Source organism: Streptomyces sp. NBC_01216 (assembly GCF_035994945.1).
GTDB lineage: Bacteria > Actinomycetota > Actinomycetes > Streptomycetales > Streptomycetaceae > Streptomyces.
On the sequence record NZ_CP108677.1, the window covers coordinates 2,065,171 to 2,122,841 of the forward strand.

The window sequence follows — 57,671 nt, forward strand, 5'->3', positions numbered from 1 at the left end:
CGCTGTTCGGCTCCTGGTACGAGTTCTTCCCCCGTTCCGAGGGGGTGCGGAAGGTCCGCGGTCGGACCGTGCCCGGGACGTTCCGCACCGCCGCCGAGCGGCTGCCGGCGATCGCGGCGATGGGCTTCGACGTCGTCTATCTGCCACCCATCCACCCCATCGGCACCACTCATCGCAAGGGTCCCAACAACGCGCTCGCGGCGAGCCCGGAGGACGTCGGCGTGCCGTGGGCGATCGGTTCACCGGAGGGCGGGCACGATGCCGTCCACCCCGACCTCGGCACGCTCGAGGACTTCGACGCCTTCGTGGCCCGCGCCCGCGAGCTGCGTCTGGAGATCGCGCTGGACTTCGCCCTCCAGTGCTCCCCGGACCACCCGTGGGTGGAGAAGCACCCGGAGTGGTTCCGTCACCGCGCCGACGGCTCGATCGCGTACGCCGAGAACCCGCCGAAGAAGTACCAGGACATCTACCCGATCGACTTCGACGGGGCCCCGGGCACGATGGACGCCATCGTCGCCGAGACCGTCCGGGTGCTGCGGCACTGGATGGACCACGGGGTGCGGATCTTCCGCGTGGACAACCCGCACACCAAGCCGGTGGTGTTCTGGGAGCGGGTGATCGGCGAGATCAACCGGGCCGACCCGGACGTGATCTTCCTGGCGGAGGCGTTCACCCGGCCCGCGATGATGCGCACGCTCGGCGCGATCGGATTCCAGCAGTCGTACACGTACTTCACCTGGCGCAACACCAGGCAGGAGCTGACCGAGTACCTCACCGAGCTGTCCGGTGACGCGGCGGCCCACATGCGGCCGAACCTCTTCGTGAACACCCCCGACATCCTGCACGCCTACCTCCAAGGCGGCGGCCGGCCGGCGTTCGAGGTGCGCGCGGTGCTCGCCGCGACCCTCTCGCCGACCTGGGGTGTCTACGCCGGATACGAACTCTGCGAGAACACCCCCCTGCGGGACGGCAGCGAGGAGTACCTGGACTCAGAGAAGTACCAACTCCGGCCCCGTGACTGGGAGTCGGCCGAGCGCACCGGGGCCTCGATCGCCCCGCTGATCACCACGCTGAACCGTGTCAGGCGCCGTCATCCGGCGCTGCGCCGGCTGCGCGGGCTGCGCTTCCACGCCACCGACAACGACGCGTTGATCGCGTACAGCAAGCGGTCGGGCTCGAACACCGTTCTGGTGGTCGCAAATCTCGACCCTCACCACACCCAGGAGGCCACGGTCTCGTTGGACATGCCGGAGCTCGGCCTGGACTGGCACGAGACCGTACCGGTGCGCGACGAGCTCACCGGCGAGACCTATCACTGGGGCAGGGCCAGCTATGTGCGCCTCGAGCCGGGTGTCACGCCCGCGCACGTCCTCGTCCTGCGACCGTCCCCGCAGACCGGAGGGTCACCCACCACATGACTGTCAACGAACCCGTACCCGACACCTTCGAGGACACCCCCGCCAAAGACCGTGATCCCGACTGGTTCAAGCGGGCGGTGTTCTACGAGGTCCTCGTCCGCTCGTTCCAGGACAGCAACGGCGACGGCGTCGGCGATCTCAAGGGCATCACGTCCAAGCTGGACTACCTCCAATGGCTGGGGGTGGACTGCCTCTGGCTGCCGCCGTTCTTCAAGTCCCCGCTCCGGGACGGCGGCTACGATGTCGCCGACTACACGTCGGTGCTGCCCGAGTTCGGCGATCTCGCCGACTTCGTCGAGTTCGTCGACGCGGCGCACCAGCGCGGCATCCGCGTCATCATCGACTTCGTCATGAACCACACGAGCGAGCAGCATCCGTGGTTCCAGGAATCCCGTTCCGATCCCGAAGGGCCCTACGCCGACTACTACATCTGGGCCGACGACGACAAGCAGTACCAGGACGCCCGGATCATCTTCGTCGACACCGAGACGTCCAACTGGACCTTCGACCCGGTGCGCAAGCAGTACTACTGGCACCGCTTCTTCTCGCACCAGCCGGATCTCAACTACGAGAACCCCGCCGTGCAGGAGGAGATCCTCTCCGCGCTGAAGTTCTGGCTGGACCTGGGGATCGACGGCTTCCGGCTGGACGCGGTGCCGTACCTGTACCAGGAGGAGGGCACCAACTGCGAGAACCTTCCCGCCACCCACGCCTTCCTCAAGCGCGTGCGCCGGGAGATCGACGAGCACTATCCCGACACCGTGCTGCTCGCCGAGGCGAACCAGTGGCCGGAGGACGTGGTCGACTACTTCGGCGACTACTCCACGGGCGGCGACGAGTGTCACATGGCGTTCCACTTCCCCGTGATGCCGCGCATCTTCATGGCCGTGCGGCGGGAGTCCCGCCATCCGGTCTCGGAGATCCTGGCCAAGACGCCGGCGATCCCGAGCGGCTGCCAGTGGGGCATCTTCCTGCGCAACCACGACGAGCTGACGCTCGAGATGGTCACGGACGAAGAACGCGACTACATGTACGCGGAGTACGCCAAGGACCCGAGGATGCGGGCCAACATCGGCATCCGGCGGCGCCTCGCACCGCTGTTGGACAACGACCGCAAGCAGATGGAGCTGTTCACCGCCCTGCTGTTCTCGCTGCCCGGCTCGCCGGTGCTGTACTACGGCGACGAGATCGGGATGGGCGACAACATCTGGCTCGGCGACCGGGACGGGGTACGTACCCCGATGCAGTGGACGCCCGACCGGAACGCGGGATTCTCCTCCTGTGACCCGGGGCGGCTCACCCTGCCGGCCATCATGGACCCGGTCCACGGCTACCAGGTCACCAATGTGGAGTCGGGGATGGCCTCGCCGTCCTCCCTGCTGCACTGGACCAAGCGGATGATCGAGATCCGTAAGCAGAACCGCGCCTTCGGGCTCGGCTCGTACACGGAACTTCCCTCCTCCAACCCGGCCGTGCTCGCCTTCCTGCGGGAGTCCGCTCCCGAGGAGGGCATGGACGCCGACCTGGTCCTGTGCGTGAACAACTTCTCGCGGTTCGCGCAGCCGACGGAGCTGGATCTGCGGCAGTTCGAGGGCATGCACCCGGTGGAACTGATCGGCCAGGTGCGCTTCCCGCCCATCGGCCAGTGGCCCTACCTGCTCACTCTCGCGGGGCACGGCTTCTACTGGTTCCGTCTGAAGAAGAGCCGTCGGTCCCTCGGCTGACCGACCCGGCCAACTGACCGGGGTGGGGCGGGTTTCCCCCGCGCCACCCTGGGCACTGTGTCCCACACACGGTCTATTCAGGTCCATACGGGCCTTCTTGTCGGGCCCATACGGATCTTCCCCACCCGACACGTCCCGCACAGCCGGACAGTTCACGCCGCAATCCGGGACACTCTGCGCATTTGAACTCCCACGTGCGCCCCCCGGGGGAAAGGACGCGATGCCATGCCGGAGACCGCTTCCCACACCCGGGCCCCGGCCGCCCTCCTTCCGTCACTCGCTCCCCTGCTCCATGAATGGCTGCCCCGGCAGCGCTGGTTCGCGGGCAAGGGCCGCCGGGTCACCGGATTCAGCTTGGAAGCGGCCACCGAGCTGCTGCCACCGGACGGCACGGGACCCGGTCTACTGCACCTGCTGGTACGGGTCGAACAGCCGGGTCGCCCGGCCGGGACACCCGCCGACTGCTACCAACTGCTCCTCGGCGTGAGGACCCAGCTCCCGCCACGCCTCGCCCCCGCCCTGATCGGACGGCTCCGGCAGGGCCCGCTGGCGGGCCGGGCGGTCTACGAGGGGCTGCGCGACCCGCGGCTCGCGGGGCTGCTCTACGAACGGCTGCGCACCCCGGGCAGTATCGGTCCGCTGCGCTTCCGCGGCACGACCGCCCTGCCCGCCTCGCTCGCACCAAGGGTGCTGGACGCGGAACAGTCCAACTCCTCACTGGTCTACGGCGACGCGTACATCCTGAAGATCTTCCGTCGGGTCAGCCCCGGAGCCAACCCCGATCTGGAGCTGCCGCTGGCGCTGGCACGGGCGGGCTGCGAGCGCGTCCCGGAGCCGGTCGCCTGGTTCGAGTCGGGCGCCAGCACGCTCGGTGTGCTCCAGCCGTACCTGCGGGACTCGCGGGACGGCTGGCGGCTCGCGCTGGACGCCCTCGCCGAGGAACGCGAGTTCACCGAGGAGGCGCATTCGCTCGGCCGGGCCACGGCCGAGGTCCATCTCGCCCTGGCGACGGCGCTGCCCACCGAGCGGCTGCGCAGGTCCCAGGCGGAGCAGCTGGCGGAGGCGATGGACCGGCGCCTGCACTCCGCCGCTCAGGCGGTGCCGGCGCTGCTGCCGTACGTCCCCGGACTGCGGGCGGTCTTCGCGGCGGCCGGCGGCACGGTCGGGGCCGGGCGGCTGCAGCGGGTCCACGGCGATCTGCACCTGGGGCAGACACTGCGGGCCGCGGACGGCCGCTGGTCGGTCATCGACTTCGAGGGGGAACCCGCGAAGCCCCTCACCGAGCGCTGCCGCCCGCAGCCCGCGGTCCGCGACGTGGCGGGCATGCTGCGCTCCTTCGACTACGCGGCCCGCACCCACCGCCCGTGGAACGCCGACTGGGCCGCACGTTGCCGCGCCGCCTACTGCGCGGGCTACGCGAAGGAGTCCGGGACCGACCCCCGCTCGGACCCGGCCCTGCTGCGCGCCTACGAGACGGACAAGGCGGTCTACGAGGTGCTCTACGAGGCCCGTCACCGGCCCGACTGGCTGCCGGTCCCGATGGCCGCGATCCACCGTCTGGCGGGAGCCGAGTGACGACGCACCCGCGTCGCCGGACGCCCGCGCCGTCCCGCCGCCCGCCGGCACCGCCCCACGGGGCGGCCAGGGCGGGTCCCGGCCCTCGCGGCCCGCACCCCCGAGCACCCCGTTCGGCGCAAGGGCCGCCCCGCCGCCGGACCCCAGACAGGCCGGTACGGGTCGCGTGGCCCGTTCGGCGGAGTGTCCTGTGCGGCGCGGCCGACGTTGCGGTTGCGTGGGAACCGCCGCGACTCCCTCGACCCATCCTGACGAATCCGCTGCTGGAGGCATCCCCGTGACCGCCCGATCCGCACGCAAGACGGCCCGAACGACGACCGACGAGGTGCCACGGCCGAAGAAGGCCGCCCGGACGCCCGCGCCGCGGGCGGAGGCCGAGCCGGAGCGGACGGCCGCGCGGCCGGCGCCGCCGGTCGACGCGGCCGACCGGGCCCGGCTGCTCGCGGGCGAGCACCACGACCCGCACGCCGTGCTCGGCGCCCACCCCGTGCGCGGCGGTGTCCTGGTCCGGGTCCTGCGTCCCTTCGCCCGCGAGGTCGCGGTCCTCGCCAAGGGCCGCCGGACCGTCCTGCACGACGACGGCGACGGCTTCTTCTCCGGCATCCTGCCGCTGCTGCGCAAGGTGCCGTCGTACGAGCTGCGGGTGCGGTACGACGGCGACGAGCTCCCTGTCCAGGACCCGTACCGCTTCCTGCCCTCCCTCGGCGAGCTCGACCTGCACCTGATCGGCGAGGGCCGGCACGAGGAGCTGTGGAAGGCGCTCGGCTCCCGGCCGGTCACCCACCAGGGGGTGACCGGCACCCGCTTCACCGTCTGGGCGCCCAACGCGCGCGGCGTGCGGGTCAGCGGCGACTTCAACCACTGGGACGGCACCGGTCTGCCGATGCGCTCGCTCGGCTCCACCGGTGTGTGGGAGCTGTTCGTGCCCGGTATCGCCGCGGGCGCGCTCTACAAGTACGACATCACCCGGCCTGACGGTTCCCACACGCTGCGCGCGGACCCGATGGCCCGCCGCACCGAGTGCCCGCCGAACACCGCGTCGGTCGTCACCGACTCGGACTACACCTGGGGCGACGCGGACTGGATGGCGACCCGCGGCGCCCGGCCCCCTCACGAGGCGCCGCTCTCCGTCTACGAGGTGCACCTGGCCTCCTGGCGGCCGGGGCTGACGTACCGGCAGCTGGCCGAGCAGCTCCCGGCCTACGTCCGCGATCTCGGCTTCACCCACGTGGAGTTCATGCCGGTCGCCGAGCACCCTTTCGGCGGCTCGTGGGGCTACCAGGTCACCGGCTTCTACGCGCCGACCGCCCGGCTGGGCACCCCCGACGACTTCCGGTTCCTGGTCGACGCGCTGCACCGGGCCGGGATCGGCGTCCTGATGGACTGGGTCCCCGCGCACTTCCCGCGCGACGAGTGGGCGCTCGCCGAGTTCGACGGGCGCCCGTTGTACGAACACGAGGACCCGCGCCGGTCCGCGCACCCCGACTGGGGGACGCTGGAGTTCGACTACGGCCGCAAGGAGGTGCGCAACTTCCTGGTCGCCAACGCGGTGTACTGGTGCGAGGAGTTCCACATCGACGGGCTGCGGGTGGACGCGGTCGCCTCGATGCTCTACCTCGACTACTCGCGCGAGCACGGCGAATGGCTGCCCAACGAACACGGCGGCCGGGAGAACCTGGACGCGGTCGCCTTCCTCCAGGAGATGAACGCGACGGTGTACCGGCGGTGTCCCGGGATCATCACCTTCGCCGAGGAGTCCACCGCCTGGGACGGCGTGACCCGGGCGACGGACCAGGCCGGCCCCGGTGGCTTCGGCGGCCTGGGATTCGGCATGAAGTGGAACATGGGCTGGATGCACGACTCGCTCGGCTACGTCTCCAGGGAGCCGGTCCACCGCAGGTACCACCACAACGAGATGACCTTCTCGATGGTGTACGCGTACAGCGAGAACTACATCCTGCCGATCTCGCACGACGAGGTCGTGCACGGCAAGCGCGCGCTGGTCTCCAAGATGCCCGGCGACTGGTGGCAGCAGCGCGCCAACCACCGCGCCTACCTGGGCTTCATGTGGGCCCACCCCGGCAAGCAGCTCCTCTACATGGGCCAGGAGTTCGCCCAGGGTGCGGAGTGGTCGGTGGACCACGGCCCGGACTGGTGGCTGCTGGACCCCTCGTACGGCGCGGAGGCGGACCACCGGGGTGTGCGGGACCTGGTCAGGGACCTGAACACGGTGTACGGGAGGACCCCGGCCCTGTGGGAGCGCGACACCGTCCCGGAGGGCTTCTCGTGGGTGGTGGGGGACGCCGCCGAGGACAACGTCTTCGCCTTCCTGCGCCACGACGCGCAGGGCGCGCCGCTGCTCGCCGTCTGCAACTTCTCGCCGGTCGTGCGGCACGACTACCGGCTGGGCGTCCCGGAGTCGGTGGCCGCCTGGGACGAGGCGCTGAACACGGACGACCCGCGCTACGGCGGCGGCGGGGTGGCGAACACCGACCCGGTCAAGACCGAGACGGTGCCCTCGCACGGCCGTCCGGCGAGCATCCGGATGACGCTGCCACCGCTGGCGACGGTGTGGCTGCGGCCCGCCTGACCGCCCCGTCGGAGGTCACCCGGCAGGCTCTGAGGCCCCGCCCGGGGGGCAATCCCCCCCGGGGCGGGGCCGGCGGGGCCCTGCGGAACCGTCCTCAGGCTCCCGGGGCGGCGCGGCGGATGACGCCGAGCCGCTGAGTGGCCCGGGTGAGCGCCACGTAGAGGTCGTTGACGCCGTGCGTGTCGCCGGCCCGGATCGCGTCCGGGTCGACGACCAGGACGGTGTCGAACTCCAGGCCCTTCGCCTGCCGGGGGTCGAGCAGGACCACCGGCCGCGTCAGGTCCGGCGCCGGTCCGTACGCGGCCTCGGGGAGCGCGGCCGTGAGGGCGGGGTGCAGCGCGGGCGGGGCGACGACCGCGAGCCGGCCCTCGCCGAGACGTTCGGCCCCCACCGCGTCGGCGGTCTCCCTCACCGGGTCCTGCACGGTCCGCTCCCAGGGCTCGACGCCGGTGGAGCGGACCGAGCGCGGCGGCTCGAAAGCCGGGTCGGTCTCACGCCGGACCGCCGTGGCGACGGCCATGATCTCGGCGGGGGTGCGGTAGTTGACCCCGAGACGGACGAGTTCCCAGCGGTCCTCGACGTACGGCGCGAGGATCTCCTCCCAGGCGCCGACGCCGGCCGCGTCCCCGGTCTGGGCCGGGTCGCCGACCAGGGTCATGGAGCGGGTGGGGCTCCGGCGCATCAGCAGACGCCACGCCATGGCGGACAGCTCCTGCGCCTCATCGACGATGATGTGGCCGAAGACCCAGGTCCGGTCGGCCGCCGCACGCTCGGCGGCACTGCGGTGGTCGGCCTCCTCATGGCGCTCGGCGAAACGTTCGGCGTCGATGATGTCGTGCGCGGAGAGGACCTCGGAGGCGTCCTTGTCCTGCTCCTCCTTGTCCTCGAACTCGTAGGTGCGCGAGGCGTAGGAGACGTCGAGGACACCTTGTGCGTACCGGATCTGCTTCTGCCGTTCGGCCTCCTCGGCGACGCGCGCGGCGGAGTCGTCCTCGCCGAGGAGTTCGGCGGCCTCGTCGAGCAGCGGGACGTCGGACGGGGTCCAGGGGCCGGCGGTGCGCCGGACGGCGGCGGCGTCCTCGTCCGTGAGGTGGGTGGGCTCGGCGAGGTAGTCGGCGAGGAAGCGCTCCGGGGTGAGGGCGGGCCAGAGGGTGTCGACGGCGGCGTGGACTTCCGGGTTGGCGGCGACGCCCTTGGCGAGCAGGGCGATGTCGTCCAGGCCGAGGAAGTTGGGACCGCCGTAGGGGTCGGCGCCGATGCGGTCGGCGAGCTGTTCGGCGAGCGCGTCGAGGATCCGGAACACGAAGTAGGGCCGCGCGAGGTTGTGCGGCAGCCGGGTCTCACGGGCCTTGTGGCGGGCTTCGAGCGCCATGTCCCAGGTGATGAGGAGGTCGCCGTCGTCGTGGGGCACGAGCAGGGGTTCGTCGCGCTCGGGTACCTGCTGGCGGTCCCGTACGGCCTGGGCCAGCGCCTCGGCCATCGTGGCGGCGCCCTTGACCGCGGCGGCGCGGGGGGTGTCGGTACCGGTGGCGCGGACACCGGGGTACAGCTCGCCGGGGGTGGCGAGGAGGACACCGGTCTCGCCGAGGGAGGGCAGGACGTTGCCGATGTAGCCGAGGAAGGCGGGATTGGGTCCGACGATCAGCACGGCACGCTTGGCGAGCTGCTCGCGGTGGGCGTAGAGGAGGTAGGCGGCCCGGTGCAGGGCGACGGCGGTCTTTCCGGTGCCGGGGCCGCCCTCGACGACCAGGACGCCTCGGTGGGAGGAGCGGATGAGCCGGTCCTGCTCGGCCTGGATGGTCTGCACGATGTCGTGCATCCGCCCGGTGCGGGCGGCGTCGAGCGCGGCGAGCAGCACCTCGTCGGCGTCGTGGTTCTCGTGGCCGGTACGGGTGCGGTCGGCGAGGTCGAGCACCTCGTCGTGGAGGGCGGTCACCTCGCGGCCCTGGGTGGTGATGTGGCGGCGGCGGCTGAGTCCCATGGGCTCGTGGCCGGTGGCGAGGTAGAAGGGACGCGCGACCTCGGCGCGCCAGTCGACGACGAGCGGGGTGCGCTGGGGGTCGTCCTCGCGCAGGCCGATGCGCCCGATGTGGTGGTCGCGTCCGTCCCGGAAGACCAGGCGTCCGAAGCAGAGGCCGGTCTCCCCCGCGTTGAGGGCGGCGAGCAGCCCGGACTGCTCGGCGACCATGACGTCCCGTTCGAGGCGCGCCTGGGCGCTGCCCTCGCCGGGGGTGGCCAGGGCGGTGGCGACACCCGCCTCTGCCTGGTCCCTCAGGTCGTCGAGTCGTGCGTAGAGCTCGGTGATGAATTTCTGCTCATTCCGAAATTCTTCGGTTGACAATTCGACTCCCGGCGCGATACAGTGCGTTTATTCGACATCTCCGTGTATTTGCTGCGCATAAACACGGAACCCATGAATATACGCGATGCGACGCCCCGACTGTCAATTTACTCGTCGGGGTATTTTTGTGCGTCACGGAGAGGGCCGGGCCGGGGCCCCGGCGGGTGGGCCCGGGTCCGGTCAGGCGGGTTCCAGGACGTCGTCCAGTTCCTCCAGCAGCCGTCGCTTCGGGCGGGCGCCCACCATCGACTTCACCGGCTCGCCCGCCCGGAACACCATCAGCGTGGGCGTCGCCAGAACGCCGTAGCGCACCGTGACCCCCGGGTTCCGGTCCACGTCCAGCCGGACGATCTCCAGCCGGCCCTCCCGCTCCGCGGCGATCGCGCCGAGGACCGGCCCCAGCTGGCGGCACGGCCCGCACCAGTCCGCGGTGTACATCACCAGGACCGGGCCGTCCGCGGCCAGGACCCGCGCCTCGAAGTCCGCCTCCGTCACCTCGGTGACGCCCGTCGTCCGCATCATGTCCTCATCCTCCGAGTTCGCACGTGGGTTCCGGACCGCCCGGCAGTGCCGCCTCGGCCCGCAGGAGCTGCGCGGCGACCTGCGCGCGTGCCGCCTGGAGCAGTTCGACGAGCCCGTCGAGCTCGGCCAGCTTCCTGCGGTACACGTCGAGCGACGCCGGGCAGGCGTCGCCCGCCGGGTGCCCCGCCCGCAGGCAGTCGACGAAGGGCCGCGTCTCCTCCAGTTCGAAGCCGAAATCCTGGAGGGTCCGGATCTGCCGGATCAGGCGCAGGTCGTCCTCGTCGTAGGTGCGGTAGCCGTTCTCCGTCCGCCGGGAGGGCAGGAGACCCCGGGACTCGTAGTAACGCAGAGTCCGCGTGGTGGTTCCCGCCCGCTCGGCAAGCTCGCCGATTCGCATGGCCCCGAAGGTACGCCTTGACGCCGACGTCAAGGCAAGGACGGCACGGGCGCGGTGCCGCGGGCCGGACGGGACGGCCCGGTCCGATCGGCCGGGCCGTGCGCGACGCCCCCGGGTGCCGGGTGCGGGAGCGCCGGTCACGGTGCGGGCTCCGGGTGCGGACAGGTGCGGGATTCGACCCCGCGAAGGCCCCGACTCGGCTGCGCCAGGCAGGAGTCGAGCGAACGGGGCCTTCGAGGGTCGAAGGCGCCGGACCCATTGACGAGTGCGGTGTCTCCAACTACAAAAGCCTCCTGAGAGCGCTCTCAGCATGTTTCGGCATGCGCACCGCCCGTCCTCCCACCCGCCACGCACCATCCTTCCGGAGGTGTTCGCCTTGAGCCGCTTCAGACGTGTCCGGCCCGTCCGCACCCACCGCGCCCGCGCCCGCCGAACGCCCGTGCTCGCCTCGCTGCTCGCCTCGGCGCTGGCCGCCGGGGCGCTGCTCGGCCTGGGCGGCGGGGCCGGCAGCGCCAGCGGTGCCGTCCCGCCGGCCCCCGGCTGGTCGCTCCAGTGGAGCGACGACTTCGACGGCCCTGACCGCTCCCTGCCGAACACGGCCGACTGGCAGATCGACACCGGTCACGGCTACCCCGGCGGCCCGGGGAACTGGGGCACCGGAGAGATCCAGGACTACACCGCGAACCCCGACAACCTCCGCCTCGACGGCAACGGCAACCTCCGCATCACCCCGCTCCGGGACGGCGCGGGCAACTGGACCTCGGCCCGGATCGAGACCAGGCGGGCCGACTTCAAGGCGCCCGCGGGCGGCACGCTGCGCATCGAGGGACGCATCCGGATGCCGGACGTGACCGGCGACGCGGCGCTCGGCTACTGGCCGGCGTTCTGGGCCCTGGGCGCGCCGTACCGGGGCAACCACTGGAACTGGCCCGCCATCGGCGAGTTCGACATCATGGAAAACGTCAACGGCCTCGACTCGGTCTGGGGCGTGCTCCACTGCGGCGTGAACCCGGGCGGCCCCTGCGGCGAGACCACGGGCATCGGCGCCTCCCGCGCCTGCCCCGACAGCACCTGCCAGTCGGCCTTCCACACCTACCGCTTCGAATGGGACCGCTCGGTCTCGCCCAACGCGCTGCGCTGGTACGTGGACGGACGGCTCTTCCACAGTGTCGACGAGAACCGGGTGGGCGCCGCGGCCTGGGCCGACATGACCAGCCACGCCGGGTACTTCATCCTGCTCAACGTGGCGATGGGCGGGGCTTTCCCGGACGCGCTGGCCGGGAGGACGCCGACCGCCGCGACGGTGCCGGGCCGGCCGATGCTCGTGGACTACGTGGCGGTGTGGACACGGGGCGGTTCCACGACGACCCCGCCGACGACACCACCCACCACGCCGCCGCCCTCCGGGTCCTCGCGGCTGTACCTCCGGCCGGGCGGCGGGGCCGGAGACGCCACCTCGGCGTCCACCGTGACGCTGGCCTCGGCGGGGGGCGTCAACCACGACGGGACGCCGACGAACCCGCGGGTCTTCACCTCGGGACCGGTCACCCGCTCGTACAACGGCGGCTCCACGCAGTTCGACCTGTTCGTGGACGCCGGAACGGTGGTCGCCAACGGGCAGCAGGTCAGGGTGAGTTACGACCGCACGGGCGACGGGACCTGGGAACGCACCGAGACATACCAGTACTTCGCGACCGATCCCGTGCCGGGATACGAGCACTACACCCAGGCACGCGGACTGAAGTCGTCGACCGGAACGCACGGGAACCTGGTGAACGGCCGCGTCCGGGTCGAGGTGTGGAACGCGATCGGCCACGGGCCCAGCACGCTCGGCACCGGGGACCGCTCCGTACTGACCATCCCCTTCTCCTGACGCGCGCCCTCGGCGTGCGCGAGGACGGTCCCGGCAGCAGCTCGGCCGGGACCGTCCGCCGCGCGGCACGGGAGCCCCGGCCGCGCGGCGGGACCGTGCCGGTCACACGCTCGCCGGTGCCTTCTCCTCGCCTTCCTCGGCCCGCTGGTCCGGCACCTCGGCCGGGCCGTGGTCGTCGACGAGCGTCTTCTCGTCGAAGGGGACGCGGCCCGCGAGGACCTCGGTCAGGCGCGCCGTGTCGATCTCCTTCGTCCAGGTGCCGACGAGGACCGTCGCGACCGCGTTGCCCGCGAAGTTGGTCAGGGCACGGGCCTCGCTCATGAAACGGTCGATGCCGACGATCAGGCCGACCCCGTCGACCAGTTCGGGACGGTGCGACTGGAGTCCGCCGGCGAGGGTGGCCAGACCGGCACCGGTGACGCCGGCCGCGCCCTTCGAGGCGATGACCATGAAGGCCAGGAGGGAGACCTGCTCACCGAGCGAGAGCGGATCACCCATCGCCTCGGCGACGAAGAGCGAGGCCATGGTCAGGTAGATCGCGGTGCCGTCCAGGTTGAACGAGTAGCCGGTCGGCACGGTGATGCCGACGACGGGCTTGCTGACACCCAGGTGCTCCATCTTCGCGATGAGCCGCGGCAGCGCCGACTCGGACGAGGAGGTCGACAGGATGAGCAGGAACTCGCGCCCCAGGTACCTCAGCAGCTTCAGGATGCTGACGCCGGCGACCAGCCGCAGCAGTGTGCCGAGCACCACGAAGACGAACAGGGCGCAGGTCAGATAGAAGCCGATCATGATGACGGCGAGGGACTTCAGCGCGTCGACACCGGTGGCGCCGACGACCGCCGCGATGGCGCCGAAGGCCCCGACGGGCGCGACCCACATGATCATGCCGAGGATGCGGAACACCAGGCGCTGGATGTGCCCGATCCCGCGCAGGACCGGCTCCCCGCCCCGCCCCATGGCCTGGAGCGCGAACCCGGCGAGCAGGGCCACCAGGAGGGTCTGGAGGACCTCCCCCTCGGTGAAGGCCGAGACCAGGGTCTTCGGGATGACACCGAGGAGGAAGTCGGCCGTGGACTCGCTCGCGCCCTCCGCCTGATGGGACCCCGCCTCGGCGACCTCCTTCGTGAGGTGAAGCCCGGAGCCGGGCTCCAGGAGATTGCCGATGAGCAGGCCGATCGCGAGGGCGACGGTGGACATCACGAGGAAGTACCCGAGGGCGAGCCCGCCGACCGCGCCGACCTTCGCCGCCTTCCGGACCGAGCCGACACCGAGCACGATCGTGCAGAAGATGATGGGCGAGATCATCATCTTGATCAGGTTCACGAAGCCGGTGCCCAGCGGCTTGAGCTCGACGGCGACGCCCGGCGCCAGGAAGCCGACGGCGATGCCGAGCAGTACGGCGCCGATGACGGCGAGATACAGGTAGTGGGTGCGGTCCCGCTGTGCGGCCACGGGGGTCCTCCTCGTGCTGGTGGGTGTCCACGTCCCGGTGGATCCCCGCGACTATCCATCAGCCTGTGACCGGGGTCACCCTTGCGTGCGTTTCGTTCGCACGCGAGCGGGTCCCGGCGGGCCGGGATGCGGACGAGCCGGGTCCGCCGCGCATCCGGCCGGGCACACTTACCCGCATGCGCGTACCCCTCCCCCGGCCCCGGAGCCTCGCCGGCCAGCTCTTCGCGATGCAGGTCGTGCTGGTGGCGGCGGTCGTGGCCGGGTGCGCCGTCTTCGCCTATGTCACCGACCGCGGTCAGGCCGAGGAGCACGCCCGGCGGCAGTCCCGCGCCATCGCCACGGCGGTGGCGGCGTCCCCCGCGGTGGCCGAGGCGGTCCGCTCGGACCGGCCCACGGCGCTGCTCCAGCCCTACGCGGAGGCGCTGCGGCACCACGCGGGGGTCACGTTCGTGGTGGTCATGACGCCGGACGGGACCCGCTGGACTCATCCGGAGCCGGGCCAGATCGGACACACCTACATCGGCCACACCGGGCCGGCCGTGCGGGGGGAGACGTTCTCCGAGACCCACCGCGGCGTGCTCGGGACCTCGGTGCGCACCGTCGCGCCGGTCTTCGACGGCGACCGGGTCATCGCGCTGGTGAGCGCGGGGATCACGGTCGAGAGGATCAGTGAACAGATGCGGGACCAGGTGGCGGCGCTGCTGGGGATGGCCGGGGCGGCTCTGCTGCTCGGCGGCATCGGCACGTACGTGATCAACTCCCGCCTGCGGCGCCACACCCACGGCATGAACGCGGCCGAGCTGAGCCGGATGCACGACTACCACGAAGCCGCGCTGCACGCCGTACGCGAGGGGCTGGTGATGCTGGACGGGCGGCGCCGGATCGCGCTGGTCAACGACGGCGCGCGCGAGTTGCTCGGCCTGGACGCGGACGTGGTGGGACGGCCGGCGGCGGCGCTGGGATTGCCCGCCTCCCTGACCGGTGCGCTGCTGGCCGCGGAACCGCGGGTCGACGAGCTGCACCTGACCGCCGACCGGGTGCTGGTGGTCAGCACCGGTCCGGTGGTCGGCGGAGAGCGGCGCGGGACCGTGGTCACCCTGCGCGACCACACCGAGCTCCAGGCGCTTTCGGGCGAGCTGACCTCCGAGCGGGGCTTCACCCAGGCGCTCCGCTCGCAGGCACACGAGGCGGCGAACCGGCTGCACACCGTGGTCTCGCTGATCGAGCTCGGCCGGGTGGACGAGGCGGTCGGCTTCGCCACGGCGGAACTGGAGCTGGCCCAGACACTGACCGACCGTGTGGTCGACGCGGTGGGTGAACCGGTGCTCGCGGCCCTGCTGCTGGGCAAGGCGGCCCAGGCGAACGAGCGGGGCGTGGAGCTGGTCCTGACCGAGGACAGCCGCATCGACGACGGACTGCTCCCCTCGACGGTGCCGCCGCGCGACCTGGTGACCGTCCTGGGCAACCTGATCGACAACGCGGTCGAGGCGGCGGGCCGGCCCGCGGGCCTCCCGAGCGGGGGCGGCGGGCCGGATGTCCCCGGCCACGACGGAGCCGGGCCAGAGGGAGCCGGCCACGACGGAGCGGAGGAGCCCGTGCGCGGGAGGCCGACGGCCCGGGAGGGCTCCGGCGCCCCCGGGCCACGCGTCACGGTCACCGCTCTGGCCTGCGACGGGGAGCTGCTGATCCGCGTCGCCGACAACGGCCCCGGAGTACCCGAGCACGCCCGGCGCGCGGTCTTCGAACGGGGCTGGTCCACCCACGGGCGCGGTCGCGGCCTGGGCCTCGCCCTGGTCCGCCAGGCGACGACCCGCGCGGGTGGCTCGGTGAGCCTGGGCACGGCCCGGGAGGGCGGAGCGGAGTTCACCGTACGACTGCCGCTGCCCCGGGCGCCCCGGCCCACGGCCCTCCCCGTCGCCGGACGGCCCGGCCGCCCGGTACCCCCGCCCGACACCGCCGGCCGCACCGGCCATCCGCCACCGGCCTCCCGTACCGGGCCGAACACGGCGGCCCCGCTCCCACCGAGGTGACCGCATGAGCAGCCCGTCCATCCGTGTCCTCGTCGTCGAGGACGATCCCGTCGCCGCCGACGCGCACGCGCTCTACGCCGGACGGGTGCCCGGCTTCACCGTCAGCGGGGTCGCGCACTCGCGGACGGCCGCCGCGCGGTTCCTGGAGCGCACACCGGTCGATCTGATCCTGCTCGACCTGTACCTCCCCGACGGTCATGGCCTCCGGTTGCTCCGCTCACTGCGCGCCGGGGGCCATGGGGCCGACGTCATCGCCGTCACCTCGGCCCGCGATCTCGCGATCGTGCGCGAGGGCGTGTCCCTCGGCGTCGTCCAGTACGTACTGAAGCCCTTCACCTTCGCGACCCTGCGGGACCGGCTCACCCGCTACGCGGAGTTCCGGGCCACCGCGGGCGAGGCCGCGGGGCAGGACGAGGTGGACCGGGCCCTGGCCACGCTCCGCACCCCTCATCCCGTGACGCTCCCCAAGGGGCTCAGCGCCCCCACGCTGGGGGCCGTCACCCGCGCGCTGCGGGACGCGCCGGACGGGCTGACCGCCGCCGAGGCGGGGGCCGCCGTCGGCATCTCACGGATCACCGCCCGCCGCTACCTGGAGCACCTCGTCACCGACGGCAGAGCCGCGCGGGCACCGCGGTACGGGCAGATCGGCCGGCCGGAACTCCGGTACCGCTGGACCAGCGCGCCCGGCGCCACCCCCTGAGAGCCTGTCGTCCGAAGGCCACCCGACGGGCTCTGAGGCTCTGATACCGCGCGGTGGGCGCCCCGCGCCGTCGCCACCGTCCGCCGACCGTCCGGTGTCTACGCGCGAAGACCCACCGTGAGTGACCGGGCGCGTTGAGTTACCCGTGGGTTCGCCTCTTCCTACGACATCCGGCCTTGGCTGAACGCACCGTAGCCAACGGTGACGTTCCGCACCTACTGTGACGCCGTGCACCAACCCCAGTCCCCACCCTCTCCCCCGTTCGACACCGTCGCCGCGCGCCGCCTGCGCGAGGGCCTCGGCATGGCCCCGGGTCATGTCGCCTACGGTCTGCGGGCCCAGTACGGGCTCCTCGTCAATCCCGAGACCGTCGTCGCCTGGGAGCGTGGCCGCCTCGCCCCGACCCCCCAGGAGCTGACCGCGCTCGCGGGGGTCCTGTGGTGCGCGCCCGGCGATCTGCTGGCCGCCGCGACCACCCTGCGCGAGTGCCGGATGGCCCGCTCCCTCGCACCGGAGGACCTGGCACGCCGGGTCGGGCTGGAGCCGGCCGCCTACCTGCGGATGGAGGAGTCCGGGCGCTGGCGCGGCAACGAGCGCCAGACCGCGGCGCTCGCCCAGGCGCTCGACCTCGGGCCGCGCGCGCTCCTGACGGCGACCGGCCGGGACGCGGACCTCGCGGGCCTGCTCCGCGACGCGGCGACCACCCGATGGCAGGCATACGTCCGACCCCTGGTCAAGATGCTGCCGCTGCAGAAACGCGTGCTGGAGACCGCGCTGCAGCGGCTGCACACCGACTACCACGCCCGGATGGCGGCCACGAGCAGCTGGGGCGCCTCCGGCGACAGCGGCGACTCGGGCCGTGCCTATCTGGACCGGATCGTGGATCACTTCTGGGAGGTGGCCGACGCTTAGCGGACGACTCCGGAAGTCCTTCGGGGGTCGATCAGGCCGCTGGTGCGACGGAGGGTTCTTCGTGGTGATCGGTGGTGTGCCGATCGAGCCGGGCCGGCAGTTCGTCCAGGCCGGAGGTGGACCCGGTCCCGGACCCGGGCCAGGGTCGGACGGCAGCGACAGCGGGTGGACGGACGCCTTCTCGTCGCTGGACAGGACGTACTCGGCCTAGTGAGTCCAGGGCGGCGTGATGGTGCTGCCGTCGGCCAGCTCGGCGCTGAGCCCGACACGTGTAGTGACCCAGATGTGCGCGGGCTGGTCGGTGGTATTGGCAACCGACAGCTCGGAGCCTGCCGGAGCCACCGCCGCGTCACCGACGCCGAGTTCGGCGCTCTCGGCGCCGATGGCGAGCCGGAGTCGACCGGACAGAACGTAGAACGTCTCCTCGTGACTGATCATGTGAGCCGGACCCACCGTTCCGGCCGGAATCTCGCCGCGCCAGGAGGCGAGGTCCCGGCTGCCCGTGCCAGGACGCACGTAGGAAACGAAGCGGGCACCGTGGATCTCATGCACGACGGCTTCGCCACTGCGAATGAAAGGCATACCAGGCTCCTTATAGACAAGCTACTTGTCCATAAAGACAAGCAGCTTGACGAGTTATAGTCAAGCCCATGGATGACGCTCTGGCCTTCTCCGCACTCGTGCTGGCACTCTCCGGACAGTTGGCGCAGGAGATCCACGCTCGCGTGTCCCAGCAGGGATTCGAGGACCTACGGCCTGCACACGGCTTCGCCTTTGCCCGCATCTCCCTGGGCGACGCCACTACGGCCGACCTGGCCGAGCACCTCGGGGTGACCAAGCAGGCCGCCGCCCAGCTGGTCGAGGAGCTCGTCCGCAAGGGATACGTGGTGCGGCATCCACACCCCCACGACGCCCGCGCCCGGCTCTTGGGGCTGACCGAGGCCGGCTGGGCAGCCACTCGCGCCGCCGACCAGGCGGCCCGGACTGCCGTCGCACCATGGCGAGAGTCGCTGGGCGAGGCGCGCTTCAGTGAACTTGTCGCCGACCTGACCCGGCTTACGCCACGGGGGCCGATCCGCCCCGCCTGGTGAGCCGGCAAGCCGCCGGCCTGGACTGTCGCAAGTCACCAGGAAGGAGCCAGGACAGACAACGGACTCACGCATCCCGCATCGGGGACGCGCAGCAAGTCGTGGACCGCGCAACCAACCCCCGAAGGACTTCCGGAGCCGACCGCTTGGCAGCGGGTCCGTGACACCGGAGCACTCCCGACACCGGGGCACTCCCGCCGGCACACCGGCCTCCCGGCCCTCCGCGTCCGTTCCGGAGCGGAGACCGTCCAGGCGGGCCGAGCGTTCCCTCAGGCCCCGGCGGCCACGGGTGTCGGCGGGATCGGCGCCCGCCTTCCCTCCGGCGGGCCGTGGTGGACCAGCGCGACAATGAGGCTGAGCGCCGCGAGGACGAGCCCGGCGACGGCCACGACCGCGACGAGCGCCCGCCGTATCCGCGGCGCGGGGCTCGGGGGCGCGGGGCCGGGGTCGGGCACGGCGGGCCACCGCCGACCCGCTTCGACATCGACATCGGTGTCGATGTCGATGTCGATGTCGATGTCGAAGCGGGCCTCGGCATCGCCGCCCGCTTCCGGAGCCGGGTCCGCTCCGGCGTCCTCCCGGTGGTGGTCCGGCTCGGTCATGCGCGTACGCCGCCCCTCCCCTTCCAAGGTCCCCGGACGCCTCCCGGACGGAGCCGGTGGCGTGTCCGGGACGGTCCAAGCCTCGTCGATCGCATCCTCCGGATCAAGGGCGGAATCCGGCGACTCCGACCGGGCCCCGCAAGGGCACGGGGACAGCCCGAGCCACGGCGAAGCGGTCCGCGACGGGGCGGCACGGCCTCCGGCCGGCACACGTCCGAGGGCGGGACCGAGACGCGGCCGAGGGTGCGACCGTCAGGCGGGGCGTCCGGTCAGAAGACCGACTCGGCCTCGGACATCCGGTTCACCGGGACCGTCTTCAGCTGGGTGACGGCCTCGGCGAGCGGCACCATCACGACGTCCGTGCCGCGCAGCGCCGTCATGCGGCCGAAGTCGCCCCGGTGCGCCGCCTCCACCGCGTGCCAGCCGAAGCGGGTGGCGAGGACGCGGTCGTAGGCGGTCGGCGTGCCGCCGCGTTGCACGTGGCCGAGGATGACCGGCCGGGCCTCCTTGCCCAGCCGCCGCTCCAGTTCGACGGCGAGCCGGTTGCCGATGCCCTGGAAACGCTCGTGACCGTACTGGTCGATCTCGCCCTTCTGGTAGTCCATGGAGCCCTCCGCCGGGTGCGCGCCCTCGGCGACGCAGACGACCGCGAACTTCTTGCCCCGGGAGAAGCGTTCCTCGACCATCTTCACGAGGTCGTCGACCTCGAAGGGGCGTTCGGGAAGGCAGATGCCGTGGGCACCGCCCGCCATGCCGGACTCCAGGGCGATCCAGCCGGCGTGACGGCCCATCACCTCGACGACCATCACCCGCTGGTGGGACTCGGCGGTGGTCTTGAGGCGGTCTATGGCCTCGGTCGCGACGCCCACCGCGGTGTCGAAGCCGAAGGTGCGGTCGGTGGCGGAGATGTCGTTGTCGATGGTCTTCGGGACGCCGACGACGGGCATACCGGCGTCGGACAGCATCCGGGCGGCCGTCAGGGTGCCCTCGCCGCCGATCGGGATGAGGACGTCGATGCCGTATTCCCTGGCCAACTCCGGTGCGGAGGCGGCTGCTTCGGCGAGCCGGTTGCGCTCAAGCCGGGCGGAGCCGAGGATCGTGCCGCCGCGGGCGAGGATGCCGCTGACGGCGTTGAGGTCGAGGGGGCGGACATGCCCGTCCAGGAGGCCCTTGAACCCGTCCTCGAAGCCGATGACTTCGTCTCCGTGGCCGGTGAGGGCACGGTGCACGACCGACCGGATCACTGCGTTCAGGCCAGGGCAGTCACCGCCTGCGGTGAGAACTCCGATGCGCATCGTGCTGTGTCTCCTGCTCGGGTAGCGGAACGAGTGAGCCCTGCCGATTCTCACACGCCCGGAGGGGGGTCCGCGTGCCCGGCGGCCCGGCGCGTCCGGCTCCCGGGCCGCCGGCGCGGGGCCCGGGAGTGCCGCGCGGGGCACGGGAGGACAGGTCTCCGGGCGGCCCGCGAACGGCTTCCGCGGGCGCTCCGTACCCGGTCCGGAGGGAGGGCTCCCGCTCGGCGCGGGGGGCTCGCGGGCGGAGCCGGACGGCCTTGTCCCCACCGGGCTCCCGCACGTTCGGGAGCCCTTTCCGGACCCCGCGTCCGGCGGGCGTCCTATCCAGCCACGGAGGTATTGTCAAGAGGGCATTGCCACTCCATCGAGCTGTCTTGAACGCACTCGGCTGACGGAAACGGGACAGGAGACCACGGCGTGACGCGCAGCGTGTACGTGACCGGGATCGACCGCGGGGACGGCCGGCAGGTCGTCGAGCTGGGGGTCATGGAGCTCCTGACCCGCCAGGTGGACCGGGTGGGGGTGTTCCGGCCGCTGATGCACGACGGCCCCGACCGTCTGTTCGAGTTGCTGCGGGCCCGCTACCGGCTCTCCCAGGACCCGTCGACCGTCCTCGGCATGGACTATCTCGAGGCGTCCGCGCTCCAGGCCGAACAGGGTACCGACGAGCTGGTCTCCCGGCTCGTCGACCGCTTCCTCGCGGTGGCACGTGACTACGAGGTCGTGCTGGTCCTCGGCACCGACTTCGCCGCCACCCAGCTCCCGGACGAGCTGGCCGTCAACGCCCGGTTGGCCAACGAGTTCGGCGCCTCCGTCATACCCGTGGTGGGCGGCAAGGGTCAGACCGCCGAGTCCGTACGGGCCGAGACGCGCAACGCCTACCGCGCCTATGACGGACTCGGCTGCGACGTGCTCGCCATGATCGTCAACCGGGTGGCCGCCGAGGACCGCGCGACCATCGCCGAACGCCTCGGGAGCCGGCTGCCCGTCCCCTGCTACGTAGTGCCGGACGAGCCGGCGCTGGCAGCCCCCACCGTCGCCCAGATCAGCCACGCGCTCGGCGCCTCGGTCGTGCTCGGTGACGACGCGGGCATGGCCCGGGACGCCCTCGACTTCGTCTTCGGCGGCGCGATGCTGCCGAACTTCCTCAGCGCCCTGACCCCCGGCTGTCTCGTCGTCACCCCCGGAGACCGTTCCGACCTGGTCGTCGGCGCGCTGGCCGCGCACTCGTCCGGTACGCCGCCCATCGCCGGTGTGCTGCTCACCCTGGACGAGCGGCCCAGCGACACGGTGCTGACGCTGGCGGCCCGGCTCGCACCCGGTACGCCGGTCCTCTCGGTGCCGGGCACCAGTTTCCCCACCGCCACGGAACTCTTCTCCCTCGAAGGCAAGTTGAACGCGGCGACCCCACGCAAGGCCGAGACCGCGCTCGGCCTGTTCGAACGGCACGTGGACTCCGCGGACCTGCTGAAGCGGATCTCGGTGGCCCGCAGCGGCCGGGTCACCCCGATGATGTTCGAGCACGCGCTGCTGGAGCGGGCCCGCGCCCACCGGCGGCGGGTGGTGCTGCCCGAGGGCGGCGAGGAGCGGGTGCTGCGGGCGGCCGACGTGCTGATGCGGCGCGACGTCTGCGACCTGACCCTGCTGGGTGACGTCGAGGCGATCCGCAAGAAGGCCGCGGACCTGGGCATCGACCTGTCGACGACCCAGCTGATCGACCCGCAGACCTCCGAACTGCGGGACGCCTTCGCCGACACGTACGCGGCGCTGCGCGCCCACAAGGGCGTCACCGTCGAGCTCGCCTACGACATGGTGGCGGACGTGAACTACTTCGGCACGCTGATGGTCGAGGAGGGGCTGGCGGACGGCATGGTCTCCGGCTCGGTGCACTCCACCGCCGCGACGATCCGCCCGGCCTTCGAGATCATCAAGACCAGGCCCGGCACCCCGCCCCCGGGCACACCCTCCGGGGGCGCGTCGATCGTCTCCTCGGTCTTCTTCATGTGTCTCGCCGACAGGGTGCTCGTCTACGGTGACTGCGCGGTCAATCCCGACCCGGACGCCGAGCAGCTCGCGGACATCGCGGTGCAGTCGGCGGCGACCGCGGCCCGCTTCGGCGTCGAGCCGCGGATCGCGATGCTCTCGTACTCCACCGGTACCTCGGGCTCGGGCGCGGACGTGGACAAGGTGCGCGAGGCGACCAAGCTGGTCCGGGCGTCCCATCCGGAGCTGCGCATCGAGGGGCCGATCCAGTACGACGCGGCCGTCGAGCCCTCCGTCGCCGCCACCAAGCTGCCGGAGTCGGAGGTGGCCGGGCAGGCGACCGTGCTGATCTTCCCCGACCTCAACACCGGCAACAACACGTACAAGGCCGTGCAGCGCTCGGCCGGCGCCGTGGCGGTGGGACCGGTGCTCCAGGGCTTGCGCAAGCCGGTCAACGACCTCTCGCGCGGCGCGCTCGTCAGCGACATCGTGAACACGGTCGCCATCACGGTGATCCAGTCCCAGGGTGAGGAGTTCCCCGCATGACCGCCTCTCGTGTCCTCGTCCTCAACTCCGGCTCGTCGTCGGTGAAGTACCAGCTGCTGGACATGCGCGAGCACACCCGGCTGGCGGTCGGGCTGGTGGAGCGGATCGGTGAGGAGACCTCGCGGCTGGTGCACACCCCGCTCCAGGGCGGGGGCGGTGCGCGGCGCGAGCGGACGAGCCCGGTCGCCGACCACGTGGCCGCGCTGAAGGCGGTGGCCGAGGAGCTGGCCGCGGACGGACTCGGACTGGACTCCCCCGAACTGGCCGTGATCGGGCACCGGGTGGTGCACGGAGGGTCGCGGTTCACCGCGCCGACGGTCGTCGACGAGGAGGTGCTGGCCGAGATCGAGCGGCTGGTGCCGGTCGCCCCGTTGCACAACCCGGCGAACCTGACCGGGATCCGTACGGCGAGGTCGCTGCGTCCGGACCTGCCCCAGGTGGCGGTCTTCGACACGGCCTTCCACACGACGATGCCGGAGCACGCGGCCCGGTACGCGATCGACGTGGAGACCGCCGACGCGCACCGCATCCGGCGCTACGGCTTCCACGGCACCTCGCACGCCTACGTGTCGCGCGAGACGGCGCGGCTGCTCGGCCGGGCACCCGAGGAGGTGAACGTGATCGTGCTGCACCTGGGCAACGGCGCCTCCGCCTCGGCCGTCCGGGGCGGGCGGTGCGTGGACACCTCCATGGGGCTGACGCCGCTGGAGGGTCTGGTCATGGGGACGCGCTCGGGCGACGTGGACCCGGCGGTGACCTTCCACCTGGAGCGGGTCGCCGGGATGTCGACCGACGAGATCGACGTGCTGCTGAACAAGAAGAGCGGTCTGGTCGGGCTCTGCGGCGACAACGACATGCGGGAGATCCGGCGCCGGATCGACGAGGGCGACCAGCGGGCGGCGCTCGCCTTCGACGTCTACATCCACCGCCTGAAGAAGTACATCGGGGCTTACTACGCGATTCTGGGGAAGGTGGACGCGGTGGTCTTCACCGCGGGCGTCGGGGAGAACGCGGCCCCGGTGCGGGAGGCGGCGATCGCCGGACTCGAGGAGCTCGGCCTCACGGTGGACTCGGGCCTGAACGCCGTGCGCTCCGACGAGGCGCGGCTGATCTCGCCGAACTACGCCCGCGTGGCGGTCGCCGTGGTCCCGACGGACGAGGAACTGGAGATCGCCCGGCAGAGCTTCGCCCTGGTGGAGGAAGTGAACGCCTGAGCGGACCACCGCCCATTTGTACATTCCACCAGACGGAATATTCCGGAGTGAAACAAACCGATAGGATCCGCCTCATGCGCCGTTCCAAAATCGTCTGCACGCTGGGCCCCGCCGTCGACTCGTATGAGCAGCTGAAGGCTCTCATCGAGGCCGGTATGAACGTGGCCCGATTCAACATGAGCCACGGAACCCAGGCAGAGCACCAGGAGCGGTACGACCGTCTCCGCAGGGCGGTGGCGGACACCGGCCGCGCCGTGGGCGTGCTCGCCGACCTCCAGGGCCCCAAGATCCGTCTGGAGACCTTCGCGGAGGGTCCCGTCGAGCTGGTGCGGGGTGACGAGTTCACCATCACCACCGAGGACGTCCCCGGGGACAAGTCCATCTGCGGCACCACGTACAAGGGCCTGCCCGGCGACGTGTCCCAGGGCGACCAGGTCCTGATCAACGACGGCAACGTCGAACTCCGGGTCATCGAGATCCAGGGCCCGCGGGTGAAGACGATCGTCGTCGAGGGCGGCGTCATCTCCGATCACAAGGGCATCAACCTGCCCGGCGCGGCGGTGAACGTCCCGGCCCTGTCCGAGAAGGACGTCGAGGACCTCCGCTTCGCCCTCCGGATGGGCTGCGACATGGTCGCGCTCTCCTTCGTCCGCGACGCGGACGACGTCAACGACGTCCACAAGGTGATGGACGAGGAGGGCCGTCGGGTCCCCGTCATCGCCAAGGTGGAGAAGCCGCAGGCCGTCGAGAACATGGCGGCCGTGGTCGCCGCCTTCGACGCGGTCATGGTGGCCCGCGGCGACCTCGCGGTGGAGTACCCGCTGGAGAAGGTCCCGATGGTGCAGAAGCGCCTCGTGGAGATGTGCCGCCGCAACGCCAAGCCGGTCATCGTCGCCACCCAGATGATGGAGTCGATGATCACCAATTCGCGTCCCACGCGCGCCGAGGCATCCGACGTGGCCAACGCGATCCTGGACGGCGCGGACGCGGTCATGCTCTCGGCGGAGTCCTCCGTCGGCGCGTACCCGATCGAGACCGTGAAGACGATGTCGAAGATCGTCGTCGCGGCCGAGGAGGAACTGCTCTCCAAGGGCCTCCAGCCGCTCGTCCCGGGCAAGAAGCCGCGGACGCAGGGCGGCTCGGTGGCCCGTGCCGCCTGTGAGATCGCGGACTTCCTGGGCGGCAAGGCGCTGATCGCCTTCACCCAGTCCGGTGACACCGCCCGGCGCCTGTCCCGCTATCGCGCGACCCAGCCGATCCTGGCCTTCACCACCGAGGAGACGACCCGCAACCAGCTCACCCTGAGCTGGGGCGTGGAGCCCTTCCTGGCGCCGTTCGTGGCGACCACCGACGCCATGGTCGAGTTGGTCGACGCGGAGCTGCTGAAGCTCCAGCGCTACGGCAAGGGCGACACGATGGTCATCACCGCCGGCTCGCCCCCCGGCGTGCCGGGCAGCACGAACATGGTCCGGGTGCACCACCTGGGCGGCGGAGAGCGCGACTGACGCCCCCCAGCCGCACACGACGAGGTCCCCCGTCCGGGCCGGACGGGGGACCTCGTCGTGTGCGGCTCCCGGAGGCCGGGTCGGTCAGTTCGGCTCGACCGTGTTGCGCAGCCCGGGGACCTTGAGGGTGCCGCCGAACTGGCCCGCCTGGATGACCTCGACGTTCGTGAAGAAGGCGAACGGGACGTCGAGCGGCGGCGGGGTCTGCGGGTTGAAGGTGATCGGGATCAGGCCGAAGAGATTTCCCTTCAGCTGCTCCGTGTACATGGTCACCGTGCCGTTGCGGATGGTCGACGTCGAGCCGCGGTTCGAGCGGACGTGACCCGTCCGGCCCTCCGAGTGCACGGTGAGCTGGTGCAGATCCTTGATGTCGACCGAGCTCGCGGTGAACTTCAGGACCTTCTTGATCTTGCCGCTGCCCGTCTTGACCTCGACGATGCCGTGGTACTTCAGGCCGCTGAGCGTGAGCAGTGAGCTCTGGAGCTTCCACGGCTCGTCCGGCAGCAGCGGGATGCCCGGCTCCAGCTCGGCCGCCGCGAGTGCCTCCGGATCGGCCTCGGGACACGGGAACCGGGGCTTGGCGCCGTCCGGTATGTCCTCGTCCTTCTTGGCGTCGAGCCCCTTGGCGTCCGCCGGGAGCTCCTGGACCTGGGCGCCCGCCTTGTCGGCGGCGTCCTTGATGGCGTCCTTCGTCCGGTCGACCGGGGCCTTGGGCGCGGTGGGCGCCTCCTCGGTCGTGGGCGCCTCGGTCGCCGGCGTGGTGGGCGTGGTGGCCGGCGGCGGCGTCGGTGTGGTCGCCGTCGGGGACGGGGTGGCCGTCGGGGTGGCGTCGGGCCCGTCGAAGAGGTCCTTCAGTTTGTCGCCGATGCCCAGCGGATCGAGCGGGTTCACGCTCTTCGTCGGGGTCGGCTCGGGAGCGGGCGCCTGCTGTACGGCGGGCCGCTGCTCGTCGACCGCCTGCGCGGTCTCGGCCGCCGAGGGGGTGGCGCCGGGTGTGGGCGTCCCCTTCTCCTCGGTGGCCTCCGGAGCGGGTGCCTCGGTGGCCGACGGGTCGGCGGTCGGCTCGGGCGTCTCCGCCGGCTTCGTCGTCTCCTCGGCCGTCGGCTCGTCCGAGCGGGTCACGCACGGGCCGGGGGCGAAGGGGATGTCCTTGTCATCGGCGAGGGCGAGCCGGGGCGTCAGCCCCATGCCGACCAGCACCGCGGTCGGCATGGCCGCCAGGGCCATCGCCTTGCCCGCCGGTCCCTGGATTCTGTTCAGCAGCGACTTGCGCGGGGCCGCGTGCCGCGGCCCCCTGCCGGTCAGAGTGGCGCTGTCCCCAGTCGTCGCCGACTGCGACGGCTGTGTTTCGTCACCCCGCACTGTTCCTCCCGCCATTGGCGTCGATCGTGGTTTCGGTCGCCTGCGCACCGGGACCCACCGACAGGTCCGGCTCCTCACCGGCGCGCTGCTCCGGAACCGGTACGGGTGCGACGGCGTCGAAGCCCTCGTCACCTTCCGGGCCCTGCCGCGGACCGTCGTACTCGTGCGCACCCGGGGCGCCCTCGGCCCGCGCCTCCTCGGACTCCTCCACCGGGACGCCCGGCGCCCAGGCGACCGAGAGACAGCCGCCGATCATGGAGGACAGGAAGCCGACGAAGATGCCGCCGAAGTTGGACACGGGGATGGACACGAGCGCCAGCACGATCGCGGCGACACCCGCGAAGACCCGGACGATCGGCTGGAACCACATCGTCAGGCCGAGCGTCACCAGGAGCACACCGATGATCAGCGCGCCGGCGCCGGCCGTGGTGGCCATGGCGATCGTCATGTTGCCGAGCCGCATGTCGGCGTAGGGGAGATACGCGATCGGCACGCCGCCGAACATGGTGAACAGACCGGCCCAGAACGGCCGGGTGCCCCGCCAGGTGCGGAACCGGTTGTCGTTCTTCGGGACTCCGCGGGAAGCAGTGGACTCGGCGCTCATGGAAAACAGCTCCCTGGAAGCGGTATTGCTGAGAGAAGTGGAGAACACGGCGCGATGGCCGGGAACGGGCGGGGCCGTACGGACGACGGCCCACGCCCGCCGAGCGGGTGCTCGCCGAGTGCTTACTCGGAGAAGCACTCCTTGGTGCCCTTGTGCAGCGACAGCTTCAGGTCGGGGAGACGGAAGGTGCCGGCGGTGGTCGCCCAGGCCTTCTGCTCCACGTTGTTCAGCGTCGCCGTCTCGGCGCGCTGCGAGAAGCCGTACAGGTTGGCCTGGGTGCCCGGCTGGATGCCCGGCTTGCCCTCCGACTTGGGCAGTGCGCCCGCCGCCACGCCGATGTCGATGTTGCCGAACTCGGCGTCCGCCTTCAGCGAGGAGACATCGAGGTAGATGTCCTTCGCGTAGACCGGCTCGCCGTTGTCCGTGCCGGCACGGAGCTCCAGCGAGACGGTGCCGAGGATCGGGACCTTCGGCGTCACGACGGACTGGCACATGTTGGTGATCCACGCCTCGGAGAAGCCCGAGACGCCGACGGGCTCCGCGAACGGCTTGCCCTCGAGGTCCTTGCCGGACACGAGGTTGCCGTACTGCACGAAGTCCTTGCCGACAAGACTGTCGGCCTTAACCTTGAACTCCTGGCCGGAGATGCTGAAGGACGCGGCCAGCGCGCCCTGAGCCAGGCCGACACCGATCGCGGCCGTCGCGGCCACACTCGGCACCATGACGACGGCGAACCGCTTCCATCTGGTCCCGCCACGAACCTGGGACTTCATGAGAATTCCTCCTTCTCGGACGTACATCTCCGGATGGGCCCAGGGGCCCGTCCTGGGATGGGAGAAGCGCTACGTCCTCGGGAAGAAGCACCGGACACCGGGCGCTGCGCGTCCGAGTCACCGGCGATCACCCCCGAGCGACAACCACTGGCCGCGCCTTGCGCGCAACCTGCTTGGACAGGCCCTGTCGCGGTGAGCGCAGGAACCCCCCTGTCCACGGCCGGCGCCACTGCCGCCGGCCCACTCGGTGGGGACCCTCGCCGCGAGCCCGGTTGGTTGCCGGGTGGGTGCGGTGGAGGACCGAGCGTGGCCGATCGTGGTCCATTCCGGGCCGGGGCACAAGGGGGTTCGTTACTCGCTAGTAACGGCTGGATAACCTCGCCACGACGTGGCGATGTCAAGCGGCCACACAGGGTGGAGTCATGGCCCACGCCATAGTCGGAGAATGCCGGTGAAATCCGGACAGAAATTCGGGTTCGATTTACTGCAAGTAACAGCGGCCGCGATTACCAAGTTTTGGTAAAGCGCGGCCGCTGTGTGTCATCTTCCCGCCGGATCGACGCCGCCCGGGGAGGGCGGGGCGGGGTCAGAAGAGCACGCGGGCGAGAGCCTGACGCGCCGTCACGACGCGGGGGTCGTCCGGACCGATGACCTCGAACAGCTCCAGGAGGCGCAGGCGCGCCGCGTCCCGGTCCGCGCCCGCCGTGCGGCGCACGGCGTCCACCAGGCGGCCGAAGGCGTCCTCGACATGGCCGCCCACCAGATCGAGATCGGCGGCGGCGATCTGCGCGGTGACGTCGGCGGGGTCGTCCGCGGCCTGCCTGCGCACCTGCTGCGGGTCCATGTCCTGTACCCGGGCGAGCAGCTCGGCCTGGGCCAGGCCCAGCTTCGCCTCGGGGTGGGCGGGATCGTCGGTGAGCACGTTCCGGTACGCCTGGACGGCACCGGCCAGGTCGCCCGCGTCGAGGGCGGACATGGCCGCCTCCAGCAAGGCGTCGTACGGGCCGACCGGTGCGGGGGCCTCCTCCGCGGCGCCCTCGGCGGAGGGCTCCACGGCGATGCCCGTCAGGCCGAAGCGCTCCTCGCCCACCTGGATCAGCTGGTCGAGGGTCTGCCGGATCTGGGCCTCGGGCGCCGCGCCCTGGAAGAGCGGCAGGGCCTGGCCGGCCACCACCGCGAAAACGGCCGGAATCCCCTGGATGCCGAACTGCTGCATCAGCATCTGATTGGCGTCGACGTCGACCTTGGCGAGCAGAAAGCGGCCGTTGTACTCGACCGCGAGACGCTCCAGGAGGGGGCCGAGCTGCTTGCACGGTTCACACCACTCGGCCCAGAAGTCGATGACGACCGGGACCTCGGCGGAGCGCTCGAGGACATCGCGCTCGAAGCCTGCCTCATCGACATCGATCACCAGGGCAGAAGGGGCGACGGCCGGCGTGCCCCCGTGGCGGGCGGCTTCGGCACGCGCCTGCTCCGCCTTGACCTTGGCCTCTCCGGCCGCCTTCACCGCGGCGAGGTCGACGACGCCGCTCATGGACATGTTTCTGGGCTGCATGGGTACATCCTCCCCCCTCCGCGCGCGTGACCGGTAAGCCATGGCTGAACCGTGCCGCCCGCGGAGCTCCCGCCGGTGCGCGAGATGTACGGACGTACACGGTCCTCGTTCGGTTGCGCCGGGTCCCCACCCGGCGCGTGTGGTTGTCGCTGGGGCCGCTCAACAGCCTTTCGCTACGGGTCGTAGCGTATCTGCGGGAGCGTGCGCGGCGCGAGGGCGCGGGGACGATGCCCACGGTGAACTGCCTCACATCACAGCCCTCTGGCGCAATACCTACTGACGGGTATGGTCGCCTCCATGTGCAGCCGTACCCGCTCCCGAAGCACCGGACGCCCCGGCCGCCCCCGGTCGACCCAGGCGGACGCGGCGATCCTGGAGGCGACCCGTGCGGCCCTGGTCGACCTCGGCTGGTCCAAGCTCACGATGGGCGACGTCGCGACCCGGGCGGGGGTCGCCAAGACCACGCTGTACCGGCGCTGGGGCAACAAGAACGAGCTCGTGGTGGACGCCGTGGCCGTCCTCTTCGACCAGCTCGACCTGCCCGACCTCGGCAGCCTCCAGGCCGACATCGAGAACGTCGTACTCCAGTTCGCCGAGCTGCTCCAGCGCCCGGAGACCAAGACCGCGCTCATGGCGGTGGTCGCCGAGTCCACCCGGGACGAACCGCTGCGCGAGCGCATCCGCACCTCGATCGTGGACCGTCAGAAGCGGCTGGTCCTGGAGGGGCGCCGGCGTGCCCAGGAGCGGGGTGAACTGCCCACCGACCGGGACCCCGCGGCGATCGACGCCACCGACGACCTGATCTTCGACGTGATCGCGGGCGCGGTGGTGCACCGGGCGCTGGTCAGCGCCGAGCCGGTGGACCAGGAGTGGGTCCAGCGGCTGTGCGCCCTGCTCCTGGGCGGCCTCGGCGCGGCGGCCTCCCAAGGCTGAGAGCCTGCCGGGTGGCCTTCGCCCGCCCGGGGGGCTCCGTGAAGGGGGATGGCGACCGCCACCCCCCAACACGCCCTAGAAACCCGGGGGCTCGGTGTAGACGCCCCACTCCTCACGGAGCACGTCGCAGATCTCGCCGAGCGTGGCTTCCGCGCGCACCGCGTCGAGCATCGGGCCGATCATGTTCGAGCCGTCCCGGGCCGCCGCCAGCATCGCGTCCAGCGAGGCGCGGACCCGGGCGTCGTCGCGGCGGCCCTTGCGCTCGCCGAGCACCCGGACCTGCTCCCACTCGACCTCATGGCTGACCCGCAGGATCTCCAGGTCGCCGGTGACCGAGCCGTGGTGCACGTTGACGCCGACGACCCGCTTGTCACCCTTCTCCAGGGACTGCTGGTACTGGAAGGCCGACTCGGCGATCTCGCCGGTGAACCAGCCGTCCTCGATGCCACGCAGGATGCCGGAGGTGATCGGACCGATCGGGTGGCGGCCCTCCGGGTGGGCGCGCCGGCCGCGCTCCTTGATCTGGTCGAAGATCTTCTCGGCGTCGGCCTCGATGCGGTCGGTGAGCTGCTCGACGTACCAGGAGCCGCCCAGCGGGTCGGCCACGTTGGCCACGCCCGTCTCCTCCATCAGCACCTGCTGCGTGCGCAGCGCGATCTCGGCGGCCTGCTCGCTGGGGAGGGCGAGGGTCTCGTCGAGGGCGTTGGTGTGCAGCGAGTTGGTGCCGCCGAGGACCGCGGAGAGGGCTTCCACGGCCGTGCGCACGACGTTGTTGTACGGCTGCTGGGCGGTGAGCGAGACGCCGGCGGTCTGGGTGTGGAAGCGGAGCCACTGGGCCTTGTCGGTCTTGGCTCCGTAGACCTCCTTCATCCAGCGCGCCCAGATCCGGCGGGCGGCGCGGAACTTGGCGATCTCCTCGAAGAAGTCGAGGTGCGCGTCGAAGAAGAAGGACAGACCCGGCGCGAAGACGTCGACGTCCAGGCCGCGCGAGAGGCCCAGTTCGACGTAGCCGAAGCCGTCGGCGAGGGTGTAGGCGAGTTCCTGCGCGGCCGTCGCCCCGGCCTCGCGGATGTGGTAGCCGGAGACGGAGAGCGGCTTGTACGCGGGGATGCCCCGCGCACAGTGCTCCATGAGGTCGCCGATCAGGCGCAGGTGCGGCTCCGGCTGGAAGAGCCACTCCTTCTGCGCGATGTACTCCTTGAAGATATCGGTCTGGAGCGTGCCGTTGAGCACGGCCGGATCGACGCCCTGGCGCTCCGCGGCGACCAGGTACATGCAGAACACGGGCACGGCCGGGCCCGAGATCGTCATGGAGGTGGTGACGTCGCCGAGGGGGATGTCCTTGAAGAGGACCTCCATGTCGGCGGCGGAGTCGATGGCGACACCACAGTGGCCGACCTCGCCGAGCGAGCGCGGGTCGTCGGAGTCGCGGCCCATCAGGGTCGGCATGTCGAAGGCGACCGACAGTCCGCCGCCGCCGGCGGCCAGGATCATCTTGTAGCGCTCGTTGGTCTGTTCGGCGTTGCCGAAGCCGGCGAACTGGCGGATGGTCCAGGTCCGGCCCCGGTAGCCGGTCGGGTGCAGGCCCCGGGTGAAGGGGTACTCGCCCGGCCAGCCGATGCGCTCGAACCCTTCGTAGGCGTCCCCGGGGCGGGGCCCGTAGACGGGCTCGACCGGGTCACCGGAGAGCGTGGTGAAGTCGGCGTCGCGCTTGCGGGCCTTGTCGTAGCGGGCCTGCCAGCGTCGGCGGCCTTCCTCGATCGCGTCAGCGTCCATGCCATCGAATTTACTAGGACGTCCTAGTAAATGTCGATGGCAAACCTCCGCACATATGCGCGGAGGCGGGGTTCAGGCCTTGACCGGCTCCGGCCGCGCGCCACTGACCAGCGGAAGCGTGTCCCGGACGACCTTGCGCTCGACGAAGAAGGCCGCGAAGGGAATCGTGCCGGACAGCAGGACCCAGAGGAGCCGGCCGAACGGCCACTTGGCCTTGGAGCCCAGATCGAAGGCGAAGATCAGGTAGATGATGTAGAGGACACCGTGGGCCTGGGAGACGGCGAAGGTCACGTCCTCGCCCCGGTCGAACCCGTACTTGAAGACCATGCAGGTGCACAGCACGAGCAGCATGACGGCGGTCACGTACGCCATGACGCGGTAGCGGGTCAGCACGCTGGATTTCATGCCGTCGAGCGTAACGGCACGTTCCGGGCGATCTTCGCGCGGGTCAGCTCTCGTCGAAGTCGTGGGCGTCGACCCGCAGCGGACGGAGCATCGCGAAGATCTCGGCGCACTCCTCGGCGTCGTAGGCCCCGAGGCCGAAGTCCATCTCCATCAGGTCACGGGTGGCGGCCTCGACGACCTCACGGCCCTTGTCGGTGATGGAGGCGAGGGTGCCGCGGCCGTCGTTGGGGTTCGGCCGCTTGTCGACGAGACCGGAGCGCACCAGACGGTCGACCGTGTTCGTGACGGAGGTGGGGTGCACCATGAGTCGCTCGCCGATCTTGGACATCGGCAGTTCGCCCGCCTTGGAGAAGGTGAGCAGCACCAGCGCCTCGTACCGCGCGAACGTCAGTCCGTACGGCTTGACGGCGGCGTCGACCTCCGCGAGGAGGATCTGGTGGGCCCGCATGATCGAGGTGATCGCGGCCATCGAGGGGACCGGCCCCCAGCGCTTCTGCCAGAGTTCGTCGGCGCGGGCGATGGGGTCGAACGGGAGACTGAGCGGCTTCGGCACGCGTCGACCTTACCCAGTGGTCACATGCCGGTCAGCCCCGTCTCGCGCTTCGGTCGCCCCGGACGCCCGCCCCGCCCGGTCGGCCGCCCGTACCTCGGCCACCGCCGCGAGCACCCCGAGCGTGCCGAGCACACCGGCACCCGCGACCACGAGAGGGACGGGGGCGAACTCGGCGGCCAGTCCGGCGGAGGCCATCCCGAGACCCTGGACCGTCATCATTCCGGCCGTCATCAGCGTCATGGCCCGCCCGCGCAGTTCCCCGGGAACGGCGGCGACGAACCCTGCGTCGAGACCCAGGGTGTACGCCCCGGTGGCGCCCGCCAGCAGCAGGGCGACGGACGCGAGGACGACGCCCGGCTCGGCGAGGTAGACGAGGAAGGGCAGCGCCCCGACCGCGGCGAGCGGGACGACGATGCGCGAGCGGGCCGCGGGCGTCAGGACGGAGCCGGCGAGCAGTTCGCCCGCGATGGTGCCGACGGGCAGGGCGCACATCAGCAGGCCGAGCGCGGCGGTGGAGGCGCCGATCCCGTCGGCGTAGGGCGCGGCGAGCGCCTCGGGCGCCACCGCGAAGAACGGCGGGACCCAGAACATCAGCATCAGGGCGCGCACCCTGCGGTCGCGCAGCACCGCGAACGTGCCGCCGCCCCCTCGGCGCGCTCCGGCCGCGCGGGCGGGACGCGCGCGCGTCCCGAGGCGGAGCAGCAGCGCGGAGGCGAGGAAGGTCCCGGCGGTGATCGCTATGGCGCCGCGCGGCGGCACCACGGTGAGGAGCAGGCCGCCGGCGCCGAAGCCGGCGAGCAGCGCGCTCTGGGAGGCGATCCGCAGCACGGACCGGCCCAGGACGAAGAGCTCGCCCTCGCCGAGGATGTCGGTGAGGGTCGCCATGCGGGTGCCGCCGAAGACGGGCGCGACGGCGGCGACCACGCACCGCAGCAGCAGGAGCGCGGCGACGGGGGTCGTGGGAGCGGCCATGAGCGCCACGCAGCCGGCGCACACGAGGTCGCAGAAGACGAGCACCCGGCGGGGCGGGTGACGGTCGGCGACGCCGGCGAGGAGGGTGCCGCCGAGGAGGTACGGCAGGAAGCCGAGGGCGAAGGTGAGGGAGGACAGCAGCGGGGAACGGGTGAGGTCGTAGACGAGGACGGTGAGCGCGATCTCGCTGATGACGACGCCGAGCAGGGAGAGCAGGTGGGCGGCGAAGACGGTCCTGAACTCCCGCACGGCGAACACGGCCCGGTAGCCACGTCCGCCGTCCCGCCCGGCGGGGGCCTCCGGCGGGGCTCCGGACTCCGCGGCGGGAGCGTCCGGGGGCACGGCCGCGGGGGGCGGGGTGCGGCTGTCGGGCACGGGCACGGGCATGGACATGGGCCGCAGACTGCCGGTCCCGGTGCCGGCGGCCTAGACTTTCGGCTCCAGACGAATCTTCCGGTCCCGGAGTGCCGATGCCCTACCACCTCCGCTTCGGCGAGGCCGACCCGCTGCGGATCCGGTTCGCGATCTCGCCGCTCTGGGAGACGCACTCCGCCGTGCGCGTGCTGGCCCACCCCCGGCACCAGGGCTACCACCTGCCCTGGCTGCGGCGGATCCGCGGCGCGGCCGAGGGTCTCGATCTCCGTCCGCTGCACCTGCTGATGCCGCGGCGCGGGCACAGTCCCGACTTCCTCTACCCGCCCCCGCTGGGACCGGCCGTCTCCTTCGAGGAGGAGCTCGCGGCGGTGCGCCGCACCGGTCCCGCGCAGGCGCTGGCCGACTTCGAGCGGTCGCTCGCCGACACCCCGGGGGCGGCGGAGAGCCCCGAGGGGCGGCGCGTGCTCGCCGACCCCACCGACGCCGTCCGGCGCCTCGCCGATCTGCTCCGCATCGCCTGGGAGACGCTGGTCGCGCCCGACTGGCCCCGCCTGCGCGCGCTGCTGGAGGCGGACGTGGCCTACCACTCGCGCAGGCTGGCCGAAGGCGGGCTGGAACGGCTCCTCGGCGAGCTGCACCCCGGCTTCGACTGGGCCGCCGACCGCGCCACCCTCACCGTCGGTTACCGGGGCGAGCACGTCCGCGCCCTGGACGGCCAGGGCCTGGTGCTGCTGCCGTCGGTCTTCATCTGGCCCGATGTGGTGAGCGGCTTCGACCCGCCCTGGCAGCCGACCGTCGCCTACCCGGCCCGCGGCATCGGCGGGCTGTGGACCGAGGCCCGCGAGCGGACGCCGCGGACCCTGGCACGGCTGCTCGGCGCGGCCCGTGCCGAGGTGCTGTGCGCCCTCGACGAACCGGCCGGCACGACAGCGCTCGCGCACCGCCTGGGCCTCGCCCCGTCCTCCGTGTCGGCGCATCTGACCGTGCTGCGTGAGGCCGGACTGCTCACGTCGCGGCGGTACGGGCACCAGGTGCTGTACGAGCGGACGCCGCTGGGGATCTCCCTCGCGGTACAGACGTCCCCGCCCGGTGCGGACCGTCCTCGCGAGGACGCCCGGTCCGGTGCGCCGGCGCCGGAAGGTGCCGGCCCGGGGTGAGCGCCGGCCCGGGGCCGGCGCTCACGTGCTCAGGGCACCCGCACCCACGTCGCCTCGGACGGCGCGCCGTCCCGGTCGGTCACGAAGAGCATGTACCAGCCGGGCGGAACCAGCGTCCGGTCCCCCGGCACGTCCACCGTCACCGAGTCCGGCCCCTTCGTCAGGCCGAGCGCGACGGAGCGCTGCTCGACGTCCGTGGTGTGGGTGACGGCGCTCGGCCGCATCAGCCGGGCCGTGGTGATCCGGGCCGCGTCCGCCGTCCGGAAGGTGGCACGGGCGCCGGCGTCGACGGTGCGCGGACCCTCCCCCAGCACGGGCCGATCCGCACCGGCGCGGTGCAGGGCGGGCGGGGTGTAGACCTCGATCCGCTGCTCGAAGGTGCCGAGTCGGGTGTTGGCCTCGTCGTCGAAGAGCGGGTCGGAACCGAAGGTGGCGACCCGGCCGTCGGGCAGCAGCAGCGCCTCGGAGTGGTAGTTGCGGCCGACGGCCGGCTCGGCCGCCGCGGTGAAGGTGTCGGTCTTCGGGTCGTAGAACTGTGCCTTGAGCACGTCGCTGCGGCTGCGGCCCCGGTACCCGCGCGAGCCGCCGCTGGTGAAGACGGTGTCGTCGGGCATGAGCACGCTGCTGAGGTAGCGGGTGCCCTGCGGCAGCGCCGGTCCGTCACGGAAGGACGGGTCGGGGCGGGAGAGGTCGATGATCGAGGTGCGGGCGGTGGACTTCGGGGACTCCCCGACCCCTCCGCCGCCGAAGACCATGAGCTTCTGATCCTGGGCCGGCGGCAGCAGCACGGAGGCCGAGGTCTCCAGCTGGTCGGGGTCGCTGAGGCCGCCCAGCGGGGTGAAGGTGTTCTTCTCCAGGTCCCACAGGCCCGGCGTACGACCCCGGTCCTCCGCGCCGTAACCGGCGTTGGAGCCGGTGTAGAGGAGCCGGCCGCCCTGGGTGAGGAAGAGGGAGGGGTAGGTGGGGAAGTAGCGGAAGGGCCCCGGGGACCAGGTCCTGGTGGCCGGGTCGTACATCTCGTTGTCGCCGGGCACGACGTCTCCGACCTCGTTGAGGCCGGAGACGGCGAGCACCCTGCCGTCTTCGAGGGTCACCAACGTGGGGTACCAGCGGGCGTCCTCCATCGGGGCGACCGGGACGTACCGCTCGGCCCGTGGGTCGAACTCGTAGGCCGCCTTGATGCCCTGGAACTCCTGCTTGGCGGTGGTGAGCCGCTGCGCGACCCCGTAGACCTCGCCGGCTCCCTCACGGCCGAGGATCTCGTAGCGCGCGGCCTGGGTCGTGAGGCCCCGCGGCCCCTCCTCCCGGGCCTCGACGAAGACATCGGCCTCGGCCGCGGTGACCTTGCTCTGCCACGGGTTCATCCGGCCGCTCCCGACGTACGAGCCCTGGAACTCACGGGTGGCCCTGGGGACCGTGACGTCGGCCGCGCTGACGTACTCGACGCCCGAGGGCGAGCGGAAGACGGTGCCCTTCGCGAGGGTGACGGCCTTGTCCGTGTTCTCGTTCCTGACCCGCATCGTGCCGCCGGCCTTCTTGACCTCGCCGTCGAGGACCTCGTAGCGGGCGGTGCCGCCGGCGACCAGCAGCCGACCGTCGGGGAGCTGGGCGTGGCCGGAGCAGAAGAAGTCCTCGGGCGTGGGGATCTTCTTGAAGGTGTCGTTTCCCGGGTCCCACAGGATGGTGTCGAAGGTGCCGGAGTCGAACTTCTCCTGGTCGTTGCCGGAGCCGGCGATGAGCAGCACCTTGCCGGTGTGCAGCAGGGCCGCGTGGATGGCGTTGACGCGGTACTCGGCGGGCACGTCGACGATCCGCCAGGAGCCGTACGTCCGCTGGTACCCGGGACGCGCGATCTTGTAGGCGTGGTACTCGGCCTCGGCGAAGGAGACCACGGCGGGGGCGTTGAGTGCGGCGAGGAGCACGACGGCGCCGCCGCCGAACAGGTTCTTCCTGAGGCGTCCCGACGGCAGTCGGACCATGGGTCAGTTCCCTCCTGTCGTGGTGGGCGCCGCCGCGACGGGCCCGGCGGGGGCCGGGGCAAGGGCGGGCGGCGGCGTGGCCGGGGCGGCGGGGGCGGGCGCCGCCGATCCGACGGCGGGGCGGGTGCCCGGCACGCTCTCCCCGGCACACGGGCCGGTCCGCCCGGCGCGCAGGGCGGTCCAGGTCCAGACGGCGAGCGGTCCGAGCGCGAGGGCCAGGGCGAGGACGGACCAGGTGCGCATGGCCACGTGAGTGTGCTGGAAGCGGACGGAGGCGGCCAGCGAGACGACCAGCACGGTCGCCCACCCGAGGTGGATCCGGAAGGTGCGGAGCCGGTCGGGGCTGCCCCCGCCTCCCTTGGGGGTGACGACGAAACAGCCCCGGGTGCGCAGCACCGCGGAGCCGAGCGACCTCAGGTAGACCGGGGCGCACAGTGCCGACATCGCCATCCCGGCCAGGCCGCCCGAGCCTTCGGGTTCGTGGGGTGAGACGTTGTGCCGCCGGTTCCACAGGTACAGCGCGATCTGGAGGGCCGCCGCATCGCTGTGGATCATCAGCCAGACCGAGGAGGAGACCTGGGTGCCGGATGCCCCGAACCAGAGGAAGAGCACGCAGCTGAGGACGCCGAGGAGCCAGTTCACGGCGGTCATCGGGTAGTAGACGAGCATCAGGGTGTAGTGGAGGAGGCGACCGGGCGGGATCCTGAAGAGCGCCTTCCGGTACTGCCTGATCAGGGTCTCGTAGGTGCCCCGGGACCAGCGCAGCTGCTGGGTGAAGAAGTCGGTCCAGGAGGCCGGGCCCTCACCCACGGCGAGGACGTCGGGGGTGTAGACGGACCGCCAGAAACGGCCGGTGCCGGGGTTCCGGTGGCGGTGCAGTTCGAAGCCGGTCGCCATGTCCTCGGTGACCGAGTCGTACAGTCCGCCCACCTGGCGGAGGGCCGAGACGCGGACGATGTTGTTGGTGCCGACGAACATGGGGGCGTGGTAGCGGTTCCCGGCCCGCTGGATGAGGGCGTGGAAGAGGAACTGCTGGGATTCGGCGCCTTTGGTGACGGCCGAGGTGTAGTTGCCGTAGACCTGCGGCCCGACCACGAACGCGACGTCCGGGTCGCGGAAGTAGCCGAGCATCCGTTCCAGGAATTCGGGCAGGGGGACGTGGTCGGTGTCGACGGAGGCGAGGAAGGCGTAGGCGTCGCCGTGTGCGGCCAGCCAGGCGTTGTAGTTGCCGTGCTTGGTGCGGGCCTTGTGGGGTCCCTTGTCGCGGTTCCACTCGGGGACGCCGTGGCGGGTGAAGTGCCGGACGCCCAGCTCACCGCAGAGCGCCCTGGCCCGCGGGTCGTCGCCCTCGTCGAGCAGCCACACGTCGAGCGGTCCGTCGTGCCGCAGCAGCACCGCCGCCTCGAGTGTGGCGCGGACCGTCGAGAGCGGCTCCTTCGCCGGGACGTAGGTGGTGAGGAAGGCCACGCGGGTGCCCGGCTCGGCGCGCACGGGTACCGGGTCACGGGCGACGAGGGCGGCGTGGGCGACCGACGCGACGTTCACCAGCATGAAGAAGCAGACGAGGCCGATCGACACGAGCATCACGGTGTCGAGGTGGACCAGCCAGGCGGCTCCGCCGGGACGGACGGTCCGGTGACTGGGCCAGACGAGGTAGACCAGGAGCACCGCCGAGAGCAGGGGAGCCAGGCACAGGAGGAGGACGGCCCGTATTCGGTGCGGTTCCTTCGCGAGCAGGCTGCGGTACCGCACCCGGTAGGCCGCCGCGGGCTCCGTCAGGGGACCGGCGATCCGGCTGTAGGTCTCGTAGTCGTAGCCTTCCGGCCGCACGGTGCCTCCAGCTGTCATCGGACAGGTCGATACCCTCACCAAAGGTGACTCGTATCGACATGTCGACCGGAGTCGTCCGAGCGAGGGACTTACCGGCCCCGACAGGCTCTCAGTGGCGACCGTCGCGCCGCAGCCTCTGCCTGACGGCCCGTTGGGCGAGCGGCCCGAGGTCCTCCAGCGCGGCGGCGAGCCCCGCCAGCCGCTCCAGTGAGACGAGCACCTGCTCGGCGCCCGCGGGGTCCACGCCCTCGTACAGTTCGAGCCCCACGAAGGCCGCGGCGCAGGTGCGGGCCAGTCCGGCGGGGTCGACGAACTCGGCGAGCGGGTTTCCGGCCAGGACTCGGGTGAGGACGCCTTCCAGTTCCTCGATCCAGAGGTCGAGTCCGGACGCGGTGGCGGGGGCCAGACCCGGCCGGCTCTGAGCTCCCGCCAACAGCTGTGCGAGTACCGCGACATGGCCGGCGCCCCGCTCCTCGGCGTGCATCTCGCGGCCGAACCGGAGGAGCTCGGCGAAGGTGGTGACGGCGGCCAGCCGTTCGCGGTAGCGCGCCACACGCCGCTCGGCACCGTGGCGGCAGGCGGCGGCGAGGAGTTCGTCCACGGAGCCGAAATGGTAGAAGACCAGGGCCTGGTTGACGCCCGCCGCGGCGGCGACGGAACGGGCGGAGGTCCGGGCGATGCCCTGCTCGGTCAGGGCGCGCAGGGCGCCTTCGAGGAGTTTTTCACGGGTTCCGCGACTGCGCCCGTCCTTGGCTCCGGAGCCCGGGGAGGCGTCTCGGCCTTCTCCGGCCGGCCCTTCGGCGTCCTTGGCCATGCGGGTTCCTCCTCCGTCCGGAGCCCGGCTCACCGGGCCCTGCAGCGTCGCCCCGGCGGGCGCGGCCGACGAGGCGGCGCGGCGTGCCGTACCCGCGCGCCGGGCGGCCGGAGCCGCCGGAGGAAGGGCCGGGCGAGCGAACGCCGGCCGGCGTCGGCCCCGGTGGCGCTCCCCCGCGGAGACACCGGCGCCGACGACGGCCGAAACTCGTTGAGCGACCGCTCAAAATGACCGTAACCCATGGTGAGCGGTCGTTCAATCAGCGCCCGTGCGCGCCCCGAAGGGCTGGGGGCTTCCCGCGGCCGCCCGGGGCGAGGCCACGGGCGGGCGACGCGGCGTGCGCGGGGAGGGCCGACCGGGATACGGCGGCGGGCCGGGACCGGTCACCGCGGGCCCGGGGCGTCAGGCTCCGAGGTGCCGCTCGACCGTGGCGACCTTCGCGTCCAGCGCGTCGGTGACGCCCGGCCGGATGTCGGCCTTGAGGACCAGGGAGACCCGTGGGGCACGCGCCTCGACGGCGGCGACGGCACGCCTGACGACGTCCATGACCTCGCCCCACTCCCCCTCCACGGAGGTGAACATGGCGTCGGTCCGGTTCGGCAGGCCCGACTCGCGGACGACCCGGACCGCGTCGGCGACGTACTCGCCGACCTCTTCCCCGACACCCAGTGGCGTGACCGAGAACGCGACGATCACGCGTTCACCGTGCCCTCGTGGCGGGCGCGGGAGGCGATGACGGCATCCTCGGCCGCGCTCTTCAGCCGGCGCTCGGCGAAGAAGCCGCCGAACGGCAGCACGGAGAGCACGAAGTAGAGCGCCGCCGTCTTGAGGTCCCACTTGGTGCGGTTCCAGGCGTCCAGCCAGAAGAGCACGTAGAGGACGAAGAGGATGCCGTGGATCGCACCCATCACCGGGACCGCGTTGAAGTCCGTGGTGCGCTTGAGCACCGAGCAGACCAGCAGCAGGAGGAAGGAGACGGCCTCCGGCGCGGAGACCAGCCGGAGGCGATGCAGGGACGAAGCGGTCTTGATGTCCACGAAGGTCACCTTTTGATCGGGGTCGACGATCTTGTGAAGGGATGCACAAGCGCCCGTCCATTGTGGCAGCCGGCTTTGCCTGCCCTTTATCAGGGTCGGCATCCTCCGCAGGTCCCTGTTCGCGGCCGCGCCGCGCCCCGTAACCTCCCTCCGTGGCTACGTTCCGACTCCAAGGCAGCAAAGTGCTCGCCGTCGACATGACCGGCGACGCCGTGAAGGCGAAGAACGGCTCGATGGTCGCCTACGACGGCCAGATGGCGTTCAAGAAGATGTCCGGCGGCGGCGAGGGCCTGCGCGGGATGGTCACCCGCCGCCTCACCGGCGAACAGATGGAGGTGATGGAGGTGAAGGGCCAGGGGACCTGCTGGTTCGCCGACCGCGCCTCCGAGATCAACCTCGTGTCCCTGCACGGCGACAAGCTATTCGTCGAGGCGAGCAACCTGCTCTGCACCGACGCGGGCCTGCGCACCGGGACCACCTTCACCGGCCTGCGCGGCGGTGCGACCGGCAACGGGCTCTTCACGACGACCGTCGAGGGCACCGGCCAGGCCGCCATCATGTCCGACGGCCCGGCGGTGGTGCTGCGCGTCTCCCCGCAGTACCCGCTCTCCGTCGACCCCGGCGCCTACATCGCGCACCAGGGCAACGTCCAGCAGCACTTCCAGTCCGGTGTGACCTTCCGCACCTTCCTCGGCGAGGGCGGCGGCGAGGCGTTCCAGATCCGCTTCGAGGGCGACGGTCTCGTCTACGTGCAGCCGAGCGAGCGGAACACGATCGGGGGTGACGTCTGATGCCGTTCCGCGAGGTCAACTCGAAGATGGTCGAGGCGACGGTGGTGCCGGGCCGGCACATGTTCAGCCAGCGCGGCGCGATGCTCGCCTACCGCGGCGAGGTCTCCTTCACCCCGAACCTCACCGGCGGCCAGGGCGGCGTGATGTCGATGATCGGCCGCCGGGTGGCGGGCGAGGCGACGCCGCTGATGACGGTCGAGGGCGACGGCACGGTGATGTTCGGCCACGGCGGCCACCACATCCAGGTGATCCAGCTGTCCGGCGACACCCTCTACGTCGAGGCCGACCGGCTGCTGGCCTTCGACGGCACCCTGGAGCAGGGCACCATGTTCATGGGCTCCCAGGGGGGCGTCATGGGCATGGTGCGCGGACAGGTGACGGGCCAGGGGCTCTTCACCACCACGCTCCGCGGCCACGGCGCGGTCGCCGTCATGGCCCACGGCGGGGTGATCGAGCTGCCGATCACGCCCGGCCGTCCGGTCCACGTGGACCCGCAGGCGTACGTCGCCCACCACGGCGACGTACGCAACAAGCTCTCCACCGCGCTCGGCTGGCGCGACATGGTGGGGCGCGGCTCCGGTGAGGCGTTCCAGCTGGAACTCAGTGGCAGCGGCGCCGTGTACGTACAGGCCTCGGAGGAGAAGCTGTGAGCGCCCCGGTGATCCACGACCCGATGACCCTGCCGTCGGACGACAACGTGAACGCGTACACCTTCTGCGTGGAACTCAAGGGCTCCCCCTGGTTCCTGCAGAAGGGGAAGATGATCGCCTACTACGGGCGGATCGAGTTCAACGGCATCGGCCACGGTCGGCTGGACCGTCTGGTGCGGACCTCCTTCCACTCGCCGCTGCACGCGAGCGACTGGGTGGTGGCCGAGGGGAGCGGCAAGATGCTGCTCGCCGACCGGGCCTTCGACGTCAACTCGTACGACCTCGACGAGGGCAACCTGACGATCCGTTCGGGCAACCTCCTCGCGTACCAGCCGACGCTGGCCCTGAAGCAGTCGATCGTCCCGGGCTTCGTGACGCTGATCGGCACGGGTAAGTTCGTGGCCGCGTCCAACGGTCCGGTGGTCTTCATGGAGCCGCCGATGCGTGTGGACCCGCAGGCGCTGGTGGGCTGGGCGGACTGCCCCTCCCCCTGCCATCACTACGACCACGGCTATCTGACCGGGGTGATGGGCGGCGTGCGGGCGCTGACGGGCCTCGGTGGCAGTTCCGGCGAGGAGCACCAGTTCGAGTTCGTCGGTGCGGGTACGGTCCTGCTCCAGTCCACCGAGCTACTGATGGCGGAGCGCGCGATCGGCGAGCCACCGGCCCAGGCGGGCGTCCCGGGCCACACCCCGCATGGTTCCGGCCACGGACCGCAGGGCTCCGTACCGCGCCTGCCCGGGCAACTGGGCGATCTCCAGCGTCGCTTCGGCCTCTGACCGTCCCCTCCGCCACGGGGCGGAGGGCGCCCGCTCGCGCGGCCCCGCGCCTCCGGAGGCGTACTGGGGCCGCCGGGCCGGCGCCGTGGACGAAGGCGCCCCGGGCTCGCGCGGAGTGGCTCCGGGGTCGGATTCCGGCCCAGCCCCGGCGGGCCGCTCCGGGTCCGTCGCGTGAGCGGTAGTCTGCGGAGTGTGACGTCATCGAACGTCTGCACCCGTTCGCCGGGGGCTCCGGGTGCCCCGCGTCACACACCTCAATTTCGTCCAGCATTCAACTTCTTAGGTAGAATCCATACATGGAGACCGAGACGGCCACCCCCTGGCTCAGCGACGCCGAGCAGTGCGCCTGGCGCACCTACCTGGACGTCAACAGAATGCTGACGTACCAGCTGGAGAAGGACCTCCAGCCCTTCGGCCTGACCAACAACGACTACGAGATCCTGGTGAACCTCTCGGAGTCGGCTGAACGCCGTCTGCGCATGAGCGATCTGGCCACCGCGACCCTGCAGTCCAAGAGCCGGCTCTCGCACCAGATCACCCGCATGGAGAACGCCGGACTGGTCCGGCGGGAGAACTGCGAGTCAGACCGGCGTGGCCTGTACGCCGTCCTGACGGACCAGGGCATGGAGACCATGCGCAAGGTGGCCCCGCACCACGTCGAGTCGGTGCGCCAGCACTTCATCGACCAGCTCTCCCCGGAGGCCCTGGGCGACCTCCACGAGTCGCTCAAGCCGGTCGCCGAGCGGCTCCGTGGCCGCCGCGGCAAGCCGTAACGGGGGGCCACGCCCCGGCACGGCACGATGTGGAGGGCCCCACCCCGCCGGGGTGGGGCCCTCCACATCGTGCCGTGCCGCCGTCGTCAGTTGCCCGTCAGGCTCGCGATGAGCTCGTCGGAGGCCGCGTACGGGTCCAGCTCCCCCGCCACGATGCGCTCCGCCAGCGCGTCCAGACGGCGGTCGCCGTGCAGGTCGCCGATCCGCTCGCGCAGCGCGGTGACCGCGATCGTCTCGACCTCGTGGGCCGAGCGGGCGCGGCGACGCTCGGCGAGCACCCCGTGCTCCTCCATCCAGGCGCGGTGCTTCTCCAGCGCCTCCACGACCTCGTCGACGCCCTCGCCGCGCGCCGCCACGGTCTTGACGATCGGCGGGCGCCAGTCGCCCGGACCACGCGCCTCCCCCAGACCCAGCATGTGGTTCAGCTCACGGGCCGTCGCGTCCGCGCCGTCCCGGTCCGCCTTGTTGACCACGTACACGTCGCCGATCTCCAGGATGCCCGCCTTGGCCGCCTGGATGCCGTCACCCATGCCCGGCGCGAGCAGCACCACGGAGGTGTCCGCCTGGGAGGCGATCTCCACCTCCGACTGCCCGACACCGACCGTCTCGACGAGGACCACGTCGCAGCCGGCCGCGTCCAGCACGCGGATCGCCTGCGGGGCGGCCCACGCCAGGCCGCCCAGATGACCGCGCGTGGCCATCGAGCGGATGTACACACCCGGGTCGGAGGCGTGCTCCGACATCCGGATACGGTCGCCGAGCAGCGCCCCGCCGCTGAAGGGCGACGAGGGGTCGACAGCCAGCACCCCGACCCGCTTGCCCGCTCTCCGGTACGCGGAGACCAGCGCGGACGTCGACGTGGACTTGCCCACGCCGGGCGAGCCGGTCAGGCCCACCACGTACGCGCCGCCGGCCAGCGGGGCCAGCGCCGCCATCACCTCGCGCAGTTGGGGGGACGCCCCCTCCACGAGCGAGATCAGCCGGGCCACGGCCCGCGGCCGGCCCTCCCGTGCCTGGTCCACCAGTGCGGGGACGTCCACCATCTGCGGTACTCCTTGGGTCGGTGCCTACTTGCCGGGGACGCGAACGATCAGTGCGTCACCCTGGCCGCCACCGCCGCACAGGGCCGCCGCGCCGACACCGCCGCCGCGCCGCTTCAGCTCGAGCGCGAGGTGCAGCACCACACGGGCGCCGGACATGCCGATGGGGTGGCCGAGGGCGATGGCGCCGCCGTTGACGTTCACCTTTTCCGGGGTGACGCCCAGATCCTTCATTGACTGGTGGGCGACCGCGGCGAACGCCTCGTTGATCTCGATCAGGTCGAGGTCGTCGACGGTCAGGCCCTCCTTCGTGAGCGCGTGCCGGATCGCGTTGGACGGCTGCGACTGGAGCGAGTTGTCCGGCCCCGCCACATTGCCGTGGGCGCCGATCTCGGCGATCCACTCCAGGCCCAGCTCCTCGGCCTTGGCCTTGCTCATCACCACGACGGCGGCGGCGCCGTCCGAGATCTGCGAGGAGGTGCCCGCGGTGATCGTGCCGTCCTTGGCGAAGGCCGGGCGGAGCTTGCCGAGGGACTCGGCCGTGGTCTCGGCGCGGATGCCCTCGTCCTTGGCGAAGACGACCGGCTCCCCCTTGCGCTGCGGGATCTCGACCGGGGTGATCTCGGCCTCGAAGATGCCGTTCTTCTGCGCGGCGGCCGCGCGCTGGTGGGACAGCGCGGCGATCTCGTCCTGCTCGGCGCGCGGGATGCCCAGGCGAGTGTTGTGCTTCTCCGTGGACTCGCCCATGGCGATGTTCTCGAAGGCGTCGGTGAGGCCGTCGTAGGCCATGGCGTCGAGCATCTCGATCGCACCGTACTTGTAGCCCTCGCGGGACTTCGGCAGCAGGTGCGGGGCGTTCGTCATCGACTCCTGGCCGCCGGCCACGACGATGTCGAACTCACCGGCGCGGATCAGTTGGTCGGCCAGTGCGATGGCGTCCAGACCGGACAGGCACACCTTGTTGACGGTGAGGGCCGGGACGCTCATCGGGATGCCGCCCTTGAAGGCAGCCTGACGTGCGGGGATCTGGCCGGCGCCCGCCTGGAGCACCTGGCCCATGATCACGTACTGCACCTGGTCGCCGCCGATGCCCGCCCGGTCGAGCGCGGCCTTGATGGCGAAACCGCCCAGGTCGGCACCGGAGAAGGACTTGAGGGAGCCGAGCAGTCGCCCCATGGGCGTGCGGGCGCCCGCGACGATCACTGAGGTGGTACCGGTCGTTCCAGACATGAGGCACAGCCCCTTGGGATGAGGAGTGAACGAGGGTTTACCGCCAATGTACTGAGCGGTGCCACGCGAGGTCACCGGGCGGAAGGTGTGACGGCGCGCACGTTGCGTAACCATCCCACTGGCGCTGCACTGGGAGAATGCTGACGCGAATCGACCACATCGGGATCGCCTGTTTCGACCTCGACAAGACCGTCGAGTTCTACCGTGCGACCTACGGTTTCGAGGTGTTCCACTCCGAGGTGAACGAGGAGCAGGGCGTCCGCGAGGCCATGCTCAAGATCAACGAGACCTCCGACGGCGGCGCCTCCTACCTCCAGCTCCTCGAGCCGACCCGCGAGGACTCCGCCGTGGGCAAATGGCTGGCCAAGAACGGAGAGGGAGTCCACCACATCGCCTTCGGGACCGCGGACGTGGACGGCGACGCCGCGGACATCCGCTCCAAGGGCGTCCGGGTCCTCTACGACGAACCCCGTACCGGCTCCATGGGGTCCCGCATCACCTTCCTTCACCCCAAGGACTGCCACGGCGTCCTCACCGAACTGGTCACCTCGGCCGCACCCTCCGGCGACCACTCCGCTGCGGAGCACTGACCCCCGGATTCCTGGCCCGGTAGAGTGGGCGGCTCCGGGCCGGGGCCGGTCGGTGCCGCGTGCCATGCGGCGTCGGAGTCGGGGTATTCGATCTGCCACCATTCCCCGGGGGGCCCGTTCGCCGGGGAACGGTTCTCAGTGGAGTGTTGCGACCAGGGGACGGATGGGACCGCGCAGTGCGGGGCTACGAACGCCAGGAGAGCCACCGAGCTGAAGACGACCATCTTTCGCGGTTCGAAGCCGAGATGGACCGGCTGAGGACCGAGCGGGAGAAGGCCGTCCAGCACGCCGAGGACCTCGGTTACCAGGTCGAGGTCTTGCGCGCCAAGCTCCACGAAGCGCGCCGCACGATCGCTTCCCGGCCCGCGTACGACAGCGCGGACATCGGCTACCAGGCCGAACAGCTGCTCCGCAACGCGCAGGCCCAGGCCGAACAGCTGCGGCAGGACGCCGAGCGCGAACTGCGCGAGGCCCGCGCCCAGACCCAGCGCATCCTCCAGGAGCACGCCGAGCACCAGGCCCGCCTCCAGGCCGAGCTGCACGCCGAGGCCGTCCAGCGGCGGCAGCGCCTCGACCAGGAGTTGGCCGAACGCCGCCAGACCGTCGAGGCGCACGTCAACGAGAACGTCGCCTGGGCCGAGCAGCTGCGCGCCCGCACGGAGTCCCAGGCCCGCCGGCTGATGGAGGAGTCCCGCGCCGAGGCCGAGCAGTCCCTCGCCCAGGCACGCGCCGAGACCACCCGGCTCGCCGAGGAGACCCGCCAGCGGGTCGGCTCCGAGGCGGAGGCCGCCCGTGCCGAGGCCGAGGCGATTCTCCTCCGTGCCCGCCGGGACGCCGAGCGGCTCCTGGACGCGGCCTCCACCCAGGCCCAGGAGGCGACCAGCCACGCCGAGCGGCTCCGCTCGGCCACCACCGCCGAGAGCGACCAGGCCCGCCGGCAGGCCACCGAGCTGTCCCGCGCCGCCGAGAAGCGGATGCAGGAGGCGGAGGAGAGGCTCCGCGAGGCCCGCGCGGAGGCCGAGAAGGCACTGACCGAGGCCAAGGAGCAGGCCACCCGGACGCTGAGCTCCGCCGAGTCGGCCAACGAGCAGCGCTCCAGGACGGCGAAGGCGGAGATCGCCCGGCTCGTCGGCGAGGCCACCAAGGAGGCCGAGGCCCTCAAGTCGGAGGCCGAGGAGAAACTCCGCGAAGCGACCACCGCCGCCGAGAAGCTGGTCGCGGAGGCGTCCGAGAAGGCCCGTACGGTCGCCGCCGAGGACTCCGCCGCCGCGCTCGCCAAGGCCGCCCGGTCCGCCGAGGAGGTCCTCACCAAGGCGTCCGAGGACGCTCGCGAGACCACCCGGAAGGCGTCCGAGGAGGCCGAGCGGATCCGCCGGGAGGCGGAGACCGAGGCCGACCGACTGCGTGCCCAGGCCGAGGAGCAGGCCGGCGAGGTCCTGGGCTCGGCCAAGGACGACACCAAGGAGTACCGCGCCAAGACGGTCGAGCTCCAGGAGGAGGCGCGCCGCCTGCGCGGCGAGGCCGAGCAGCTGCGCGCCGAGGCGATCGCCGAGGGCGAGCGCATCCGCGGCGAGGCCCGGCGCGAGGCCGTCCAGCAGATCGAGGAGGCCGCGCGCAAGGCCGAGGAGCTGCTGACCAAGGCCCGCTCGGACGCCGACGAGCTGCGCACCAGCGCGGGCGCGGACGGTGACCGGGTCCGCGCCGAGGCCATGGCGCGCGCCCAGACACTGCGCACCCAGGCCGAGGAGACCCTGGAGCGCACCCGCGCCGAGGCCGAGCGGATGCGCGCCGAGGCCGAGGAGCAGGCGCAGGAGGTCAAGGAGTCCGCCGAACGGGCCGCGGCGGAACTGCGCGAGGAGGCCGAGCGGGCCGTCGAGGCACGGCACGCGGAGGCCGGCGAGGAACTCTCCCGGCTGCACTCCGAGGCCGCCTCCCGGCTCGAGAACGCCGAGCGGGCCCTCACCGACGCCCGCGCGGAGAGCGACCGCATCCGGCGCGAGGCCACCGAGGACACCGAGCGGCTGCGCTCCGAGGCCGCCGAACGCATCCGCACGCTCCGGGCCCAGGCCGAGGAGGAGGCCGAGCGGCTGCGCTCCGAGGCCGCTTCGGACGCGTCCACCACGCGCGCCGAGGCGGAGAGCGCGGCCGTCCGGCTGCGCAAGGAGGCGTCCGACGAGGCCGAGCGGCTGAGGTCGGAGGCGCAGGAGACCGCGGACCGGGTCCGCGCCGAGGCCGCCGCCGCGGCCGAGCGGGTGGCCACCGAGGCCGCCGAGGCGCTGGGCGCCGCCCAGGAGGAGGCCAACCGGCGGCGCCGGGAGGCCGAGGAGACCCTCGACTCGGCCCGTTCCGAGGCGGACCGGGAGCGCGAGAACGCCCGCGAGCAGTCCGAGGAACTGCTCTCCTCCGCCCGCAAGCGGGTCGAGGAGGCACAGACCGAGGCACAGCGTCTGGTCGAGGAGGCCGAGGGACGGGCGACCGAGCTGGTGTCGGCCGCCGAGCAGACCGCGCAGCAGGTGCGGGACTCCGTCGCCGGGCTCCAGGAACAGGCCGAGGAGGAGATCGCCGGACTGCGCAGCGCCGCCGAGCACGCCGCGGACCGCACCCGGACCGAGGCGCGGGAGGAGGCGGACCGGGTCCGCGCCGACGCGTACGAGGAGCGGGAACGCGCCACCGAGGACGCCGACCGGGTCCGGACCCGGGTGCAGGAGGAGTCCGCGGCGGCGAAGGCACTGGCCGACCGGACGGTGGCGGACGCGATCGCGGAGTCGGACAAGCTCCGCGCGGACACAGCCGAGTACGCCCAGCGGGTGCGGACCGAGGCGTCGGACTCGCTGGCGGCGGCCGAGCAGGACGCGTCCCGCAGTCGCGCGGACGCCCGCGCGGACGCCAACCGCATCCGTTCCGAGGCCGCGGCCCAGGCCGATCGGCTGGTCGCCGAGGCGACGGCGGAAGCCGACCGGGTCACGGCCGAGGTGTCGGATCTGCTGACGGAGGCCGAGCAGGTCAAGGCGGACGGCGAGGCCCACGTCGAGGCGCTGCGCACCGCCGCGCTCAGCGACGCCGAACGGGTCCTCGACGACGCCCGCAAAGCCGCCGACAAGCGCCGCACGGACGCCGCCGAACAGGCCGACCAGCTCATCGCCGAAGCCACCGGCGAGGCGGACCGGGTCACCATCGAGGCCGCCGAGCTGCTGGAGAGCGCCGAGCAGGACGCGCTGCGGCTACGCGGTGAGGCCGAGCAGGTCAAGGCGGACGGCGAGGCCCACGCGGAGGCGCTGCGCACCGCCGCGCTCAGCGACGCCGAACAGGTCCTCGACGACGCCCGCAAAGCCGCCGACAAGCGCCGCACGGACGCCGCCGAACAGGCCGACCAGCTCATCGCCGAAGCCACCGGCGAGGCCGAGCGGATCAGCGCCGAGGCGGCGCGTCAGGCCGAGCGGACGCGGGCCGAGGCGTCAAAGGAGGCCGGGCTGCTGCGGGCCGAGGCCGCGGACGAGGTGGCCCGCGCGCAGCAGACCGCCGAGCGGATCGCCGACGAGGCCGAACGGGCCGGCGCGGATGCCGAGGCGGCGGCGGAGCGGATGCGGGCGGAGGCCCGCGCCGAGGCGGACCGCACGCTGGACGAGGCGCGCGAGGCCGGCGCCAAGCGGCGTGCCGACGCCGCCGAGCAGGCCGACCAGCTGATGGCGAAGGCCCAGGAGGAGGCGCTGCGCGCGGCCACCGAGGCCGAGTCGCAGGCGGACACGATGGTCGGCGCCGCCCGCAAGGAGGCCGAGCGGATCGTCTCCGAGGCGACCGTGGACGGCAACTCCCTCGTGGAGAAGGCGAGGACGGACGCGGACGAACTCCTGGTGGGCGCGCGCAGGGACGCGACGGCCATAAGGGAGCGGGCGGAGGAGCTCCGCGGCCGGATCGAGGGCGAGATCGAGGAGCTGCACGAGCGGGCGCGGCGGGAGACCGCCGAGCAGATGAAGACTGCCGGCGAGCGCGTCGACAAGCTGGTGAAGGCGGCGACCGAGCAGCGGGCCGAGGCCGAGGCGAAGGCCAAGGAGCTCGTGTCCGAGGCGAGCTCCGAGGCGAGCAAGGTGCGTATCGCCGCCGTCCGCAAGGCGGAGGCGCTGCTCAAGGAGGCCGAGCAGAAGAAGGCCTCGCTCATCGGCGAGGCGCAGAAGATCAAGGCGGAGGCGGAGGCCGAGGCGGAGCGGATGCGCTCGGAGGGCAAGCATGACCTCGACGTGCTGGTACGCCGCCGCGAGGACATCAATGCCGAGATCTCCCGTGTCCAGGACGTCCTCGAGGCGTTGGAGTCTTTCGAGGCGCCCACCGGGACGAAGGACGGGGTGAAGGCGGGTGCTTCCGCGGGGGTTACACGTTCGAGTGGCAAGTCTTCCGAGGGCTAGCCACTCAAAAGGCTGGACATTCTCCAGATCAAACCGACATCCGCTCGATGACACGCCGCTTCGGCCCCTAGGATTCCCTCTATCACCTCACCGGTCTCATTCGACAGGAACCCCATGAGCGACACTTCCTCCCCCTTCGGCTTCGAGCTCGTGCGGCGTGGTTACGACCGCGGTCAGGTGGACGACCGCATTACCAAGCTCGTCGCCGACCGTGACAGTGCTCTGTCCCGAATCACCTCTCTGGAAAAGCGCATCGAGGAGCTCCACCTCGAGACGCAGAACGCCCAGGCCCAGGTCTCCGACGCGGAGCCGTCGTACGCCGGTCTCGGTGCCCGTGTCGAGAAGATCCTGCGGCTGGCGGAGGAGGAGGCGAAGGACCTGCGCGAGGAGGCCCGCCGCGCCGCCGAGCAGCACCGCGAGCTGGCCGAGTCGGCCGCCCAGCAGGTGCGCAACGACGCCGAGTCCTTCGCCGCGGACCGCAAGGCGAAGGCCGACGACGAGGGCGTCCGGATCGTCGAGAAGGCACAGGGTGAGGCCAACTCGCTGCGCGCCGAGGCCCAGAAGGACGCGCAGTCGAAGCGGGAGGAGGCGGACGCCCTCTTCGAGGAGACCCGCGCCAAGGCCGCCCAGGCCGCCGCGGACTTCGAGACGAACCTCGCCAAGCGCCGCGAGCAGTCGGAGCGCGACCTCGCCTCGCGTCAGGCGAAGGCCGAGAAGCGCCTCGCCGAGATCGAGCACCGCGCCGAGCAGCTGCGGCTGGAGGCCGAGAAGCTCCGTACGGACGCGGAGCGCCGGGCCCGCCAGACGGTGGAGACCGCGCAGCGGCAGGCCGAGGACATCGTGGCCGACGCGAACGCCAAGGCCGACCGGATCCGTTCGGAATCGGAGCGCGAGCTGGCGGCGCTGACGAACCGGCGCGACTCGATCAACGCGCAGCTGACCAACGTCCGCGAGATGCTGGCCACGCTGACCGGTGCCGCGGTGGCGGCGGCGGGCTCGCCGATCGACGACGAGTCGGCCACCCGCGGTGTCCCGGCCCAGCAGTCGCGGTGACGTCGTCGCACCGACGCCGTCGGCCGTGAGGCGGTCGCCGGTCCGGTCCCCCTCCCGCTGAGCGACGAACAGCCGGAAATCCCCCCGCCATATCAGTGGCGGGGGGTTTCGCGCACCCGTAGGTTGTTCCCATGATCGAGCTCGAGGCCCTGACGAAACGATTCGGGACGAAGACGGCGGTGGACCGGCTTTCCTTCCAGGTGCGGCCGGGGGTGGTGACCGGCTTCCTGGGGCCCAACGGCGCGGGCAAGTCGACCACGATGCGCATGATGCTCGATCTGGACAACCCGACGAGCGGGACGGTCCGGATCGACGGGAAGCACTACCGGGAGCTGCAGGAGCCGCTGAAGTACATCGGGGCGCTGCTCGACGCCAAGGCGATGCACGGCGGCCGGTCCGCCTACAACAACCTGCTGTGTCTCGCGCAGTCGAACCGCATCCCGGCGAGCCGGGTCGGCGAGGTGCTCGATCTGGTCGGGCTGACGCAGGTGGCGAAGAAGAAGTCGAAGGGCTTCTCGCTGGGTATGGGGCAGCGACTGGGAATCGCCTCGGCGCTGCTCGGCGATCCCGAGATCCTGATGTTCGACGAACCCGTCAATGGTCTGGACCCCGAGGGAATTCACTGGATCCGCAATCTTATGAAGGCGCTGGCCGCCGAGGGCCGGACGATCTTCGTTTCCAGCCATCTGATGAGTGAAATGGCCCTGACAGCCGATCATCTGATCGTGATCGGTCAGGGGAAACTGCTCGCCGACACCTCGATGGCCGATTTCATCCAGCAGAATTCCCGCAGTTACGTGCGCCTGCGCTCGCCGCAACAGGAGAGTCTCCGCGACGTCCTGCAGGCCAACGGCTTCACCGCCGTCGAGGCCGGGGGCGGCACTCTGGAGGTCGACGGCGCGACCACGGAGAAGCTGGGCGAACTGGCCGCCGAGAACCAGCTGGTCCTGCACGAGCTGAGTGCTCAGCGGGCCTCGCTGGAGGAGGCGTTCATGCAGATGACCGCCGGCGCGGTGGAATACCACGCGCACGGCACCGACGTACACGGCGCGGCCGCTCCGGCCGCCGCGGGCCCCCGCTGGGGCGACACCACCAAGGGAGCCTGAACGATGGCAGCGGTATCCGCGGTCCTCCGGTCGGAGTGGACCAAGATCCGTACGGTCTCTTCGACCGTCTGGACACTGGCCAGCGCGCTGCTGGTGACCGTGGCGATGAGCGCGGCCCTGTGCGCGCTGCTGAAGTCCACCTTCGACGACCTGTCGGAGGCCGAGCAGGCCACCTTCGACCCGACCTTCGTCAGTTTCTCCGGTCTGGTCCTCGGCCAGCTGGCGATGGTCGTCTTCGGTGTCCTGGTGGTCGGCACCGAGTACTCCTCGGGCATGATCCGCACCTCGCTCGCGGCGGTCCCCCAGCGCGCGAGCTTCCTCTTCAGCAAGATCGCCGTGGCGGGCGCCCTGGCCCTGGGAGTGGGCCTGGCGACCAGCTTCCTCTCCTTCTTCCTGGGACAGGCGCTGCTCGGCGAGCACCGCACGACCCTCGGCGCGGACAACGTGCTGCGGGCGGTGGTCGGGGGCGGGCTCTACATGGGGCTGATCGCGCTGTTCTCGATGGGCGTGGCGACGATGCTGCGCTCCTCCATGCTCTCGCTCGGCATCCTGGTTCCGTTCTTCTTCCTGGTCTCGCAGATCCTGTCCGCGGTCCCGAAGGCCAAGGAGGTCGCGCGGTACTTCCCGGACCAGGCGGGTTCCAAGATCATGCAGGTCGTCCCGGACGCCCTGAACTCCGAGGAGGCCCCGTACGGTCCGTGGGGTGGTCTGGGCATCATGCTGCTCTGGGTCGCGGCGGCGCTGCTGGGCGGCTACGCGGTCCTGAAGAAGCGGGACGCCTGAGAGCCTGTCGGGTGGCCGGTGCCGGGCTCCGGGGCGCGCGCCGGCCGCGCGCCCCGCATCGCTCATCAGTTCGAACTTCGCCGGAACCGTCGACGGCTCGATAGGCTCCTAGGTCATACGGGGGGCTCCGGCCGCAGGCCACGGCCCCGACGAGGACCTGACCTGTCGATGGGGCTGGAGAATGATCGAGGCAGTCGGCCTGACGAAGCGCTACGGCGCCAAGACGGCCGTGTACAACCTTTCCTTCCACGTACGCCCGGGGACCGTCACCGGCTTCCTCGGGCCCAACGGCTCCGGCAAGTCGACGACGATGCGCATGATCCTCGGCCTCGACCGGCCGACGGCCGGCCACGTCACGATCGGCGGGCACCCCTTCCGGGAGCTGCCGAACGCGCCCCGGCAGGTCGGTGCCCTGCTCGACGCCAAGGCGGTGCACGGCGGGCGCAGCGCCCGCAGCCACCTGCTCTCGCTCGCCCAGCTCGCCGGCATCCCGGCGCAGCGGGTCGACGAGGTGCTCGGGGTCGTCGGACTGCAGGATGTGGCCAAGCGCCGCTCGAAGGGCTTCTCGCTCGGCATGGGGCAGCGTCTCGGCATCGCGGCGGCCCTCCTCGGCGACCCGCAGGTCCTGCTCTTCGACGAACCGGTCAACGGCCTGGACCCCGAGGGCATCCTCTGGGTCCGCAACCTGATGAAGAAGCTGGCCTCCGAGGGCCGGACCGTCTTCGTCTCCAGCCACCTCATGAGCGAGATGGCGCTGACCGCCGACCACCTGATCGTGATCGGCCGCGGGCAGCTGCTCGCCGACATGAGCGTCAAGGACTTCATCTCCGCGAACTCGGCGGACTTCGCGCGGGTACGGACGCCGCAGACGGAACCCCAGCAACGGGAGAAGCTGACCACCGCGCTCACCGAGGCCGGCGGCCGGGTGATGTCCGAGCCGGACGGGGCGCTGCGGGTGACCGGGCTCCCGCTGCCGCGGATCAGCGACGTGGCACACCAGGCGGACGTACGACTCTGGGAGCTGTCCCCGCACCAGGCGTCGCTGGAGGAGGCGTACATGCGCATGACGCAGGGCGCCGTGGACTACCGCTCCACCGAGGATCGGCTGGCCCATCTCGAGCAGCCCCGTCCGGCGCACCTGCCGCCCGCCCCGCAGCCTGGGTACGTCGTACCCGAGGTCCCGCAGCAGGACTGGTACGCCCCGCCGCCGCCCGGACAGAACCCGTACGCGACGCAGAGCGAGCCCGCCCCGAAGCCCGAGGACCCCCGATGACCACCCCCCACTCGTACGTCTCGCCCATTCCGGTCCGCAGGGCGCACCTCGGTGACGCCCTCGCCTCGGAATGGACCAAGATCCGTTCGGTGCGCTCCACGATGTGGACGCTCGGTGTGATGGTGCTGCTGATGCTCGGCATCGGGCTGGGCGTCGGCGCGCTCGTCGCCGCCAACGCTCCCGACACCGAGGACGCGTCGGCGCTCGGCCTCGGCTTCTTCGGCATGCTGCCCGGTTCGATCTGCGTGATCACGCTCGGCGTGCTGACGATCGCCTCCGAGTACGGCACGGGCATGATCCGCACCACGCTGACGGCCTGCCCGAGCCGGACCCGGGTGCTGACCGCCAAGGCGATCGTCTTCTTCCTGCTCGTCTTCACTCTCACCACCGTCGTCACCGCGGTCGTCGGCGCGATCCAGGTGGCGATGGTCGACGCCGTCGATCCGACCGGCGCGGAGTGGCTGCGGGCGACCGTCGGCGCCGGTCTCTACACGGCGCTGCTCGGTCTGCTCTCGCTCGCGCTCGGATCGGTCATCCGGCACTCGGCGGGTGCGATCACCGTCATGATCGGCGTGCTGCTGCTTCCGCTGGTGGCCGCCATGTTCATGTTCTCGGAGTCCATGAGGGCCGTGCAGAAGGCGCTCCTGACCTACGCGATCCCCTCGCAGATGATCTCGCTCTACAGCGAGACGCCCACCCTCAACGGCGAGGGCCCGACCGGCTGGGAACCCGTGCTGATCCTGCTGACCGTGACCGCCGCCGCCCTGGGCGGCGCCTACGCCCTGCTGAACCGGCGCGACGTCTGACGACCCCCCGCCGGCACGCCCAGGCCGAGGCCGTGGTCCGGGGCGGTGTCAGTGGCGCGGCGCGTTGCGGGACCGCTGCACCCGGGTGGTGCGGCGGTCCTTCGCGTTCCAGCACGCCTTGTGCCAGTGCCGCCGGTCGTCCACTCCCCCGTACTCGGGCCAGGCCACCACGTGCGGGGCGCCCCCGGGGATCTCCTGGTCACAGCCGGGGCAGCGGTAACGCTTGCCGGGCCCGCTGGCTCCGGCCACGTGCCGGACGAGCCACTCCTCGCCCTGCCAGGACTCGCTGCGCTGCGATCCGCCGTACCTGTCGCCCGACGCACCCTGGGGATCGGGCTTCTCGCCGCCTTGGGGACGGTTGCGACGCGGGGACACTCTCTCACCTCACGGGGCCGGGAACACGGACGGTTCCGACAAGCCTACGGGCCGCGACACGGTCGCCCCGCCCCACTTCCGGGACGGCTTAGCGGAAAATCGCAAGAACTTCGGGACGGGCCGTTGC

Annotated in this window: 48 protein-coding genes (1 of these 48 running past the window's edge); 25 read left to right on the forward strand and 23 right to left on the reverse strand. The window is 71.7% G+C overall.

Going from position 1 to position 57,671, the window contains the following annotated elements:
* The 4 genes from OG393_RS08630 to glgB form a co-directional block, all read left to right on the forward strand.
* Positions 1-1,418 carry the 3' portion of an alpha-1,4-glucan--maltose-1-phosphate maltosyltransferase gene (locus OG393_RS08630; protein WP_327374040.1) on the forward strand. The gene continues 577 nt to the left of window position 1, outside the view, so 1,418 of the gene's 1,995 nt are visible here — the last part of the coding sequence; the start codon falls outside the window, past its left edge; the stop codon is at positions 1,416-1,418.
* Entirely contained in the window at positions 1,415-3,142 is a 1,728-nt protein-coding gene (gene treS / locus OG393_RS08635; protein WP_327374041.1) for a maltose alpha-D-glucosyltransferase, read from the forward strand. The genes OG393_RS08630 and treS overlap by 4 nt, the downstream gene beginning before the upstream one ends.
* Before the next feature lie 225 nt (positions 3,143-3,367).
* On the forward strand, positions 3,368-4,717 hold the full coding sequence (locus OG393_RS08640) for a maltokinase N-terminal cap-like domain-containing protein (RefSeq protein ID WP_327374042.1): 1,350 nt from the start codon (positions 3,368-3,370) through the stop codon (positions 4,715-4,717).
* A gap of 277 nt (positions 4,718-4,994) precedes the next feature.
* Complete coding sequence (glgB, locus tag OG393_RS08645) at positions 4,995-7,307, forward strand: 1,4-alpha-glucan branching enzyme (protein WP_327374043.1); 2,313 nt, start codon at positions 4,995-4,997, stop codon at positions 7,305-7,307.
* Positions 7,308-7,401: 94 nt separating this feature from the next.
* On the opposite strand, the gene OG393_RS08650 is transcribed toward glgB, so the two are convergent.
* The 3 genes from OG393_RS08650 to OG393_RS08660 form a co-directional block, all read right to left on the reverse strand.
* Entirely contained in the window at positions 7,402-9,648 is a 2,247-nt protein-coding gene (locus OG393_RS08650) for a HelD family protein (RefSeq protein WP_327374045.1), read from the reverse strand.
* Between the two features lie 180 nt (positions 9,649-9,828).
* On the reverse strand, positions 9,829-10,170 hold the full coding sequence (locus OG393_RS08655) for a thioredoxin family protein (protein WP_327374046.1): 342 nt from the start codon (positions 10,168-10,170) through the stop codon (positions 9,829-9,831).
* Between the two features lie 4 nt (positions 10,171-10,174).
* Positions 10,175-10,567 carry a MerR family transcriptional regulator gene (locus OG393_RS08660; RefSeq protein ID WP_327374047.1) on the reverse strand — a complete coding sequence of 131 codons (393 nt, stop codon included), beginning with the start codon at positions 10,565-10,567 and terminating at the stop codon, positions 10,175-10,177.
* Between the two features lie 376 nt (positions 10,568-10,943).
* On the opposite strand from OG393_RS08660, the gene OG393_RS08665 reads away from it, so the two are divergent.
* Entirely contained in the window at positions 10,944-12,440 is a 1,497-nt protein-coding gene (locus OG393_RS08665; protein WP_442817277.1) for a glycoside hydrolase family 16 protein, read from the forward strand.
* A 102-nt stretch (positions 12,441-12,542) separates the two neighbouring features.
* Here the strand turns inward: OG393_RS08665 and OG393_RS08670 are convergent, their stop codons facing one another.
* The gene (locus OG393_RS08670) at positions 12,543-13,895 is read right to left on the reverse strand and encodes a cation:dicarboxylate symporter family transporter (RefSeq protein WP_327374048.1); all 1,353 of its coding nucleotides are present in this window, start codon (positions 13,893-13,895) and stop codon (positions 12,543-12,545) included.
* 176 nt (positions 13,896-14,071) lie between these two features.
* Here OG393_RS08670 and OG393_RS08675 point away from each other — a divergent pair, with 176 nt between their 5' ends.
* The 3 genes from OG393_RS08675 (at position 14,072) to OG393_RS08685 (ending at position 17,537) form a co-directional block, all read left to right on the forward strand.
* Positions 14,072-15,925 carry a sensor histidine kinase gene (locus tag OG393_RS08675; RefSeq protein ID WP_327374049.1) on the forward strand — a complete coding sequence of 618 codons (1,854 nt, stop codon included), beginning with the start codon at positions 14,072-14,074 and terminating at the stop codon, positions 15,923-15,925.
* Positions 15,926-15,929: 4 nt separating this feature from the next.
* On the forward strand, positions 15,930-16,625 hold the full coding sequence (locus OG393_RS08680; RefSeq protein ID WP_327374050.1) for a response regulator: 696 nt from the start codon (positions 15,930-15,932) through the stop codon (positions 16,623-16,625).
* 303 nt (positions 16,626-16,928) lie between these two features.
* A complete protein-coding gene (locus OG393_RS08685; RefSeq protein ID WP_327378359.1) occupies positions 16,929-17,537 on the forward strand; it encodes a helix-turn-helix domain-containing protein in 609 nt (202 codons plus the stop codon).
* Positions 17,538-17,744: 207 nt separating this feature from the next.
* On the opposite strand, the gene OG393_RS08690 is transcribed toward OG393_RS08685, so the two are convergent.
* The gene (locus OG393_RS08690; RefSeq protein ID WP_327374051.1) at positions 17,745-18,119 is read right to left on the reverse strand and encodes a cupin domain-containing protein; all 375 of its coding nucleotides are present in this window, start codon (positions 18,117-18,119) and stop codon (positions 17,745-17,747) included.
* A 68-nt stretch (positions 18,120-18,187) separates the two neighbouring features.
* On the opposite strand from OG393_RS08690, the gene OG393_RS08695 reads away from it, so the two are divergent.
* Positions 18,188-18,628, forward strand: coding sequence for a MarR family winged helix-turn-helix transcriptional regulator (locus OG393_RS08695; RefSeq protein ID WP_327374052.1), 441 nt, complete (start codon positions 18,188-18,190; stop codon positions 18,626-18,628).
* A 266-nt stretch (positions 18,629-18,894) separates the two neighbouring features.
* Here the strand turns inward: OG393_RS08695 and OG393_RS08700 are convergent, their stop codons facing one another.
* Together OG393_RS08700 and OG393_RS08705 are read right to left on the reverse strand one after the other, a co-directional pair.
* On the reverse strand, positions 18,895-19,227 hold the full coding sequence (locus tag OG393_RS08700; RefSeq protein WP_327374053.1) for a hypothetical protein: 333 nt from the start codon (positions 19,225-19,227) through the stop codon (positions 18,895-18,897).
* A 269-nt stretch (positions 19,228-19,496) separates the two neighbouring features.
* Positions 19,497-20,522: an ATP-dependent 6-phosphofructokinase gene (locus tag OG393_RS08705; RefSeq protein WP_327374054.1), complete on the reverse strand. Its 1,026-nt coding sequence runs from the start codon at positions 20,520-20,522 to the stop codon at positions 19,497-19,499.
* Positions 20,523-20,939: 417 nt separating this feature from the next.
* Here OG393_RS08705 and pta point away from each other — a divergent pair, with 417 nt between their 5' ends.
* The 3 genes from pta to pyk all read left to right on the forward strand — a co-directional run bounded on the left by pta (position 20,940) and on the right by pyk (position 25,770).
* Positions 20,940-23,051 (forward strand): phosphate acetyltransferase, encoded by a 2,112-nt coding sequence (gene pta, locus OG393_RS08710; RefSeq protein ID WP_327374055.1) that lies wholly within the window; start codon positions 20,940-20,942, stop codon positions 23,049-23,051.
* Positions 23,048-24,265: an acetate kinase gene (locus OG393_RS08715; RefSeq protein WP_327374056.1), complete on the forward strand. Its 1,218-nt coding sequence runs from the start codon at positions 23,048-23,050 to the stop codon at positions 24,263-24,265. Before pta ends, OG393_RS08715 begins: the two co-directional genes overlap by 4 nt.
* Before the next feature lie 74 nt (positions 24,266-24,339).
* Entirely contained in the window at positions 24,340-25,770 is a 1,431-nt protein-coding gene (pyk, locus tag OG393_RS08720; RefSeq protein WP_327374057.1) for a pyruvate kinase, read from the forward strand.
* A gap of 84 nt (positions 25,771-25,854) precedes the next feature.
* On the opposite strand, the gene OG393_RS08725 is transcribed toward pyk, so the two are convergent.
* From OG393_RS08725 to OG393_RS08740, 4 genes are all read right to left on the reverse strand, one after another.
* Entirely contained in the window at positions 25,855-27,132 is a 1,278-nt protein-coding gene (locus OG393_RS08725; protein ID WP_442817408.1) for a hypothetical protein, read from the reverse strand.
* A complete protein-coding gene (locus tag OG393_RS08730; RefSeq protein ID WP_327374059.1) occupies positions 27,122-27,736 on the reverse strand; it encodes a DUF6114 domain-containing protein in 615 nt (204 codons plus the stop codon). The genes OG393_RS08725 and OG393_RS08730 overlap by 11 nt, the downstream gene beginning before the upstream one ends.
* A 122-nt stretch (positions 27,737-27,858) precedes the next feature.
* Positions 27,859-28,509: a DUF6230 family protein gene (locus tag OG393_RS08735; protein ID WP_327374060.1), complete on the reverse strand. Its 651-nt coding sequence runs from the start codon at positions 28,507-28,509 to the stop codon at positions 27,859-27,861.
* A gap of 586 nt (positions 28,510-29,095) precedes the next feature.
* On the reverse strand, positions 29,096-30,064 hold the full coding sequence (locus OG393_RS08740) for a tetratricopeptide repeat protein (protein WP_327374061.1): 969 nt from the start codon (positions 30,062-30,064) through the stop codon (positions 29,096-29,098).
* 297 nt (positions 30,065-30,361) lie between these two features.
* Here OG393_RS08740 and OG393_RS08745 point away from each other — a divergent pair, with 297 nt between their 5' ends.
* Positions 30,362-30,997, forward strand: a complete 636-nt coding sequence (locus OG393_RS08745) for a TetR/AcrR family transcriptional regulator (RefSeq protein WP_327374062.1) — start codon at positions 30,362-30,364, stop codon at positions 30,995-30,997.
* Positions 30,998-31,072: 75 nt separating this feature from the next.
* Here the strand turns inward: OG393_RS08745 and OG393_RS08750 are convergent, their stop codons facing one another.
* The 4 genes from OG393_RS08750 to OG393_RS08765 form a co-directional block, all read right to left on the reverse strand.
* On the reverse strand, positions 31,073-32,773 hold the full coding sequence (locus tag OG393_RS08750) for an acyl-CoA mutase large subunit family protein (protein WP_327374063.1): 1,701 nt from the start codon (positions 32,771-32,773) through the stop codon (positions 31,073-31,075).
* 72 nt (positions 32,774-32,845) lie between these two features.
* Positions 32,846-33,178: a DUF3817 domain-containing protein gene (locus OG393_RS08755; protein WP_327374064.1), complete on the reverse strand. Its 333-nt coding sequence runs from the start codon at positions 33,176-33,178 to the stop codon at positions 32,846-32,848.
* Positions 33,179-33,221: 43 nt separating this feature from the next.
* The gene (locus OG393_RS08760; protein ID WP_327374065.1) at positions 33,222-33,731 is read right to left on the reverse strand and encodes a MarR family winged helix-turn-helix transcriptional regulator; all 510 of its coding nucleotides are present in this window, start codon (positions 33,729-33,731) and stop codon (positions 33,222-33,224) included.
* 9 nt (positions 33,732-33,740) lie between these two features.
* Complete coding sequence (locus OG393_RS08765; protein WP_327374066.1) at positions 33,741-35,096, reverse strand: MFS transporter; 1,356 nt, start codon at positions 35,094-35,096, stop codon at positions 33,741-33,743.
* Between the two features lie 77 nt (positions 35,097-35,173).
* Between OG393_RS08765 and OG393_RS08770 the strand changes: the two genes are divergently transcribed.
* On the forward strand, positions 35,174-36,235 hold the full coding sequence (locus tag OG393_RS08770) for an ArsR/SmtB family transcription factor (protein WP_327374067.1): 1,062 nt from the start codon (positions 35,174-35,176) through the stop codon (positions 36,233-36,235).
* 29 nt (positions 36,236-36,264) lie between these two features.
* On the opposite strand, the gene OG393_RS08775 is transcribed toward OG393_RS08770, so the two are convergent.
* The 5 genes from OG393_RS08775 to OG393_RS08795 form a co-directional block, all read right to left on the reverse strand.
* Positions 36,265-38,214 (reverse strand): kelch motif-containing protein, encoded by a 1,950-nt coding sequence (locus OG393_RS08775; RefSeq protein ID WP_327374068.1) that lies wholly within the window; start codon positions 38,212-38,214, stop codon positions 36,265-36,267.
* Positions 38,215-38,217: 3 nt separating this feature from the next.
* Complete coding sequence (locus OG393_RS08780; protein WP_327374069.1) at positions 38,218-40,062, reverse strand: glycosyltransferase family 2 protein; 1,845 nt, start codon at positions 40,060-40,062, stop codon at positions 38,218-38,220.
* 91 nt (positions 40,063-40,153) lie between these two features.
* Positions 40,154-40,858, reverse strand: coding sequence for a TetR/AcrR family transcriptional regulator (locus tag OG393_RS08785; RefSeq protein ID WP_327374070.1), 705 nt, complete (start codon positions 40,856-40,858; stop codon positions 40,154-40,156).
* A 402-nt stretch (positions 40,859-41,260) separates the two neighbouring features.
* A complete protein-coding gene (locus OG393_RS08790; protein ID WP_327374071.1) occupies positions 41,261-41,554 on the reverse strand; it encodes an MTH1187 family thiamine-binding protein in 294 nt (97 codons plus the stop codon).
* Positions 41,551-41,895, reverse strand: a complete 345-nt coding sequence (locus OG393_RS08795) for a DUF3817 domain-containing protein (RefSeq protein ID WP_327374072.1) — start codon at positions 41,893-41,895, stop codon at positions 41,551-41,553. Before OG393_RS08795 ends, OG393_RS08790 begins: the two co-directional genes overlap by 4 nt.
* Positions 41,896-42,047: 152 nt before the next feature.
* Here OG393_RS08795 and OG393_RS08800 point away from each other — a divergent pair, with 152 nt between their 5' ends.
* From OG393_RS08800 to OG393_RS08815, 4 genes are all read left to right on the forward strand, one after another.
* On the forward strand, positions 42,048-42,686 hold the full coding sequence (locus OG393_RS08800; RefSeq protein WP_327374073.1) for an AIM24 family protein: 639 nt from the start codon (positions 42,048-42,050) through the stop codon (positions 42,684-42,686).
* Entirely contained in the window at positions 42,686-43,336 is a 651-nt protein-coding gene (locus OG393_RS08805; protein WP_327374074.1) for an AIM24 family protein, read from the forward strand. Before OG393_RS08800 ends, OG393_RS08805 begins: the two co-directional genes overlap by 1 nt.
* 23 nt (positions 43,337-43,359) lie before the next feature.
* The gene (locus OG393_RS08810) at positions 43,360-44,115 is read left to right on the forward strand and encodes an AIM24 family protein (RefSeq protein WP_327378360.1); all 756 of its coding nucleotides are present in this window, start codon (positions 43,360-43,362) and stop codon (positions 44,113-44,115) included.
* 296 nt (positions 44,116-44,411) lie between these two features.
* Positions 44,412-44,888: a MarR family winged helix-turn-helix transcriptional regulator gene (locus tag OG393_RS08815; RefSeq protein WP_327374075.1), complete on the forward strand. Its 477-nt coding sequence runs from the start codon at positions 44,412-44,414 to the stop codon at positions 44,886-44,888.
* Between the two features lie 86 nt (positions 44,889-44,974).
* On the opposite strand, the gene meaB is transcribed toward OG393_RS08815, so the two are convergent.
* Together meaB and OG393_RS08825 are read right to left on the reverse strand one after the other, a co-directional pair.
* Positions 44,975-45,931 carry a methylmalonyl Co-A mutase-associated GTPase MeaB gene (gene meaB, locus OG393_RS08820; RefSeq protein ID WP_327374076.1) on the reverse strand — a complete coding sequence of 319 codons (957 nt, stop codon included), beginning with the start codon at positions 45,929-45,931 and terminating at the stop codon, positions 44,975-44,977.
* 24 nt (positions 45,932-45,955) lie between these two features.
* Positions 45,956-47,158, reverse strand: a complete 1,203-nt coding sequence (locus OG393_RS08825) for an acetyl-CoA C-acetyltransferase (RefSeq protein WP_327374077.1) — start codon at positions 47,156-47,158, stop codon at positions 45,956-45,958.
* Positions 47,159-47,295: 137 nt separating this feature from the next.
* On the opposite strand from OG393_RS08825, the gene mce reads away from it, so the two are divergent.
* From mce to OG393_RS08860, 7 genes are all read left to right on the forward strand, one after another.
* On the forward strand, positions 47,296-47,748 hold the full coding sequence (mce, locus tag OG393_RS08830; RefSeq protein WP_327374078.1) for a methylmalonyl-CoA epimerase: 453 nt from the start codon (positions 47,296-47,298) through the stop codon (positions 47,746-47,748).
* 176 nt (positions 47,749-47,924) lie between these two features.
* Entirely contained in the window at positions 47,925-52,148 is a 4,224-nt protein-coding gene (gene scy / locus OG393_RS08835; protein WP_327374079.1) for a polarized growth protein Scy, read from the forward strand.
* Positions 52,149-52,262: 114 nt separating this feature from the next.
* On the forward strand, positions 52,263-53,201 hold the full coding sequence (locus OG393_RS08840; RefSeq protein WP_327374080.1) for a cellulose-binding protein: 939 nt from the start codon (positions 52,263-52,265) through the stop codon (positions 53,199-53,201).
* Between the two features lie 131 nt (positions 53,202-53,332).
* Complete coding sequence (locus OG393_RS08845) at positions 53,333-54,307, forward strand: ABC transporter ATP-binding protein (protein WP_327374081.1); 975 nt, start codon at positions 53,333-53,335, stop codon at positions 54,305-54,307.
* A gap of 3 nt (positions 54,308-54,310) precedes the next feature.
* Positions 54,311-55,090, forward strand: a complete 780-nt coding sequence (locus OG393_RS08850) for an ABC transporter permease (RefSeq protein WP_327374082.1) — start codon at positions 54,311-54,313, stop codon at positions 55,088-55,090.
* A gap of 181 nt (positions 55,091-55,271) precedes the next feature.
* The gene (locus tag OG393_RS08855) at positions 55,272-56,363 is read left to right on the forward strand and encodes an ABC transporter ATP-binding protein (RefSeq protein WP_327374083.1); all 1,092 of its coding nucleotides are present in this window, start codon (positions 55,272-55,274) and stop codon (positions 56,361-56,363) included.
* The gene (locus tag OG393_RS08860) at positions 56,360-57,169 is read left to right on the forward strand and encodes an ABC transporter permease subunit (protein WP_327374084.1); all 810 of its coding nucleotides are present in this window, start codon (positions 56,360-56,362) and stop codon (positions 57,167-57,169) included. The genes OG393_RS08855 and OG393_RS08860 overlap by 4 nt, the downstream gene beginning before the upstream one ends.
* A gap of 48 nt (positions 57,170-57,217) precedes the next feature.
* On the opposite strand, the gene OG393_RS08865 is transcribed toward OG393_RS08860, so the two are convergent.
* Positions 57,218-57,544, reverse strand: coding sequence for an ATP/GTP-binding protein (locus OG393_RS08865; RefSeq protein ID WP_327374085.1), 327 nt, complete (start codon positions 57,542-57,544; stop codon positions 57,218-57,220).
* Positions 57,545-57,671: the final 127 nt, after the last annotated feature.

Bases quoted from the DNA above. Each gene is read 5' to 3' on its own strand.
- treS (WP_327374041.1), top strand. From the start codon at position 1,415: ATGACTGTCAACGAACCCGTACCCGACACCTTCGAGGACACCCCCGCC.
- OG393_RS08640 (WP_327374042.1), top strand. From the start codon at position 3,368: ATGCCGGAGACCGCTTCCCACACCCGGGCCCCGGCCGCCCTCCTTCCG.
- OG393_RS08655 (WP_327374046.1), bottom strand. From the start codon at position 10,170: ATGATGCGGACGACGGGCGTCACCGAGGTGACGGAGGCGGACTTCGAG.
- OG393_RS08660 (WP_327374047.1), bottom strand. From the start codon at position 10,567: ATGCGAATCGGCGAGCTTGCCGAGCGGGCGGGAACCACCACGCGGACT.
- OG393_RS08675 (WP_327374049.1), top strand. From the start codon at position 14,072: ATGCGCGTACCCCTCCCCCGGCCCCGGAGCCTCGCCGGCCAGCTCTTC.
- OG393_RS08680 (WP_327374050.1), top strand. From the start codon at position 15,930: ATGAGCAGCCCGTCCATCCGTGTCCTCGTCGTCGAGGACGATCCCGTC.
- OG393_RS08685 (WP_327378359.1), top strand. From the start codon at position 16,929: ATGGCCCCGGGTCATGTCGCCTACGGTCTGCGGGCCCAGTACGGGCTC.
- OG393_RS08690 (WP_327374051.1), bottom strand. From the start codon at position 18,119: ATGCCTTTCATTCGCAGTGGCGAAGCCGTCGTGCATGAGATCCACGGT.
- OG393_RS08695 (WP_327374052.1), top strand. From the start codon at position 18,188: ATGGATGACGCTCTGGCCTTCTCCGCACTCGTGCTGGCACTCTCCGGA.
- OG393_RS08700 (WP_327374053.1), bottom strand. From the start codon at position 19,227: ATGACCGAGCCGGACCACCACCGGGAGGACGCCGGAGCGGACCCGGCT.
- OG393_RS08705 (WP_327374054.1), bottom strand. From the start codon at position 20,522: ATGCGCATCGGAGTTCTCACCGCAGGCGGTGACTGCCCTGGCCTGAAC.
- OG393_RS08715 (WP_327374056.1), top strand. From the start codon at position 23,048: ATGACCGCCTCTCGTGTCCTCGTCCTCAACTCCGGCTCGTCGTCGGTG.
- pyk (WP_327374057.1), top strand. From the start codon at position 24,340: ATGCGCCGTTCCAAAATCGTCTGCACGCTGGGCCCCGCCGTCGACTCG.
- OG393_RS08730 (WP_327374059.1), bottom strand. From the start codon at position 27,736: ATGAGCGCCGAGTCCACTGCTTCCCGCGGAGTCCCGAAGAACGACAAC.
- OG393_RS08735 (WP_327374060.1), bottom strand. From the start codon at position 28,509: ATGAAGTCCCAGGTTCGTGGCGGGACCAGATGGAAGCGGTTCGCCGTC.
- OG393_RS08740 (WP_327374061.1), bottom strand. From the start codon at position 30,064: ATGCAGCCCAGAAACATGTCCATGAGCGGCGTCGTCGACCTCGCCGCG.
- OG393_RS08745 (WP_327374062.1), top strand. From the start codon at position 30,362: ATGTGCAGCCGTACCCGCTCCCGAAGCACCGGACGCCCCGGCCGCCCC.
- OG393_RS08750 (WP_327374063.1), bottom strand. From the start codon at position 32,773: ATGGACGCTGACGCGATCGAGGAAGGCCGCCGACGCTGGCAGGCCCGC.
- OG393_RS08755 (WP_327374064.1), bottom strand. From the start codon at position 33,178: ATGAAATCCAGCGTGCTGACCCGCTACCGCGTCATGGCGTACGTGACC.
- OG393_RS08765 (WP_327374066.1), bottom strand. From the start codon at position 35,096: ATGTCCATGCCCGTGCCCGTGCCCGACAGCCGCACCCCGCCCCCCGCG.
- OG393_RS08770 (WP_327374067.1), top strand. From the start codon at position 35,174: ATGCCCTACCACCTCCGCTTCGGCGAGGCCGACCCGCTGCGGATCCGG.
- OG393_RS08775 (WP_327374068.1), bottom strand. From the start codon at position 38,214: ATGGTCCGACTGCCGTCGGGACGCCTCAGGAAGAACCTGTTCGGCGGC.
- OG393_RS08780 (WP_327374069.1), bottom strand. From the start codon at position 40,062: ATGACAGCTGGAGGCACCGTGCGGCCGGAAGGCTACGACTACGAGACC.
- OG393_RS08785 (WP_327374070.1), bottom strand. From the start codon at position 40,858: ATGGCCAAGGACGCCGAAGGGCCGGCCGGAGAAGGCCGAGACGCCTCC.
- OG393_RS08805 (WP_327374074.1), top strand. From the start codon at position 42,686: ATGCCGTTCCGCGAGGTCAACTCGAAGATGGTCGAGGCGACGGTGGTG.
- OG393_RS08810 (WP_327378360.1), top strand. From the start codon at position 43,360: ATGACCCTGCCGTCGGACGACAACGTGAACGCGTACACCTTCTGCGTG.
- OG393_RS08815 (WP_327374075.1), top strand. From the start codon at position 44,412: ATGGAGACCGAGACGGCCACCCCCTGGCTCAGCGACGCCGAGCAGTGC.
- meaB (WP_327374076.1), bottom strand. From the start codon at position 45,931: ATGGTGGACGTCCCCGCACTGGTGGACCAGGCACGGGAGGGCCGGCCG.
- OG393_RS08825 (WP_327374077.1), bottom strand. From the start codon at position 47,158: ATGTCTGGAACGACCGGTACCACCTCAGTGATCGTCGCGGGCGCCCGC.
- mce (WP_327374078.1), top strand. From the start codon at position 47,296: ATGCTGACGCGAATCGACCACATCGGGATCGCCTGTTTCGACCTCGAC.
- OG393_RS08840 (WP_327374080.1), top strand. From the start codon at position 52,263: ATGAGCGACACTTCCTCCCCCTTCGGCTTCGAGCTCGTGCGGCGTGGT.
- OG393_RS08845 (WP_327374081.1), top strand. From the start codon at position 53,333: ATGATCGAGCTCGAGGCCCTGACGAAACGATTCGGGACGAAGACGGCG.
- OG393_RS08850 (WP_327374082.1), top strand. From the start codon at position 54,311: ATGGCAGCGGTATCCGCGGTCCTCCGGTCGGAGTGGACCAAGATCCGT.
- OG393_RS08855 (WP_327374083.1), top strand. From the start codon at position 55,272: ATGATCGAGGCAGTCGGCCTGACGAAGCGCTACGGCGCCAAGACGGCC.
- OG393_RS08860 (WP_327374084.1), top strand. From the start codon at position 56,360: ATGACCACCCCCCACTCGTACGTCTCGCCCATTCCGGTCCGCAGGGCG.